Origin of the sequence: Ectobacillus ponti (genome assembly GCF_024294785.1) — a bacterium.
In the GTDB taxonomy this organism is placed as follows: Bacteria; Bacillota; Bacilli; order Bacillales; family Bacillaceae_G; genus Ectobacillus; species Ectobacillus ponti.
The window spans coordinates 358,464-416,134 of record NZ_JANCLT010000001.1 but is presented as its reverse complement, the minus strand read 5'-3'; the positions used below and the strand labels follow the sequence as shown (position 1 = coordinate 416,134).

Here is a 57,671-nt window from a genome sequence, read left to right as displayed (position 1 = left end):
TCATCCTCGGCTGCACACACTATCCGATCCTCGGGCCGGTCATTCAGGACGTTATGGGCAATGCGGTACGCTTGATCAGCTCAGGTGATGAAACGGCCCGGGAAGTGAGTACGATTCTGTACCACAGCGGGCTGCTGAACAAGGGAAAGCGCCGGGAAGAGCACTTGTTTTTGACGACAGGTGCTGCCGACAAATTCAAGGAAATTGCCTCCAAGTGGTTTGGACAGCCCATCCAAAATGTCCAGCATATTGAATTGTAGCTCCCTCTTGGCAGGGAGCTTTTTTTTGTGTGAATGGAGCTTTGGCGGCCGGGGAACCTTCCCTTCGGATGGCTAAGCGGGCTGCTTTCGCTTTTCTTCATGTCCAGCTGCGGGGGCTGGCTCACTGCCAGGGAAGAACCCCCGGCACAAAAAGGCAAAAAGCGCCTTTTCGGCCGGGGAACCTTTCCTTCGGTGAGCCGGGCGAGCCCCCTCCGCTTTTCTTTAAACAAGCTGGTCTAAATGGGAGGGAGGCTCGTATACATAGTAGTACAAACCGCCTGAGGAGGGGAAAGTATGCGTAAAACCGCATTGAAGTGGGCTGCTGTGGTGGCCACAGGCTCGGTGCTGCTGACGGGCTGTGGCATGTTTGGACAAGAAAAGGCGAGTGAGACGATTGATCCGCCGGTCAAGGTATCGGAGGGCAGTAAGGATGCCGCCCAGACAAAGACGAAAGAAAACGCGCAGGCTGATAAGAAAACAGAGATGGTGAAGCGCGAGCTGTATCTCATGGATAAAAACGGATATGTTGTGCCGCAAACGGTGGAGCTGCCGGCGGCGCAGGGCAATGCCTATATGAAGCAGGCGCTGGAGTACTTAGTGAAGGATGGCCCGGTGTCCAATCTGCTGCCGAATGGCTTCCAGGCTGTGCTGCCGGCCAATACGGTGGTAAAAGGTGTGGACATTAAGGATGGCACAGCCGTGGCGGACTTCTCTGATGATTTCAAGAAGTACAAGAAGGAAGAAGAGCGCAAAATTGTGGAGTCCATTACTTGGACACTGACGCAATTTAAAGGAGTCAAGCAGGTGAAGCTGCGCATCAACGGCCAGGATGTGGCAAAGATGCCTGTCAACAACACGCCAGTAAATGGCCTGAGCCGCGCGGATGGCATCAACTTTGATGATGAGCAAGTGGCGGATGTCATGAATACAAAGCCGGTCACGCTCTACTTTGTGGCACAGAATAACAAGCAGGTCTACTATGTGCCGGTTACACGGCGCATTGCAGCTGACACGGATGATAAAGTGAAAGCGGTGATTCAGGAGCTGGTGAAGGGGCCTTCCCACCGTTCCACACTGGTGAGCGAATTCAACTCGGATGCCCGCCTGATCAGCGATCCGAAGTTTGAAAACGGCAAGGTTACGCTCAACTTCAACGAAAATATTTACGGCAGCGTCGGCAAGAATATCATTTCCGATCACGTGCTGAATTCGCTTGTTCTTTCCTTGACAGAACAGCGCGGCATTGAAGGTGTGGCCATTCAAGTAAATGGCAAATCGGATCTGCTGACAGAGAAGGGCGAGAAGCTGACCAAGCCTGTATCCCGTCCGCAAAATGTGAACACGGGAAGCTTCTGAGTGCATGAAAGCTATCATTTGCCAGCCAGACTTGCTATACTAGTGCAGAAGGGGACAGGGTTCCCCTTCTTTCTTTTCTATACATAAGAGCATTTCAGACTTGGCTATACTAGCTGTAGATTCGCAAGGAGGTTTTTCATATGAGAGCAGACGGACGACAGCCGGATGAGCTGCGCCGCATCCACATAACCCCGCATTATTTGAAGCACGCGGAAGGGTCTGTGCTGATTGAGGTGGGAGATACAAAGGTAATTTGTACAGCGAGCATTGAAGACCGGGTTCCGCCATTCATGCGCGGAGAGGGCAAGGGCTGGATTACAGCTGAATACTCCATGCTGCCGCGGGCAACGGAACAGCGCAATATCAGAGAATCCAGTAAAGGCAAGGTAACAGGGCGGACCATGGAAATTCAGCGGCTTATCGGCCGGGCATTGCGGGCTGTGGTGGACCTGAAGGCGCTTGGCGAAAAAACAGTGTGGATTGACTGTGATGTCATTCAAGCGGACGGCGGTACAAGAACGGCATCTATTACCGGTGCCTATGTGGCCATGGTGCTGGCCTTCCAAAAGCTTATGGACATTGGCAAGCTGAATACAATGCCTGTGCATGACTACTTGGCAGCCACCTCTGTTGGTGTGGTGGAACATACAGGTGTCGTGTTGGACTTGAACTACATAGAAGACTCACAGGCACAGGTGGACATGAATGTCGTAATGACAGGAAAAGGCCAATTTGTCGAGGTGCAGGGCACAGGGGAAGAAGCGACCTTCACAAGAGAGCAGATGAACAGCCTGCTTGAGATGGCTGAGCATGGAATTGGACAGCTTGTGGCTTATCAAAAGGACGTACTCGGCGACGTGGCGGCAAAAATTCAGGGATAAGGGCTGTGGGACTATGAAGCAGGTAGTAATCGCAACGAAAAACATGGGCAAAGCCCGGGAGTTTGAGCAGCTGTTTTCACGCTACGGCTTAGAGGTGAAGACGCTCCACGATTATCCGCACATCGAGGAGGCGGAGGAAACGGGAGATACATTCGAGGAGAATGCCATTTTAAAGGCGGAGCATTTATGCGGGCATCTTGGCGAGATTGTCATTGCTGATGACTCCGGCCTCATTGTCGATGCCCTGAGCGGCCAGCCCGGCGTTTGGTCAGCCCGCTATGCCGGAAAAGAAAAAAACGACGAGGCGAATTTGCAGAAGGTGCTGAAGGAAATGGAGATTGTCCCCGAGGATAAGCGGAAAGCCCGCTTTTACTGCGCATTGGCAGTCGCTTTTCCCAATGCGGATCAAAAGACATTCATCGTCAATGGCACGTGTGAGGGGGAGATTGTAAGAGAGCCGCGCGGCACCGGCGGCTTCGGCTACGATTCGATTTTTTATGTGACAGAGAAGAAGAAAACGATGGCGGAGCTCACACCGGCTGAAAAAAATGAAATCAGCCACCGTGCAAGGGCGCTGCACAAGCTGGAGCAGAAAATTGCGGAGTGGTTCCCGGTTCAGGCTGAGAAGGCCGGCCGCGAAAAGCTGGAATGGTAGTGGGGGATTGAAATGAAGGTGCTCATTGTAAGTGACAGCCATGGCTCAACTGCTGAACTGGAGCAGCTGAAGGCTTTGCATCAGCAGGAGGCGGAGCTCATGATTCATTGCGGTGATTCAGAGCTCGGCGAAGCTGACGAAGCATTGGCGGGATATACGGTAGTGCGGGGCAATTGCGACTGGCGCGGCAGCTTTCCGAACGAGATTATAACAGAAGCGGGCGGGCTGCGTTTTTTCGTAACACACGGCCATTTGTATAACATTAAAATGACGCTGCAGACGCTTCTGTATAAGGCGATGGAGCAAGGTGCGCGGGTGGCCTGCTTCGGCCACTCGCATGTATTGGGGGCGGAAGTGATCAATGGCGTGCTTCTGTTGAACCCGGGCAGCATTCTTCTGCCGCGCGGGCGCAAGGAGAAGACATACGCTCTGTTGGAGTGCAAGAACGGCGTAATTCAGGTCCAGTTCCGGGAGCTCAATGGGAACGTTGTCGCACAGCAGGAATTTTCGCTGGGTTAGAGATTTTTTCTCTGACCCTGTGAAATTCCGTTGACATTACGGACAGCACCGCATATAATGATAATTGTCGATATGATGCTACATCGCAATACTATTGTGCGGGTGTAGTTTAGTGGTAAAACAAGAGCCTTCCAAGCTCTGGTCGTGGGTTCGATTCCCATCACCCGCTCCACTATTCATTTTTAATATGTCCCAGTAGCTCAGCAGGATAGAGCAACGGCCTTCTAAGCCGTCGGTCGGGAGTTCGAATCTCTCCTGGGACGTCCTAAGAATGGGCAATGAAGCCCAATGAAACAGCCTCTTGGTTTGTTTAAGTCCATCGGTTAAAACCGAAGCTTAGACATGCTGAGAGGTTGTTTTTTGTTTTTGCTGGAAAGAAAAGAGTGTAAGATGTTTGAATTGGGGAGGCGGAGCCTTGGTGTTGGAGAAGGATTGCTGTACAGACCAAAATCAAGTAGCGGCTGATTCATAAAGCATCCGGACGGCTGCTATCACGATCCGGCCTGAGTGATTGACAGGGGTGGCCTTGCACACGAACCATGCTGCTGGCTCCTCGTTCCCTTATGTGTAGTTTTATCTTCCAACATGCGAAAAAAGAGCCCCGAAGGACTCTTTCAGCCGTCTTATACCTTTCCTACTGTAACCTCGCCAAATGAAAGCTCTGTTCTGCTTAACAGCACACAAGCTCCGAGGCTCAGCAGCGAGCATGCAACGAACGATACAAACAGCTGGATGAACACATGCGCAGAATGGAGGTAAAACGAGACAAAATTATTCGTGTAGTGCAGTACAAAAGCATGAGTGAGATAAGCGCCAAATGAGTACTTCCCAAATGTATGCAGCATATCGGTTGCTGCCGATTTGAATGCTGTGAGCTTTTCCGCCAGCGCAAAAATCACTATGAGCTGCAGCAAAATGGTAAGCATCATGAAGGGCTGTAGCGGTCCGGTTATGCCGGCGCTCCGAATATAGTGATCTTCCATTACAGACCCCATCACCGCCACAATATCCGAGCAGATTATATACACACAAACCCCAAGGAGCACCAGGCTCGGAAGAAAGGCTTTGCGCACAAACAGCTTCCACTTCTCGTAATACAGTCCTGCAAAGCCTCCAAGCAGGAAGTAGAACACCCAAAAGATGAAATTGCGGTCCAGATATTTTACAAAAAACGCAAAGTGCGGATTAGGTGTGTTCAGCATGCCCTTCGACAGCGCGTAGACAAGCCCGAAGTTCAACACAAACGCCACCGCCAAAATGATAGCGTTTCCACGAAAGCCTCTTTGCGATGACAGCAGGCGCTGAAACAGCGGGAAGAGGAAGTAAAACGGAATCAGCATGACAATGAACCACAGATGATAAGAGGCTGTGCCGGTAAAGGAAAACGCAGCCATTTTCTTGATTTCCTGCAGCAGGGTGGAGGCAGCGAAGCCGCTCAGGAAGCTGACCCACGCATAATAGAACACTGTCCAGAAGAAATATGGAACAAAAATTTGGACAAAGCGCTTTTGCAGAAAGGCTTTGTAGTTGACCTTGTGTTGGTAGTTATAAAATAAAACAACACCGGAAATAAACACAAACAATGGCACGGCAAAGCGCGTCAGGCCCAGGAAGGTCGTTCCGGCCACAATAGAGAAGGGGCCTACCTCAGGCTTGTAGAACAGGCCGGCCATGACATGCTGAAATACAACAGCTAAAAATGCCAGTCCGCGCAATATCTCAATTTCTATTAATCTTTCTTTTTTCAAGGTAACGGTCCTCCGGCAAGTAAGATGTACACTTCAATAGATTAAAGGGGAAATTACTCATAAGTCACGTGGTAAATAATGGTTTACTTGAGACGGGGAGATTACGAACCGGGTTCGCGCAAAGCTGGAACTCCTGGATCGTGTTAAAATGGCGGTGAAGGCGCGTCAAAACAACCATCTGCCTGATCTTGGCGAGGCAGATGGTTGTTTTGACGCAGCCGGAAATCAGTTGCCGGTATGCAAAGCATTTACTTGTTTTGCTGCTCCCTAAGCTCCCTTAAGGAATACAGTGTCCCTCTCCAAACAATCCCGCCCCGTTTGAAAACCAAAATCATTGTTCGAACGATTGAGCAAATCAACAAGGCAGCTGCAAAGGGGAAAAGCGGGACATGGAATAAGGAATAGGCTGTTGTTTTCTTCAGTGTAATTCCATAGAGCAAGGAGATGGCCAGTACTGACCCAAGGCTGAACAGCTGCTGCAGCCCTGAGGAAAACAGCAAAGCGAGATAAGGCAGCACGTGAAACAAGAAGAGAGCGGTGATGGAAAATGCAACCAGCCACAATCTGTAGTTGTAGGCGGCAAAGGTATTCTTCTCCAAACCGATGAATGCTTCGCGCAATGTGCTGTACCAATGGACACGCAGCATGGCAGAACCGGAGACCACCCTCTGCCTCAGACCAGCTTCTTTCACCTTCATCCCCAACTGCAGGTCGTCGTCAGGCCGCATCCGGATGGCTTTGTGGGTTCCCATTTTCTCATAGGCTGTTTTCGCGATGAGATTGAAGGCGCCGATTCCGAGACCGACCTTTGAATGGTCATCATTTGCTTTCCAGGGGCGTATAAGATAAGTGAAGCTAAAGAGGAAGTGTCCGATGAAAGAAGTGAGCCATATGCCACTTGCGGTGAGGTTTGGCAGCACGGTGATGTGGTCAGCCTGCTCGGAAGACAGGTAGCTGACAGCCTTCTGCAAACAATCCGGCTCCATAAGGACATCCGCATCCATGAACAACAGCAAATCCCCTTTGGCATGCTGGTATCCTGTATACAGGGCATGGTTTTTGCCAAGCCAGCCGTTTGGCAGCTGCTTCACGTGAATCGGCTGGATTCTCGGGTTGCTGGCTGAAAAACGCTCCAGCAAGTCCCCTGTCCGGTCCGTGGACCGGTCGTTGACAACAATCCACTCTACATGCTGATAGCGTTGGGCGACCTGGCTGCGAAGAGCACTCTCAATGGCAGCCTCCTCATTTCGGGCCGCAATGATGACGGATACAAAAGGTTCTGCTGAAGTGGTTTGGACATGCTCCAAATTCTCCAGCCTATACAATCCCGGCACTAATTGTGCGCCCACGAGAAGCCAAAACAGCAAAATGACGACTAGTAAGACTGCAAGCATGGAAGTCCTCCTTTCCTTGTCCCTTTTTCACCAATATACAGCTATGATTCTAATTATGGGGACGTTGTTCTGCCGTGTCTACTTTAACAGCTTTTATGGGGTCAGGTAATGCCATTTTAAGGCAGGTTTTCTATAGGGGAAATATCAACGGATGATTTAGACCCAAAGATACATAACAAATCATTGACCCTTCGCATAGAACCCCCGGCAAATCAACAACAAAGTCATGTTAAGTTTGCTTCCAACTTCCGGGACATTTCCTAATCTTCCGCTTGAGCCTATAGGATATCTCTTTTTAACATTATACAGATTTTTGAAGGAGGAACTGCATAGAACACAGTCTGTCTGCCTACATTATAAAGGTGAATCTTGGAAAAGCAGACAGAGGGATTGGAACGAAATCAGCAAAGCAAGGGTGAACAGTGTGCATCTACTCTTAGGAATCATCACCATTATATACGTCTGGATACGCAAGGATTATGTGCGGTGGCGGCAGTTTCTGCCGACCATGCAGTATATTGCCATTGGCAACCTCACCTATAATTTTTTGTGCACCCGTTATTTGCTTTGGCAGCTCCGCCCTGATTTTCTAACCAATCATTCCACGACTGAACTCATCTACACATTTATTACGTTTCCCGGCACTGCGCTTATGTTTCTGGTGCGTTATCCATTTCAGGGGAGCCTGAGGCGGCGGGGGCTGTATATCGGCTTTTGGATTGCTGTATATGCTGTGATTGAGCTGATTCTTGTTATGCGCGGGAATATTATTTACAGCTACGGCTGGAACCTTGGCTGGTCCGTTGCCTTTGACGCTGTCATGTTTATGATGCTCGCGCTGCATCATAAACGGCCATTATTGGCATATGTCCTCAGCATCCCAATTACGGTGGGGCTTCTTTGGCTGTTTGATGTACCGGTTGGAGTGCCGATTGAATACCGTTGACGCAAGGCGGCTGTTTGTGTGCCGCCTTTTTGCCCTGTATATGCACCTTGCAGGATGTAAAATGTGCCAGAAGTTGTGTTTTCATGACTGGTTTGTTATATTTACAAATAAGTGTATAAACCTGTGAAGAGAGGAAACGGCATGGAACAAAAAGAAAAAACAGTCGTATTGTTTCCAAACCTCTCGGATCTCTTGCGGGATAAGGGCTTTGAAGCGCTGCACAATCAGGATTTCACCGAGGCGCTGGAATGCTTTGAGCAGCTGCGCTGCCACGGTATGGAGGACGAGCGCTCCGCGTTTGCCGAGGTTGTTTGTTTGATGGAGCTGCATCAGCTGCGCGAGGCGCGGGAGCGTTGCGAACAGCTGATGGAAACGGCTTCTGAAACCTTTGCGGATACGGCGGAAATGTACATAACACTGCTCGTGCAGCTGCATGAGTATGGAGAAATTGCGAAGGTCATCCCGGTGCTGCTCGAGGGCGGTTTATCTCTGGAGCAGGCGGAGCGGCTGCAGTCGCTGCAGTCATTTGCCCGAAAGCTGCAGCAGGAAGCGCCGGAAGCTTCCATGGATGAGGATGAGGCACTGCATGCGGTGTTTCAGGGATATGATGCAATGAAGCAGCTGCAGGCCCTGCAGGAGCTGAGACAGTGCGGGAAGGTACATGCTTTTTCATTTTTGCGCACCTTCCTCGAGGATGACACGAAGCATCCGTATGTGAAATCCGTAATTCTGCATGCGCTCATGGATGGCGGGATTCAAGAGGAAATTGTGGTTGCGAAGTTTGGGGAAGTCATGGCGGTTGTGCCGCGTGAGCTGCAGCCGGCAGCAGAGGGCGAGTTTGCCAAAGAGGTGCTGAATCTGCTTGAGCGAAGGCTTGGCATGAAGAACCCTTCTATGTATGAAGCGCTGTCTTCCTACTGGTATGAGATGCTGTATGTGTTCTTTCCGTTCCAGCCGGAGCCTGCCCAGCCATCGGTATGGGCTGCCGTTCTGGAAATGGTGGGAGGAGAACGCTTTGAAGGATTTGCGGACGCAGCCCGGATTGCGGGCAGCTACGGCGCAGAGGTGTCTGAGGTGCTGAAGGCCCACGAGGTGTTTCTATGTGTGGAACGCAGCGGGACACTGCCTGTCTAGCAAAAAGAATGAGCCCTCATGTTGAAACAGCAATATTCTATGTTATAATGTAAGGGTTGTAAAAGGTGTATTGTGCCTTTTTTGGAGTGAACAGGCAAAGCAGCGCGCTGTTTGCTTATTATTGTATTAAGATGATTCTCGGACAACCATCCGATTCATTTTTATCGTTGGAGGGAAAGAATAAATGGCTGCAAAATGGGAAAAATTAGAAGGTAGCGTTGGCGTTCTGACTGTAGAGGTAGAAGCTGCGCAAGTAACAAAAGCAATTGATGCTGCATTCAAAAAGGTTGTTCAGCAAGTGAACGTACCAGGCTTCCGTAAAGGTAAAATGCCTCGTCCATTGTTCGAACAGCGCTTTGGTGTAGAATCTCTGTACCAAGATGCACTGGATATCATTCTGCCTGAGGCATACTCTCAAGCAGTTGAAGAAACTGGCATCTTCCCGGTTGCTCACCCTGAGATCGACATTGAGCAAATGGAAAAAGGCAAGGCGCTTGTATTCAAGGCGAAGGTAACAGTAAAGCCGGAAGTAACGCTTGGCGAGTACAAAGGCCTTGAACTGGAAAAGCTTGATGAGACTGTGACTGATGAGGATGTAAATGCTGAACTGACACGTCTGCAAGAGCGCCAAGCTGAGCTTGTTGTAAAAGAAGAAGGCGCGGCAGAAGAAGGCGACACAGCTGTTATCGACTTCGAAGGCTTCGTTGACGGCGTGGCATTCGAGGGCGGCAAAGGCGAGAACTACTCTTTGGAAATCGGCTCCGGCACATTTATCCCGGGCTTTGAAGCACAGTTGGTAGGGTTGAAGACTGGCGAATCCAAGGACGTGGAAGTAACATTCCCAGAGGAGTACCATGCTGCTGATCTGGCTGGCAAGCCGGCAGTATTCAAGGTAACTGTCCACGAAATCAAGGCAAAGGAACTGCCTGCACTTGATGATGAGTTCGCTAAAGACGTGAATGAAGAAGTTTCCACTTTGGACGAGCTGAAGGCGAAGCTGCGCGCTGATCTGGAAGCGGCAAAGAAAGCTGACGCTGAAAACAAGCTGCAAAACGATGCGGTGGAAAAGGCAGTTGCCAATGCGACTGTTGACATTCCGGAAGCAATGGTTGAGACAGAGCTTGGCCGCATGCTGCGTGAGTTCGAACAGCGCCTGCAGGCACAAGGCATGAACCTGGAGCTGTACTACCAGTTCACAGGCACTGATGAAGCTGCTCTGAAAGGCCAAATGCAAGAGGATGCGGCAGGCCGCGTGAAGACAAACCTTGTTCTTGAAGCAATCATCGAAGCTGAGAATATCACAGTGACAGAAGAAGAAGTGAACGAAGAAGTACAAAAGATGGCAGACATGTACAACATGCCTGTTGATGCTGTGAAGCAAGCGCTTGGCAATCTGGAAGGTGTAACAGAAGACCTGAAGATCCGCAATGCCGTAAACTTCCTAGTAGAAAACAGCAAAACTGCATAACATAACATATGAACAGGGCGCGACTCTTTGATCGTGCCTTGTTTTATAATCATTTCACCGAGGCGGCAGGAAAACCGCTTCTGTGTATAGAATATACATATTTTAAGTCGGCGCCGGGCTTCCAAAATATACCCGGTCATATCATTTGTATTTCCGGGTGTATGGTGACATAATATGTAGTTACATAAGGTAGTAAATTTTACTCTACATATGGCGAGTACTGTTTCTAGCTCTCTCTAAGGGGTGTGAAGGTATGTTTAAATTTAATGATGAAAAAGGGCAACTGAAGTGTTCCTTTTGCGGCAAGACACAGACGCAGGTGCGTAAGCTTGTAGCAGGACCGGGCGTTTATATTTGCGATGAATGCATTGAATTGTGCACAGAGATTGTGCAGGAGGAATTGGCAAAAGACGAAGAAGTGGAATTCAAGGATGTGCCGAAGCCGACAGAAATCCGTGAAATTCTCGATGAGTATGTCATCGGGCAGGACCAGGCGAAGAAGGCTTTGGCGGTGGCGGTATATAACCACTACAAGCGCATCAACTCCAACAGCAAGATTGACGATGTGGAGCTCTCCAAGAGCAACATCGTGCTGATTGGGCCGACAGGAAGCGGAAAAACGCTTCTTGCGCAGACATTGGCGCGTATTCTGAATGTACCGTTTGCAATCGCAGATGCCACTTCTCTTACGGAAGCCGGTTATGTGGGGGAAGACGTGGAGAACATTCTGCTGAAGCTCATCCAGGCAGCCGACTATGATGTGGAGAAGGCTGAAAAAGGCATTATCTACATCGACGAAATTGATAAGGTGGCGCGCAAGTCTGAGAACCCATCCATTACCCGTGATGTGTCCGGTGAAGGCGTACAGCAGGCGCTGCTGAAGATTTTGGAAGGAACAGTGGCAAGCGTGCCTCCTCAGGGCGGCCGCAAGCATCCGCATCAGGAGTTCATCCAAATCGACACAACAAATATTCTGTTCATTTGCGGCGGTGCGTTTGACGGCATCGAGCAAATCATCAAGCGCCGTCTCGGCCGCAAGGTGATCGGCTTCGGTTCCGACAAAAAGAATCAGTTCGACGATGAAAAGGTATTGTCCCATGTTCTGCCGGAGGACCTGCTGAAGTTCGGCCTAATTCCAGAATTTATCGGCCGTTTGCCGGTTATTGCAAACCTGGAGCAGCTGGATGAAGCAGCGCTGGTGGAGATTCTGACAAAGCCGAAAAACGCATTGGTGAAGCAATACCAGAAGCTTCTTGAGCTGGATGATGTCGAGCTTGAGTTTGAAGAAGGCGCTTTGCTGGAGATTGCGAAAAAGGCAATTGAGCGTAAGACGGGTGCGCGCGGTCTCCGCTCCATCATCGAGGGCATGATGCTCGACGTGATGTTCGAGCTGCCATCCCGCGATGATATTGAAAAGTGCATCATTTCGAAGGAGACGGTAGTCGACAACGCGCCAGCCAAGCTGGTGCTTCACGACGGCACGATTCTGGAGCAAGGCACGAAAACATCCGCATAACACCAACAGGAGGCTATTTGAACAGGCCTCCTGTTTTTATTTGGCGGGCCCCATCCAGCCTGTCTGCTGCATCTGCCTGACTGGAAAATGTTTAGCACCCTTCCAACCCGGAGATACTAATAAATAAAACTATGAAGGGTTTGGGAGGGATCAAGCATGAGCTGGACGAACGTAATCCTACTCATCCAATTGGCCTTCGGCGTTATCGTCGGCCTTTACTTTTGGCATTTGCTGCGCAGCCAACGGACACAAAAAATATCCATTGATAAAGAATCGCGCAAAGAAATGGAGCAGCTCCGCAAGATGCGGACCATTTCTCTGACAGAACCATTGGCGGAGCGGGTACGTCCGGCTTCATTTGCTGATATCGTCGGACAAGAGGACGGAATCCGCTCGCTGAAGGCGGCATTGTGTGGCCCGAACCCGCAGCACGTCATCATCTATGGGCCGCCGGGAGTCGGGAAAACGGCCGCAGCGCGTCTCGTGCTGGAGGAGGCAAAGAAGAATCCGAAGTCTCCATTCCGGGCTTCCTCCGTGTTTGTGGAGCTGGATGCCACCACAGCCCGGTTTGATGAGCGCGGCATCGCCGACCCGTTGATTGGCTCCGTGCACGATCCGATTTACCAGGGAGCCGGGGCAATGGGGCAAGCCGGCATTCCGCAGCCGAAAAAAGGAGCTGTCACGGATGCGCACGGCGGAATCCTGTTCATTGATGAGATAGGGGAACTGCATCCGATTCAGATGAATAAGATGCTGAAGGTGCTGGAGGATCGAAAGGTATTTTTGGAAAGTGCCTATTATAGTGAAGAGAATACGATGATTCCTACATACATTCATGACATTTTTCAAAATGGCCTGCCGGCGGACTTCCGGCTGGTTGGCGCCACAACGCGTTCGCCTGATGAAATTCCGCCAGCCATCCGTTCCCGCTGTCTGGAGGTTTTTTTCCGCGAACTGGATACAGCCGAAATTGAAGCAGTGGCCCAAAATGCAGCAAACCGGGTTAATCTGGAAATCAGCAGGAATGCCTTGTCCATGGTTGGCAAGTATGCCCGCAACGGGCGGGAAGCCATCAATCTGGTGCAAATCGCGGCGGGCATGGCCATTAATGATGAACGTGCCTTTATTAAGGATGAAGACATTGAATGGGTCATCCATTCGAGCCAACTGACGCCAAAGTATGAAAAGCGTGTATACCCAATTCCGCGCATCGGGCTGGTCAACGGCTTGGCTGTCTTTGGGCCGAACATGGGGGCCTTGCTGGACATCGAAGTAACAGCCATTCCGGCGGAGGGGAAAGGCTCTGTTATTGTAACGGGGATTGTCGAGGAAGAAAGCATCGGCACGCAGACGAAGTCCATCCGCCGCAAGAGTATGGCCAAGGGCTCTGTTGAGAATGTGGCAACGGTGCTCCGTTCGCTTGGGTTGTATCCAGCTGGATATGACTTGCATATCAACTTCCCGGGCGGCGCACCAGTGGATGGTCCTTCAGCCGGCATTGCCATCGCAACCGGCGTATATTCTGCCGTGCAGGGCTTGTATGTACGCAATGATGTTGCGATGACCGGGGAAATCAGTATTCATGGAGAAGTAAGGCCGGTTGGCGGTGTGTACGCCAAGGTGAAGGCAGCCCAGAAGGCAGGCGCAAAAAAGGTTCTTATTCCTGCCGAAAACATGCAGCCGATTTTATTTTCCATTGAGGGCATCGAAATTGTGCCGGTCCGCCATGTGCAGGAAGTGTTTGCTCATGCATTTGTTCCGCAGGACACCTCTCTATATCAGGATGCTGCACCTCTGCATCTTGACGATGAGGCGCGTTCTGTATAGAAAGTTTGACTCCGCTCAAGCGGCTCCCGCTTGAGCGGAGTCGCTTTTTGCTTTTTTGTCTTTTTTATGGTAAGAAAAGGCCTTTCTTTTTCACGCATGAAGCCAACGGAATTGCGTAAAGCTTCTAGTGTAATATACAATAGTTGAACAGACAAAGAATTGGAGGTGCTATACACATATGAAGCAGAACGAAAAGATCGTTCCCCTCCTGCCGCTGCGCGGCATACTCGTATATCCGACCATGGTGCTTCATCTGGATGTAGGACGCGAAAAATCTATTCGGGCAGTGGAGCAGGCTGCTCTGGAGGATAATCTTATTTTTCTTGTTACCCAGAGGGACGTGAACTTGGATCAGCCGGCACAGGAAGATTTGTATACAGTGGGTACACTTGCTAAGGTCAAGCAAATGCTGAAGCTGCCCAATGGCACAATCCGTGTGCTGGTGGAAGGGCTCAACCGTGCAGAGCTGCTTGAACTGATTGATGAAGAAAGCATCGCCAACGCGAGAATCTCCGTGTACGAGGAAACTGCGGAAGGCGATATGGAGGAGAAGGCGCTCATGCGCTCTCTCATTGAGCATTTTGAGCAGTACATCAAGCTGTCAAAGAAGGTCTCCAATGAAACCTTTGCTACGGTTGTGGATGTGGAGGAGCCGGGCCGTCTTGCGGATTTAGTTGCTTCCCATCTGCCCTTGAAGATGAAGGAGAAGCAGGACATTCTGGAGGTCTTTGACGTCAAGGAGCGTCTGCAGCTGTTGATTTCCCTCATCCAAAATGAGCAGGAGCTGCTGAACCTGGAGAAGAAGATTGGCCAGCGGGTGAAGAAGTCCATGGAACGGACGCAAAAGGAATACTTCCTGCGTGAGCAAATGAAGGCCATCCAGAAGGAGCTGGGCGAGAAGGAAGGAAAGGGCGGCGAAGTAGAGGAACTGCGCGGGCGCATTGAAGAATCCGGCATGCCGCAAAGCATGAAGGAGACAGCCCTGCGCGAGCTGGACCGCTATGAGAAGCTGCCGGCAAGCTCGGCTGAGAGCAGTGTCATCCGGAATTATATGGATTGGCTGCTGGCCCTTCCTTATACAGAGGCGACGGAGGATATTTTGGATATTCGCCGTGCTGAGCGCATTTTAAATGAAGACCATTTCGGTCTGGAAAAGGTAAAAGAGCGTGTGCTGGAGTATTTGGCGGTACAGAAGCTGACACGTTCGCTGAAAGGGCCGATCCTTTGCCTGGTGGGGCCTCCCGGAGTAGGGAAAACCTCGTTGGCCCGTTCCATTGCAAAATCGCTGAACCGCAATTTTGTCCGGGTTTCCCTTGGCGGCGTGCGGGATGAATCCGAAGTGCGCGGCCACCGCCGTACATACGTCGGCGCCATGCCGGGCCGCATTATTCAGGGAATGAAAAAGGCAAAATCCATCAACCCGGTGTTCCTGCTGGATGAAATTGATAAAATGTCGAATGACTTCCGGGGCGATCCGTCAGCGGCGCTGCTTGAGGTGCTGGATCCGGAGCAAAATCATAACTTCAGCGACCACTACATTGAAGAGCCGTATGACCTGTCCAAGGTAATGTTCGTGGCGACAGCCAATTCCTTGGCGACCATCCCAGGGCCGCTTTTAGACCGGATGGAGCTCATTTCTCTGGCCGGCTATACGGAGCTTGAGAAAGTACATATCGCCAGTGATCACCTGCTGCCAAAGCAGATTCAGGAGCATGGGCTGGCAAAAGGGAAGCTGCAGGTGCGCGAAGATGCGCTCTTGGAGATTATCCGATACTATACAAGAGAAGCAGGCGTACGGACGCTTGAGCGCCAACTGGCTGCGGTCTGCCGCAAAGCGGCGCGCATTCTTGTGACGGAAGAGCGGAAACGCATTGTCGTGACGGAAAAGAACCTGCAGGAATTCCTTGGCCGGCGCAAATTCCGCTACGGCGAAGCGGAAGCAGAGGACCAGGTTGGTGTGGCGACGGGGCTGGCATATACAACAGCCGGCGGTGATACCTTGGCCATTGAGGTATCCGTATATCCGGGCAAAGGACGCCTGACATTGACTGGGAAGCTGGGAGATGTTATGAAGGAATCTGCGCAGGCAGCCTTCAGCTATATCCGCTCCCGTGCGGCGGAGCTGGACATTGACCCGGATTTTCACGAGAAAAATGATATCCATATACATGTGCCGGAAGGAGCTGTGCCGAAGGATGGACCTTCAGCGGGCATTACAATGGCAACAGCCCTGATTTCGGCACTTACAGGGCGCCCGGTCAGCAGAGAGGTCGGCATGACCGGAGAGATTACACTGCGCGGACGGGTCCTGCCAATCGGCGGTTTAAAGGAAAAGACACTGAGTGCGCACCGGGCCGGTTTGAAGAAGATAATTGCGCCGGCTGACAATGAGAAGGATTTGGATGATATTCCGGATTCCGTCAAAGAGAATCTGCAGTTTGTCTTTGTTTCTCATTTGGATGAGGTGCTGCAGCATGCATTAGTAGGAGTGAAACAATGAAGGTAACAAAAGCAGACATCGTCATAAGCGCGGTCAAACCGGCGCAGTATCCGGAGGGAAATCTTCCGGAGATTGCGCTGGCAGGCCGCTCAAATGTCGGAAAGTCCTCATTTATCAACAAGATTTTAAACAGAAAGAGCCTGGCCCGGATTTCCTCCAAGCCGGGGAAAACGCAAACGCTCAACTTCTTCCTGATCAATGATATCATCCACTTTGTGGATGTGCCTGGCTATGGATATGCGAAGGTATCCAAGACAGAGCGCGAGGCCTGGGGGAAGATGATTGAGACATATTTCACAACCCGTGAGCAGCTGAAAGCGACTGTGCTGGTTGTGGATTTGCGCCATGAGCCGACCAATGACGATGTCATGATGTACAACTTTTTAAAGCATTATGAAATTCCTGTCATTGTTGTGGCAACAAAGGCAGATAAAATCCCGAAGGGCAAATGGCAGAAGCATCTCAAGGTTGTGAAGGAAGCCCTTGATATTGCCGAGGGAGATGAGATTGTATTATTCTCCTCTGAAACGGGCCTTGGCAAAGACGAGGCCTGGAAAGCCATTTATCGTTTTGCGGGATTGGGCAACAACACGACAAGCTGATACTGTTGAGGATCTTGCCATAGGCAGGGTCCTTTTTTGTTATGTGCCGAAGCTCTTGCAGGAATAAGGAGAGGACTTTAGGCAAACACTTCTCTTGCGGGAAATACTGACAGATTCTGCATATGCAGGCAGCGAATTCTGTCGCTTTTGCGCTGTGGAATAGTTTCCATTGCTTGATTCTCCCCACCTTTTTTGATAACGTACAAGATAGAGTATCTTGCACTTGTGATAGGCTATATTTTGAAAGGGTGAATCTGACAAGGCAGCATGTTCACAGTTTTGTCAGATTTATGCGGGGGAAATTGTATTATTATAGAGGATAGGTGAACAAATCGGGAAAAGGGGGTTTTATTACATGCATGTTCTTGTTGTTGGCGTTAACTATCGAACAGCCCCTGTAGAGATTCGCGAGAAGCTGTCATTTCAGGAGACGGATTTAGAACAGGCAATGCTGCAGCTGCAGCTGCAAAAAAGCGTGCTGGAAAATGTAATTGTATCGACATGCAACCGAACGGAGATTTATGCTGTTGTGGATCAATTGCATACGGGCCGTTATTATATTAAGAAATTTTTAGCTGATTGGTTTCAGCTTCCAATAGAAGAGGTTTCTCCGTATCTGTTCATGCGTGAAGATGACCATGCCACGGAGCATCTGTTCCGGGTTGCATGCGGTCTGGACTCCATGGTGGTCGGGGAAACGCAGATTTTGGGCCAAGTGCGCTCCAGCTTCCTGACAGCGCAGCAGGCGCATACAACAGGCACGGTGTTCAATGAACTGTTCAAGCAGGCGGTTACACTGGCGAAGCGCGCCCATTCCGAGACAGCCATTGGCGGCAATGCGATGTCGGTAAGCTACGCTGCGGTTGAACTGGCCAAAAAGATTTTCGGAGATTTGCGTGAGTGCCATGTGCTGGTGCTTGGCGCCGGGAAGATGGGAGACCTCGCCCTGCAGAACTTGCATGGAAGTGGTGTGGGTCAAGTGACAGTCATGAACCGCACCTTTGCCAAAGCAGAAGCGGTAGCTGATAAATACAACGGACAAGCGAAGCAAATGTCCGAGTTGCAGTGTGCGCTCATTGAGGCGGACATTCTAATCAGCTCAACCGGCGCAACGCAGTATATTATCACTAAAGATATGATGGCAAAGGTAGAAAGAGTGCGCCGGGGCCGTCCGATCTTTATGGTGGACATTGCGGTGCCGCGTGATTTGGATCCAGCCATCGGAGAACTCGACAGCGTATTCCTGTATGACATTGATGATCTGCAGGGTGTGGTGGAAGCGAATAAGGAAGAGCGCTTGAAGGAAGCCGAGAAAATCGGAGTCATGATTGAAGAAGAGATCGTGGTGTTCAAGGCCTGGATGAATACACTTGGTGTGGTACCGCTGATTTCCGCGCTGCGCGACAAGGCATTATCCATCCAAAGCGAAACCATGCAAAGCATCGAACGCAAAATCCCGAACTTGACAGAGCGGGAGCGGAAGGTCATCAGCAAGCATACAAAAAGCATCATCAATCAGCTGTTGAAGGATCCGATCTTGGTTGCGAAGGAGCTGGCTGCAGAAGAAAATGCGCCGGAAAAGCTGGACCTGTTTGCAAAAATCTTCGGCTTGTCTGCTGATGAAGAAGTGGAAGGGTATGAAGCAAAGCGGGAGCAACTGCAATATATCACCGCTGCTGGAAAGCTTTCTGTATAGGTTGGGCCGCAGATGGAACTGCTGAATAACAGCCTTGTTTATCACGTTGCCATCATCTTGTATGCGTGCAGCGTCAGTCTGTATTTCATAGATTATTTTCAAAGTAACCAAAGGGTGAATCGGATTGCCTTTTGGTTACTTTCCATTGTTTGGATTCTGCATACGGTGTTTATCGTCATGCGTGCGGTGGAGACGGAGACCAGCCCTGTGCTGACGCTTGTCTCGGGCGTGTATTTCTATGTGTGGGTGCTGATTGGCTTGTCTCTGGTCATTAATCGGCTGCTGCGGGTGGATTTTCTTGTGTTTTTTACAAATGTGCTCGCTTTTATTGTCAGCGCCTTCTCTATTTTCACGCCGCTTGGCAAGGCGCCGCCCGTGCTGGCCAACCGCCTTTTGTCCGAACTTGTGTATGTGCACGTCGGCATGGCGATTGCCTGTTATGCAGCCTTTACCGTTTCCTTTATTTTTTCTGTCATGTACCTGCTGCAGTATCGGCTGCTGAAGCAGAAGAAGTGGAATGCGCGTTTGCGCCGTCTGGGCAATCTGTCCAGGCTGGACCAGATGTCACACATGCTGAACCTCTTCTCTGTTCCTTTTTTCCTGTTGGCCATTTCGCTTGGCTGCTTGTGGGGGTATTTGAAGCTCGAGAATTTTCATCTGTATGACCCGAAGGTAGTAGGGTCCTTTATTGTATTGGTCATTTACACTGCCGGCATTTATTTGCGGGCTTCCGATAGACTGCAGGGGAAGAACATTGCCAGCTGGAATGTAGGGGCGTTTCTTGTGATGCTCATTAATATCTTCTTGTTCACAAGCCTGTCTTCATTCCATTTCTGGCATTCATAGGAGAGAAAACATATGCGCAAAATTGTAGTAGGTTCCAGAAAAAGCAAGCTTGCTTTAACGCAGACGAACTGGGTCATTCAGCAGCTGAAGAATCTCGGTCTGCCATACGAGTTTGAAGTGAAAGAAATTGTGACAAAGGGAGATGTGATCCTGGACGTTACGCTTTCGAAGGTGGGCGGCAAGGGTCTGTTTGTAAAGGAAATTGAACAGGCCATGTTGGATAAAGAAATCGATATGGCGGTTCACAGCATGAAGGATATGCCGGCCGTATTGCCGGAGGGCTTGACAATCGGCTGTGTGCCAAAGCGGGAGGATCCGCGGGATGTTGTAATTTCCGAAAGCGGCAAAACCTTCTCTGAGCTGCCGGCCGGATCCGTTGTCGGCACGAGCAGTCTCCGCCGCAGCACGCAAATGCTGGCAGCGCGCCCGGATTTGGAGATTCAGTGGATCCGCGGCAATATTGACACGCGTCTGCGCAAGCTGAAGGAAGAGAACTATGATGCGATTGTGCTGGCGGCAGCCGGCCTGAAGCGCATGGGCTGGGCTGAGGATGTCATCACGAACTATATGGAAACAGACGTGTGCGTACCTGCAGTCGGCCAAGGGGCATTGGCGATTGAGTGCCGTGCAGATGATGCAGAGCTGTTGGCAGCGCTGCAGCAGTTTAACGATACGGCAACAGAGCGCACAGTGGCAGCGGAGCGGGTATTCCTGCATAAGCTGGAGGGCGGCTGCCAGGTGCCGATTGCAGGCTATGCGACATTGCAGGAGGATGGCGGACTGGAGCTGACGGCATTGGTAGGTTCCAAGGACGGCTCTATTCTGCTGAAGGAGGTTGTCCGCGGGACAGATCCACAGCAGATCGGTGAGCAGGCAGCACAGCTTTTGCTGGAGCGCGGCGCGAAGCAGCTGATTGACGAAGTGAAGGAGCAGCAGTAAGATGACTGCTCCTCTTTTGCACAAGCGGGTTGTGATTACGCGGCCGAAGGGGCAGACAAAAGCGATGGCGGCAGCCATTCAGAATTGGGGCGGCGTTCCGGTGGAGCTGCCTCTTTTGCATATTGTGCCGGCTCAACTCTCTCAGCTGTCCTTCGGGAAGTACAGCTGGCTTATTTTTACAAGCCAAAATGCGGTGCGGCACTTTTTTGCGGGTGCGCCGTTCCTGCCGGAGCATATGCGGATTGCCGCAGTAGGCAGCAAAACAAAGCTGGCTGTGGAAGCATACGGCCACTCTGTTGCCTTTGTGCCGCAGGAGTTTGTTGCAGAAGCCTTTTTACAGGAGTTTTCTCTTCTGATGAAGCCCGGGGAGGCCATCCTGTTTCCGCGCGGCGATTTGGCCCGTGATGTGATTGCGGCAGGCTTGCGCCGGCAGGGTGTGCCGGTGGACGAGCTGGTTGTATATGAGACAAAGCCGTATATGGCAATGAGAGAAGAACTGATTCATGTGCTGCAGGATGGAGGGGCAGATATGCTGACGTTTACCAGCCCTTCGGCGGTAGAGGCGTTTGTTTCCCTGCTTGAAGGCACAAACTGGAGACAGTGGACAAAAAAGTGTACAATTGGTTGTATCGGCCCGGTGACGGAGCGCGCGGCAGTTAAGTATTTTCCTTCTGTGGTTGTGCCATCCGAGTATACGGTGGAAGGCTTGCTGGCGGCCCTGGCCGAACGGGTATCTTAATCAGAATTGGAGATGGAAAGCATGAGCGGATTGCAGTTTCAGCGCCACCGCCGTTTGCGTCAAACGGCAAGCATGCGCGCATTGGTAAGAGAAACACATTTACATACAGAGGACTTCATCTATCCGATTTTTGTCGTAGAAGGCGAAAATAAACGCAATGCAGTCGCGTCCATGCCGGGCGTGGACCAAATTTCATTGGATCTGTTGAATGCGGATATGCAGGAGGTAGTGGGCCTTGGCATTCGTTCCGTCATCGTATTCGGTGTGCCGGCTGAGAAGGATGAGGTTGGCTCTTCCGCATACTGCGAGCACGGCATCGTACAGCGTGCGATCGGGCAAATTAAAGAAAACTTCCCTGAGCTCGTGGTCATTGCCGACACATGCCTGTGCCAGTACACCAGCCATGGCCATTGCGGTGTCATCCGTGATGGTGTCATTGAAAATGATGAGTCATTGGAGCTGCTGGCAAAGACAGCGGTAAGCCAGGCCAAGGCAGGCGCGGATATTATTGCTCCTTCCAACATGATGGACGGCTTCGTGGCGGCAATCCGCCATGCACTGGATGAGAATGGCTTCGCGCATGTGCCGGTCATGTCTTATGCGGTAAAATACTCTTCCGCACACTACGGGCCATTCCGTGATGCGGCGCACAGCTCTCCGAAGTTCGGCGACCGCAAAGCCTATCAAATGGATCCGGCCAACCGTCTGGAGGCGCTGCGTGAAGCGGAGTCCGATGTACGCGAAGGAGCAGATTTCCTTATGGTAAAACCAGCTCTGTCCTACCTGGATATCATTCGCGATGTGAAAAATAACTTCAATCTGCCTGTTGTTGCTTATAACGTCAGCGGCGAATATTCCATGGTCAAAGCAGCTGCGCAAAACGGCTGGATTAACGAGAAGGAAATCGTGCTGGAGCAGCTGACCAGCATGAAGCGCGCGGGCGCTGATCTCATTCTGACTTACTTTGCCAAGGATGCAGCAAGATGGCTGCGGGAAGGGAGCAATTGAGTATGCGAAGCTATGAAAAGTCCATCGCCGCCTTTGAGGAAGCAAAACAGCTGCTGCCGGGCGGCGTGAACAGCCCGGTCCGCGCTTTCCGCGCGGTCGGCATGAGCCCGATTTTCATGAGCCACGGCAAGGGCTCCAAGATTTATGATATCGACGGCAATGAGTACATCGACTATGTGCTTTCTTGGGGGCCGCTCATTCACGGCCATGCGGATGACCGTGTAATTGAGGCGCTGAAGCGTGTGGCGGAAAAAGGCACGAGCTTCGGGGCGCCGACAGAACTGGAAACTGAAATGGCGAAGCTTGTACTGGAGCGTGTGCCATCCATGGAAATGGTGCGGATGGTCAACTCCGGCACGGAGGCAACCATGAGCGCCCTGCGTTTGGCGCGCGGCTATACAGGACGGAATAAAATTTTGAAGTTTGAAGGCTGCTACCACGGCCACGGCGACTCTCTGCTCATCAAGGCTGGTTCAGGTGTTGCGACACTTGGCCTGCCGGACAGCCCGGGTGTGCCGGAAAGCATTGCCCGCAATACGATTACCGTTCCGTACAACGACATGGAAAGTGTACGGGCGGCGTTTGCACAATTTGGCGCCGATATCGCGGCTGTCATCATTGAGCCGGTGGCCGGCAATATGGGTGTGGTGCTGCCGCTGCCAGGCTTCCTGGAGGACCTGCGTGAGATTACCACACAGCATGGCACACTTCTCATTTTCGATGAAGTCATGACAGGCTTCCGTGTTCATTACAACTGCGGCCAGGGCTACTTTGGCATTACGCCGGATTTGACATGCCTTGGCAAAGTCATCGGCGGCGGCCTGCCGGTTGGCGCATATGGCGGCAAAGCGGAAATTATGTCCCAGGTGGCGCCGAGCGGCCCAATCTATCAGGCGGGCACGCTGTCCGGCAACCCGCTTGCAATGGCAGCGGGCTACGAGACGCTGGTGCAGCTGACACCGGAATCCTATGTGGAGTTTGAGCGCAAGGCGGAAATGCTGGCCAATGGCCTGCAGGCAGCGGCTGAAAGGTACGGTGTGCCGCACTCCATCAACCGTGCGGGCTCTATGGTCGGCTTCTTCTTTACAAATGAGAAGGTCGTGAACTACGAGACAGCGAAAACCTCCGACCTTGAGTATTTCGCGGCATTCTACCGCGAAATGGCTGACCAGGGCGTATTCCTGCCGCCATCCCAATTCGAAGGCTTGTTCCTGTCCACTGTGCACAGCGATGAGGACATCCAGCATACGATTGCGGCGGCAGAGGCAGCCTTTGCCAAGCTGCAGGCGCGATAACACACAGACACTCCCCATAGCGGGAGTGTTTTTTTGTTATCGTGCCTGCAGCGCTGCGGCAAGCCCCACTCTAAAAAGGGTTTTGGCTTTTGCTTTTTAACATAAAATCCTGATTTCCCACATAGTCTGTAATGTCATACATTTGAAAGGAGGAATGACGGATGACAGCATCACTGCGATTCTCGCTGAAAGAATCCGTATGGTTTCAAAAAGGACAGGAAGTCGCGCAGCTCCTTTCCATCTCGCTTGATCCGGACATTACAATACAGGAACGGGACTACGAGGTTGTAATTAAAGGCGAATTGCTCCTGACCGGGGAATATCTCGCCGATGAAACAGAAGAACCGGCCTTTTCTCTGCGTGAGCTTTCTCCTGTGCGGACAGTCGACCGAATTGAGCAACGGGATGACGGCATAAATGAACTGTACCATGCTTTCCCACTGGAAATCTCCATTCCGCGTTCACGTGTCAATATGGTTGAGGACTTGGTTGTCGACATTGAAAGCTTTGACTATGAGCTCCCGGAAAAGGGCTGCCTGCGTCTCTTGGCAGATTTGTATATCAGCGGCCTGTGCGAGGAGGACGAAAGGAAACCGGAGAACCATGAAGAGGAAAATGAAGTGCCGATTGCAACAGCAGATTTTGAAGAAGAGGATTTGTTTGAGCCGTTTCAGCTGGAAATGCGGCGGACACCAGCTGTAGAGGAGCCGCCGGCCGTGCCGCAGATCCCGCAACGGGAACCGGCCTCGCCGCAGGTGGAGCTGTTTGGCCGGCCTGACAAACCGCAGGAGCAGCCAAAGAAAGAGGAAGAACCGGTCTACTCCCAAAGAGACGAGAACGCGCTGTATCTGACGAAGCTGTTCGGCAAAAACGAGGAAGAGGCCTTTTCCAAAGTGCGCATGTACTTCGTACAGCAGGGAGACACGCTGGAGTCCATTGCCGATAAATATGGGGTGCAGGTGCAGCAGTTGTACCGCCTGAACCATACAGAAGACCTGTACGTATCACAAGGGCAAATTTTGTACGTCCCGGTCAAGCGGTCCAAAACCAGTTCGTAGCAGAAGGGGCGTGAGTGAAGAGTATTCTTCCTCACCTCTTTTCGTTTTAGATGCCAATTCGGCAAGAAGGGGTCGATTTCATGGAACCTGAACTGAGAGACCGATATTCGCCGCTTTTGCAAAGATATGAGCTCCGTCCCGAGCATCTGGAGGAGTACGGAAGCGTTATTAAAATTTATACGAGCCAAGGGCCATATGCGCTGAAGAGGCTGAAGCCGAAACGATTGGAACGCAGCAACCTGATGCAGCACCTGCAAATTTTGTCAGAGAAGGGCTTTACCAACTTTGCCCCCATCTACCATACAAGCGACGGCCAGCATATTCTGTCCGATGAAGAGAACCGTTATTACCTGATGCCGTGGCTGGACAGCTTGGATGCGAAGGGAGACGAAGGAGACCAGTATCATAAGATGTTTCAAACACTGGGACAGCTGCACCAAAAGACGCTGCGGGAGGAGGAGATTCATGAGGACCTCGTCCAGCACCACTACGATACATTGACGGCCCATTGGGAGCAGGAGCAGCATATGCTCGAGCAGTTTGTTGTAGAGTGCGAGAACCGCTGGTATATGTCTCCCTTTGAATTACAATATTGTACCTTCCATCATCACATCTCCAAAGCGCAAGAGTTTGCCAATAAGCGGCTGGAGGAGTGGCAGGAGATGATGAAGGAAAAGGAGAAAACGCGCATTTCTCTCATCCACGGCAATGTATCAGTCAATCATTTCTTGTTTGATCATCAGCGCAACGGCTATTTTATCAGTCTGGAAAACTCCCAATTCTCCACACCGGTGCAGGATATCGTCCAATTTTATAACCGTTCCTTCGATACGTATCCGATTGCCCGGAATGACCGGTATGAATGGTATCAAATCTATCAGCGCAGCTTCCCGTTTACCGCAGAGGAGAAGAAGCTGATGCTTGCCTACCTGGCGTACCCGCAGCGGTTTACGAATCAGGTGCTGCGCTACCGGCAGAAGCGGGAAGCACGCAGCGAACACGATGAGCTGCAGCTGGCCGCCAAGCTGCAGCAGGTCCACTGGCAGGTAAGCAACGTCGAGTATTTTCTGACGCAAATCCAGGCGGCTGAATATCAAGCGCAGCAACAGCAGCAAAGCTGAAGTCCCCTCCGCAAGAGGGGGCTTTCTTCTGCATGCGGGTAAAATTCTTCTGCCCTTTTGGAGCTGGAATGGTAAAATAAAGAAGTGGAATATGGCAGAAAGGCGGGAGCGGGATGGAGCAAAAGGGCTGTATCAAATGCGGCAGCAGGGATGCCGGACAAAAGGAGGTCGCAGTGACCGGAACAGGACTTTCCAAGCTGTTTGATGTGCAGCATAATCAGTTTCTTGTCGTGTACTGCAAGCAATGCGGCTATTCCGAGTTTTACAACCGGCAATCCTCGGGCATGTCCAACGTATTGGATCTGTTTTTCGGTGGATGAAATCCCCCGCGCGTGCGGGGGATTTTCTTACGGCTGATAGTATGTTTTCACGGCAAGACCAATCAGGACAGCCAGCAGGATAAAGTCAAAGAAGGTTGGGAAAATCAGGGTGCGCAACGCTTGAAACACAGCAATGGGGATAATGAAATCGCCAAGCATTGTCTGGATATCCCGCAGCCAGGACGGTGTGGAAAAGTTGTAGGTACGCCGAAAGCGACGCATAATCAGACCTCCGAATGTGTGATTACTCCTACCATATGCAGGCTGCCCATTTGATGTGCCCAGCACACACATTTTTTGTACGGACGCATAGGCTATAAAAAATTTGGAAAACCTTATTGACGATTACAGCTAAATTTTTTAGACTATACTGTATAGCAAAAGTCAATAGCGAAATGCAAAGACAGGGAAGAGTAGAGCATGCTGCATCATCAGAGAGGGAAACCCACGGCTGAAAGGTTGCCCGGATGACAGTGCTTGAAGGTCGCCCTTGAGCAGCTTCTTTGAACATGAGTAGAGGAAGCCGGGCTTGTAACCCGTTACAGATTTGAGTGTGCAGGACTTGTCCTGCGAAAAAAGGTGGTACCGCGATCTCCGTCGTCCTTTTCTGGATGAGGGAGTTTTTTTATTTTAAGGAGGGATTTTCCGTGGAACAGAACGAACAAAACCTGCCGACGAAGTATGACCATAAGTCGGTTGAGGCAGGCCGCTACGAATGGTGGCTGAAGGGACAATATTTTGAGGCAAAAGGCGAGCCGGAAAAGCAGCCGTACACAATTGTGATTCCGCCGCCGAACGTAACCGGCAAGCTGCACCTGGGCCATGCTTGGGATACAACGCTGCAGGATATCTTAACGCGCGCGAAGCGGATGCAGGGCTATGATGTATTATGGCTGCCGGGCATGGACCATGCCGGCATCGCAACGCAGGCAAAGGTGGAAGCGAAGCTGCGCGAGGAAGGCGTATCCCGCTATGACCTGGGCCGCGAGAAGTTTCTGGAGAAGGCATGGGAGTGGAAGGAAGAGTACGCGTCACACATCCGTTCCCAGTGGGCAAAGCTCGGTCTTGGCCTGGATTATACACGTGAGCGCTTCACGCTTGATGAAGGACTGTCTGATGCGGTTCGCCAGGTATTTGTAACGCTGTACAACAAGGGCCTGATTTACCGCGGCGAGCGCATCATCAACTGGGATCCGGCCACGCGCACGGCACTTTCTGATATTGAGGTGATTTATCAGGATGTACAGGGCGCCTTCTATCATATGCAATATCCGCTGTCCGATGGCTCCGGCTATATTCAAATTGCGACAACCCGTCCGGAGACCATGCTTGGCGATACAGCCATCGCGGTTCATCCGGAAGATGAGCGCTACAAGCATCTCATCGGCAAAACAGCCATTCTGCCAATCGTTGGCCGTGAAATCCCGATTGTCGGCGATGATTATGTTGACAAGGAGTTCGGCTCTGGTGCAGTAAAAATTACGCCGGCGCATGACCCGAATGACTTCGAGATCGGCAACCGCCATGACCTGCCGCGCATCCTCGTGATGAACGAAGACGGCACCATGAATGAAAACGCTGGCCAGTACGAGGGCATGGACCGCTTCACCTGCCGCAAGCAGCTTGTGAAGGATCTGCAGGAGCAGGGTGTCCTCGTTAAGATTGAAGAGCATATGCACTCTGTCGGCCACAGCGAGCGCAGCGGTGCTGTTGTTGAACCGTACTTGTCCACACAGTGGTTCGTCAAAATGCAGCCGCTGGCAGACGAAGCCATTGCGCTGCAAAGCAAGGAGGAAAAGGTACACTTTGTGCCGGACCGCTTTGAAAAGACGTACCTGCGCTGGATGGAGAACATCCGCGACTGGTGTATTTCCCGCCAGCTTTGGTGGGGCCACCGCATTCCGGCTTGGTACCATAAGGAGACAAAGGAAATCTACGTTGGTATGGAAGCGCCGGCTGATGCCGAAAACTGGGAGCAGGACAACGACGTACTGGATACATGGTTCAGCTCTGCGCTCTGGCCATTCTCCACACTTGGCTGGCCGAACGAAGAGGCGCCTGATTTCCAGCGCTACTATTCCACAGACGTACTTGTAACAGGCTATGATATCATCTTCTTCTGGGTATCCCGGATGATTTTCCAAGGTCTGGAGTTCACGGGGCAGCGCCCATTCAAGGATGTACTCATTCACGGTCTCGTCCGCGATGAGCAGGGCCGCAAGATGAGCAAGTCGCTTGGCAACGGTGTGGATCCGATGGATGTCATTGAGAATTATGGTGCTGATGCCCTGCGTTACTTCCTGTCCACAGGCAGCTCGCCTGGCCAGGACCTGCGCTACAGCACGGAAAAGGTGGAGGCAACGTGGAACTTCATCAATAAGATTTGGAACGCATCCCGTTTTGCCCTGATGAACATGGGAGACATGAAGCACGAAGACATCAATTTGACAGGCAAGATGTCTGTTGCAGATAAGTGGATTTTGACGCGTCTGAACGAGACTATCGACAGTGTGACAAAGAATGTCGACAAGTATGAGCTTGGCGAAGTAGGCCGTGCGCTGTACAACTTCATCTGGGATGACCTGTGTGACTGGTACATCGAAATGGCGAAGCTGCCATTGTACGGTGAGGATGAAGCGGCAAAGCAGACAACACGTTCTGTCCTCGCTTACGTGCTGGACAATACGATGCGCCTCCTGCATCCATTCATGCCGTTTGTAACGGAAACCATCTGGCAGCATCTGCCGCATGAGGGCGAGTCCATCACGGTTGCCGCCTGGCCGCAGGTTCGCGAAGAGCTGACTGACGCGAAGGCAGCAGACGACATGAAGCTGCTGGTGGAAATCATCCGCGCAGTACGCAACATCCGCGCGGAAGTGAACACACCGCTCAGCAAGAAGGTGCCGTTGTATTTGAAGGCAAAGGATGCCGGCACACTGGCAAGCCTGCAGACAAACAGCTCCTACATCGAGCGCTTCTGTAACCCGAGCGAGCTGTTGATCGGCACTGACCTGCAAGCGCCGGATAAGTCCATGTCCGCCGTGGTGACAGGCGCAGAGCTGTTCCTGCCGCTGGAAGGCCTGATTAATCTGGATGAGGAAATCACCCGTCTGGAAAAAGAACTGAAGCGTTTGGACGGCGAAGTGGAGCGTGTGGAGAAGAAGCTCGGCAACGAAGGCTTTGTCAAGAAAGCTCCGGCTGCGGTAATTGAAGAGGAACGCAAAAAGCAGCAAGATTATATGGAGAAGCGTGAAGCAGTCCGCCAACGCGTGGCAGAGCTGCGGAAATAAGGAAAAGCGAAACCGGCTGTTCAGCCCACAGAACCTCCCTGGCGGTGGGCTAGCCGGTGAAGCTGGACAAAATAAAAAAGCAGCCCGGCATCGCATGCCGGGCTGCTTTGTGACAAGGGGGAATCAGCATGACATACGAAGAAGCACTGCAGTGGATTCAGGAGAGGCTGAAATTTGGCATTAAGCCGGGGCTGGAGCGGATGGAATGGATGCTGGGGGAGCTTGGCAACCCGGAGCGCCGCCTGAAAAGTGTCCATCTCGCGGGAACAAACGGCAAAGGCTCCACACTCACGTATATGCGTGCCATTCTGCAGGAAGCCGAGTATAAGGTCGGCACTTTTACCTCACCGTACATTGAAGTCTTCAATGAACGGATCAGCATCAATGGCACACCAATTTCAAATGAGGACTTGGCAGAGCTGGTTGCCGCCGTGCGTCCGGTTGTAGAGGCGCTGGAGGAGACGGACCTGGGAGCGGCAACAGAGTTTGAAGTGATCACGGTCATGATGTTCTATTATTTCGGTATAGTGAATCCATGTGATATCGTACTGATTGAAACGGGACTTGGAGGCCGCTTCGATTCCACCAATGTCGTGTATCCGGTCGCAACCGTGATTACCACGATCGGTTACGACCATATGCACATTCTCGGTGAAACTTTGCCGGCAATTGCCGGGGAAAAGGCCGGCATTATCAAGCCGGGCATTCCGCTGATTACGGGGGTGGAGCAGCCGGATGCATATGAAGTGATCCAAGAGACAGCAGCCGCGAAGCAGGCCAAGGTGTACAAGCTTGGGGAACAGTTTGCTGTCGAGCATACGGAGAGCAGCGCATCAGGCGAGCAGTTCCACTTTCAATGCCCGTTTGCTTCATATGAGAATCTGTGCATCTCCATGAGGGGAGCCCATCAGGTGCAAAATGCCGCTCTGGCGTTGATGACGGTATTTTACCTGAAAACATACCAATCCTTCCTCATCGGGGAGGAGCACATCCGGGAGGGGCTGCGCGGGGCCTTTTGGCTCGGCCGCTTTGAGACGCTGTCCACAGAGCCGCTCGTCATTATTGATGGCGCCCACAATCCGGAGGGGGTGCACAGTCTGGTGGAGACGCTGCGGACCCACTACAGCGATAAACGAATCACGGTGCTGTTCAGCGCTTTGGGCGATAAGAAAGCGGACCGTATGATTGCGCAGTTGGAGACAGTTGCGGACCGCCTCATCTTCACCACCTTTGATTTTCCGCGGGCCGTATCACCTCGTCTGCTGGCAGCCCATTGCCGGAAGGAGCATGAAGTCTTTGATGATTGGCAGGAAGCGTTGGAGCAGGTGCTGCCGTCATTGACCGGGGGAGATGCGTTCATCATTACAGGATCGCTTTACTTTATCTCCGAGATCCGGGCCTACATGCTGCAAACATAAACAAAGGGAGCACAGATGATCATGAATCTGTGCTCCCTTTGTTTATTTAAGCCTTCTCATACCGTTCCAACCGTCTCAGCCGCCTGCGGTAGCCGACATCTGCCAGCAGCACGCCGCATTCATACAGCAAAATCAGGGGGATGGAAACGGAAATGTGGGATACAAAATCCGGCGGCGAAATGCAGCAGGCGACAACCACCAGAATGAAGTAAGCGTATCGCCGCACGCGCCGCAGAAGGGACGGCTCAATCAAGCCGATGGATGTTAAAAACATAATAATGACCGGCATATCAAAGCAGGCAGCGAATGGGACAACAAGGTCAAAGACGAAGGTGAAATATTTGTCGACCGTATACATTTCCGTGAACATGCCCTGCCCAAGCAGGTTCAGAAAATGGAAGATGTTCGGCAGCACAAAAAAATAGCCGATCAGCAGCCCGGCGGCAAATAACAAAAACAGAAACGGAATATACGATAATGCCGCCTTCTGCTCATTGGCATGCAGCCCCGGCTTTACAAACAGCCAGCATTGCAGCCCGGCCACAGGCAAAGTGAAAGCCAACGCGGCAGTGCCCGACAAGGCAAAGTACACCCACAAAACATCGCTTGGTCCCAGCACGGTCAGCCTGAAGGGCAGCCCTGCGGTCAGTAGGCTGTAAATGCGCCCTGCATACAGAAAGCCAGCCAGTAAAAAGACAAGAAACCAGCCGATTGTAATCAGGAGCCGTTTTCGCAGCTCCTCCAAATGTTCTACTACTCCCATGTTTTCCATTGTGTCAGCCCCTCTGTGGTTGCAGCTTTTCTCAATTGTTCCACTTACTCCGTTGTGCGTCAATTTCACAATCTGACATGGCGGGAGGAGATTTTTCCGCGGATGCTTCTATTCCCGGGCAGGCATGAATAAACATGAAACAAAGAGGAATTTGACGAAGGGATCCTGACAAATCTCCCGTTCTTTTTTATCAAGCATATGTTACGATGCGGACAAGGAAAGGAGAGAAACAGATGGACAAGCAATCTCCGAAAATCTTAGTGAGAGTGAACGGTGTGAAAACATCCTATACAGAAGCGGATGAGACACAAAAGGATGAATTTCAATGGATTCTGCCGGAGGAATCAGAACCTTCCTATAATAATGTGGTGCCTTTTCGTGCGGAAGCACAGACAAAGCCCGCAAAGCAGCAAAACAGGGCAGGCAAGCGCATTGCCATTACTGTCGGCGCCGCAGTTATGCTTGGCACCGGCTTTGGGTTTGGCATGCTGCAGCTGTTGAATGGAGGCAGCGCGGCGCAAACAGTGCCTGCATCTGTGCCGCCGGCGGCAGCCCCGGTAAAGCAGGAAGCGGCGGCTGCACCGGCAAAGCTGCAGGTGCTCCAGTTGCATATGGTGCAAAGCGGTGTTTTCAGTAAAAAGGAAAACGGCGAAGCCGCCTTGGCGGATGCAAAAAAGAAGGGGCTGCCGGCTTATTTGGCTTCCGAGGACGGCAAATACCGGCTGTTCACCGGATTGGCCAGCAATAAGGAGACGGCAGACAAGCTGTTGAACAAGCAGCAGGGAACCTACAAGGCATGGCAGGTGCCGGAGGGCAAGCTCCCGGCTGCCTATGAGCCGTACAGCGCATTGATTGTAAAAGGAGAAAGCCTCTTCTCCGCGCTTGTGGAGCAGTCCTCCGCGGTGTATACGTCCGGAAAACCGGATACAGCCAAACAGGGAGCGCTTGAGAAGGAAGTGCAGGCACTTGTGAAGGAAAGCGGCAAAGTGAAGCAGGAGGAGATTAAAAAGTTCGTAACGTATATATCTTTGTCGTATGACGCCCTTAAGGATTATGAGACAAAGCAGGGCGAAGCCTCCTTCACCAAGCTGCAGCAGCTGCTGTTTGAGGGGCTGGCTTCCTACCAGAATTTGCTGCCTAAGGCATAAAACAGGTATAATGGCAAAGGAAAGAAAGAGAAGCTGAGAGGCTTCTTTCTTTTTTCAGTAAAAGGAAGAAAGAATGCCTCCGTTTGAATTCGGGAAGAGGAGTTTGCTACGATGGAAGCAGTATCTTCCTTCCAAAACGGGAAAGGTGAGCAGAATGAAGCAAATTATTTTGGCCTCCGGGTCTCCCCGGAGAAAGGAACTGCTTGGTTATTTACAGATGCCCTTCACAGTCATAACCAGCAGTGTAGAAGAAATTGTAGAGCCGGGTATTACACCGGAGGAGGCTGTCATGTCCCTGGCACGGCAGAAGGCGGCAGCGGTTGCCCGGCTGCATGGTGACGCCATTGTAATTGGAGCGGACACCATTGTCGTACATGAAGGCAGAATGCTGGGCAAGCCCGGGAGCCGCGAGGAAGCGGCAGAGACACTCCGTGCGCTTTCGGGGCAGATTCATGATGTGTATACAGGAGTGGCCGTTCTGGCAGGCGGGCGGCAGACCGCATTCTATGAGAGAACAGAGGTCGCCTTCTGGGAGCTGACGGAAGCGGAAATTACTGCATACCTCGACACAGGAGAGCCGATGGATAAGGCCGGAAGCTACGGCATACAGGGAAAAGGCTCCGTGCTTGTAAAAGGAATACATGGGGATTATTACTCTGTTGTAGGCCTGCCGGTAGCCCGTTTGAAGCGTGAACTTCAGTATTTCTTAGAGTAGGGAGGCGGCGTATATGACCGGAATACGGGAGATGACAAAGGGGGACCAGCCAAGAGAACGTATGATAAGCGAGGGAGCCGGCAGCCTTTCCAATGCGGAGCTGCTGGCTGTTTTACTGCGCACCGGCTCGAAAGCAGAGAGTGTTATGACATTATCAAATCGAATTCTCAGCCATTTTGATGGATTGCGTCTGCTGAAGGATGCGACAATTGAAGAGATTACAAGTCTTCACGGAATCGGCACGGTGAAAGCGATCCAGCTGATTGCCGCATTTGAGCTGGGCCGGCGCATGGTACGCCTTGAATACAAGGAACGCTACAGCATCCGGAGCCCTGAGGACTGTGCCAAATACATGATGGAGGAAATGCGTTTTTTACAGCAGGAGCATTTCGTCTGTCTGTACTTAAACACAAAGAATCAAGTCATTCATCGCCAGACAGTCTTCATCGGGAGCCTGAATGCTTCCATCGTCCATCCGCGCGAAGTGTTCCGTGAGGCGTTTCGCCGCTCGGCAGCTTCGCTCATTTGCCTTCATAACCATCCCTCCGGAGACCCGGCGCCAAGCCGGGAAGATATTGAAGTCACCAAAAGATTGGCGGAATGTGGTAAGATAATGGGAGTGGAGCTTTTGGACCACCTCATTATCGGTGAGCACCGCTTTGTCAGCCTCAAAGAAAAAGGTTATATTTAAGGCTATTCATTTTTTTCGTTTTGTTTTATAATGTGATTTATGAGTTTTTTATAGGGTTTTGTGAACAATAAGACAAGTCATATATAGAGACGTAGAAGCTTTGAAATAGAAAATAATGTATTTTCGGTTTGGAAAGGAAGATACCCATGCTTGGATTTGGTGGTTTTACCCGTGACCTTGGAATAGATTTGGGAACTGCAAACACACTCGTGTATGTAAAAGGAAGAGGTGTAGTTGTGCGTGAGCCGTCCGTCGTGGCCTTACAGACGGATACAAAGCACATTGTGGCAGTTGGAAATGATGCAAAGAAAATGATCGGCCGTACACCAGGGAATGTTGTAGCGCTTCGTCCCATGAAGGACGGCGTTATTGCAGATTATGAAACAACAGCAATTATGATGAAATACTATATTAAACAAGCACAGAAATCGAACGGATTTTTCTCCCGCAAGCCATATGTAATGGTTTGCGTGCCATCAGGCATTACAGCTGTAGAAAAGCGTGCAGTAATTGATGCAACGCGCCAAGCGGGTGCCCGTGATGCATATCCGATTGAAGAGCCATTTGCAGCGGCAATCGGCGCCAATCTGCCGGTTTGGGAACCAACGGGCAGTATGGTCGTGGACATCGGCGGCGGTACAACAGAAGTGGCCATCATCTCTCTTGGCGGCATTGTAACGAGCCAGTCTATTCGCGTGGCCGGGGATGAAATGGACGAGTCCATCATCCAGTACATTAAGAAAAACTATAATTTGATGATTGGTGAGCGGACAGCGGAAATGCTGAAGCTGGAAGTCGGATCTGCCGGTACGGGTGAAGGCATTGAGCCGATGGAAATCCGCGGCCGTGACTTAATTACCGGTCTGCCAAAAACGGTGCTCATCCGTGCAGAGGAAATTGCCGAGGCACTGAAGGACACAGTGGATGCGATTGTGGAGTCTGTCAAGAACACATTGGAGAAGACGCCTCCTGAACTCGCGGCGGATATTATGGACCGCGGAATCGTACTGACGGGCGGTGGCGCTTTGCTGCGCAATTTGGACAAGGTGATCAGCGCGGAAACGAACATGCCTGTTATTGTAGCGGAGAATCCGCTGGATTGTGTGGCAATCGGAACTGGAAAAGCTCTGGATAACATCGATTTGTTTAAAACAAAATTAAGCTGATTTAAGAGGGTGTAAATGTGCCTCAGTTTTTCTTGAACAAGCGATTACTTCTTTTATTAATCAGCATTATTCTTCTCGTGGCATTGATCGGCGTTTCCCTGAAGGACCGCCAGCGCTTGACGTGGCCGGAGCAGTTTGTGAAAGACACCGTCGGGATTACGGAACGTATTTTGCAGAAGCCCGCAGCATACTTTGCGGGCTTCTTCCGAAATATTGAGGATATTAAGCGTACATACGAAGAGAATAAGCTGCTGAAAGCACAGTTGGATGACTACGCGGAGCTTGCAACGCAAGTGAAGTATCTGGAAAAGGTAAACAAGGAATTGCAAGAGCAAATCGGCAAAACAGCTTCGCTGCAGGATTATAAACCACTGGCTGCCACTGTCATTCAGCGCAACCCGGACAAATGGTACGACTTAATTGCGATTGATAAGGGTTCCCAGGATGGGATTAAAAAGGATATGGCAGTAATTACAGAAAAGGGCCTGATCGGTAAGGTGCGCAGTGTGGGGCAGTTCACTGCAACTGTGGAATTGCTCAGTTCGTTGAATCGGACAAACAGAATTTCTGCTGTAATCCAGGACGGCAGGATTTTTGGGCTGATTGAAGGCTATGACAAGGAAAAGCAAGCCTTAATCTTCTCCAAAATTCCGTCCGCGGCAAAGGTGAAAAAGGGCCAGATTGTGACAACCTCCGGGCTCGGTGGCGTTTTTCCGGACAATCTCGTCATCGGCACAGTTACGGATGTAACTCCGGATGACTACGGATTGACACAAACTGCTTACGTAAAGCCTGCAGCAGACTTGAACGACATTGATCATGTTATGGTGGCACAGCGGACCATGCCTGCGTCCGAGCAGCCGTTGAACTGAGCAGAGGGGGACTATAATGAAAAAAGCGGTTCTGCCTCTGCTGTTGTTATTTGTGTTTTTATTGGAAAGCATATTTTCTGCGATTGCCCCTACTAATCTATTCGGTGAGCATACGATTGTGGCCCCGCGCTTTTTACTCGTGGTTCTGTTGCTGATCACGATCTATTATAATGCTGCGCAGGGAATTTATTTAGCTTGTATATACGGCCTGCTGGTCGACATTGTGTACACAGAACTGATCGGAGTCTATGTGTTTGCGTATCCGCTGCTCGCTTATCTTGTATCCAACGCCATGCGCATTTTGCAGGTTAATTTTCTGATTGTGTCCGTGTTGGTTCTCTTTGGTGTGGCAGGCTTGGAGTATTATGTGTATGGGCTGCTGCGGCTGCTTGGGCGCACGGATATGGCGCATGCCGTCTTTTTTGCCGACCGTCTGCTTCCGACCTTGCTTTTGAACGGAATTTTCCTTGTTCTCTTTAGTTTTCCGCTGCGTAAGCTTCTTTTGCGTTTATTGGCAGCAGCAGAGGAAAAGTAAAAGAGGAATTTCTGATTTTATGTCGAAATGAATCGGTGGGGTGAGCATTGGTGAAGGACAAAAAACAGCCGCATATTGTAATAAAAGGAACGAAGGAAGGGTTAACGCTGCACCTTGATGACACCTGCTCATTTGAAGAGGTATTGCGGGAATTAGATGAGAAGCTCTCCACCCATTTGTACGATGGCGGAGACCGTCCGCTTCTTGAGGTGCAGGTAAAGGTCGGAAACCGCTACCTGACTGCAGAGCAGGAGGAGCAGCTGCGAACGCTAGTCCGTGCGAAAAAGAATCTTGTAGTGGATGTTATTGAAAGCAATGTCATTACGAGAGAACAAGCCTTGCATTGGAAACGGGAAACAGAGATTGTCCCCATTACAAAAATGGTCCGTTCCGGCCAAGTGCTGCAGGTGGACGGCGACTTGCTGCTGCTCGGGGATGTGAATCCCGGAGGCACCATTATGGCCGGCGGCAATATTTTTGTCATGGGAGCATTGCGGGGCGTTGCGCATGCGGGCTGCTATGGCGATCGGCAAGCAGTGATTGCAGCATCACTTATGAACCCCTTGCAGCTGCGTATCAGTGACGTGATGAATCGGACACCTGATTATAAAGGAGCGGGCCAGGCGATGGAGTGCGCCTACATTGATGAACAGGACCGGATTGTGGTGGACCGGATTCAGCACCTCACGCATCTTAGGCCTAATTTGATGAGGTTAGAAAGGGGAATCATATAGCTGTGGGAGAGGCAATTGTTATTACATCTGGAAAAGGCGGTGTCGGAAAAACAACGACATCCGCAAATCTTGGAACTGCCCTGGCTTATACGGCTGACAAAAAGGTATGCATGATTGATACAGATATCGGATTGCGTAATTTGGATGTCGTCATGGGAATTGAGAACCGCATTGTGTTTGACCTGGTGGATGTGGCGGAAGGACGCTGCAAGCTGCCGCAGGCCTTGGTCCATATTAAGAAGTTCAAGGAGCTGTATCTGCTTCCGGCAGCGCAGACACGTGATAAGTCAGCTGTCACTCCAGAGCAGATGAGGGAAATCATCAATGAATTGCGCCCTGATTTCGACTACATATTAATTGATTGCCCGGCCGGCATTGAACAAGGCTTTAAAAATGCGGTTGCTGGTGCTGACAAGGCAATTGTTGTTACAACCCCCGAGATTTCTTCCATGCGCGATGCCGACCGTATCATTGGCATGCTGGAGGACAGGGCTGAGCTGGTAAAGCTTGTTGAACCGCCGAAGCTCATTATTAACCGTGTGCGCGGCCACCTCGTAAAGGAAGATGAAATGCTGGATGTAGAGGATATCGTACGCATGCTGTCCATTGACCTGCTGGGAGTGGTTGAAGATGATGAAGCCGTTCTGCGCGCGACCAACACAGGCGAACCGGTGGTAAGCTCGCCGAATGGAAAGGCGTCTCTGGCTTACCGTAATATTGCCCGCCGTCTTCTTGGCGAGTCTGTACCGCTGCAGCCGCTTGACCAGGGAAAAACGGGCGTTCTGACAAAAGTGAAAAAGTTTTTGGGCATTCGCTGAGCACTTCGTTTTTGCACGAGGTGCTTTTTATTTCTTGATGAAAGCGCTTTCGATTTGAACGGGCTGGCTCCCTTCGGATGGCTAAACGGCTGCTTCCGCTTTTCTTGCATAACTCCATGGGACAACTCATAGATATGTACAAATGGGATGTGGGGGATGGGGCATCATGCGGAATAAGCGAGTGGATGAAGTGCGCAAGAGGATTGCCAAACGGAAGGCGGAGCAGCAGCGGCGCACGCTGCCGGCTGCGGAAGAATGGCTGCCGGCTTTGCCGGAGCAAACAGAGTTTTCTTATGAGGTGCAGGAGTTCGAATCAAATATGCCGGAGCTGGCTGAGCAGGCGAAGGGGCCGACCTTCCGCAAGGAGGTCTTCTTCTTTAAGGTGCTGTGTGCGGCGAGTCTGGTGCTGGGGGCGGGAATCGTATTCAAGAGCAATAATCCGGCACTGAGTCAGGCCCGTACAGCAATCAATCAGGTGATGACGGAAGAGTTCCAATTTGCCGCAGTTTCCACCTGGTACGAGAAGCAATTTGGAAAACCACTGACACTGCTCCCGGCAGGGGCAGATAAGAAAAGTACAACAGCGGATGCCGACTATGCAATCCCGGCCTCGGGGAAGGTACTGCAAGGCTTCTCGGCAAATGGAAAGGGCGTATTTGTACAGACGAATGTGAATGCGCCGGTGGGAGCGATTCGCGAGGGGGTGGCCATCTTTATTGGACAAAAGGAAGGATTGGGCAACACGCTCATCATTCAGCATGCGGACGGCTCTGAGTCTTGGTATGGCAACCTGTCTGATGTGTCGGTGAAGCTGTACGACTATGTAAAGCAGAAGCAAAAAATTGCTGTGGTCGCCAATAGTGAAGATGGGAAGACCGGGCGTTTTTATTTCGCTCTGAGGAAGGGTGAGAAATTTGTTGACCCGATTCCGGTGATTTCGTTTGAGTAGATACAGGGATGTGTTGGTGAAACTCAGCATACATCCATTGTTTTGGGTTGTGATTGCCATTGGCGTGTTTACGGCACATTTTCGGGAGTTGCTTGTTTTGTTTGCCATAGTTTTTGTTCATGAGCTGGGCCATGCTTTTGCCGCAGCCCACTATGGATGGCGGATCAAGCGAATTCAGCTGCTTCCCTTTGGCGGAGTGGCGGAAATGGAAGAGCACGGTAATAAGCCATTGCAGGAGGAATTGGTTGTTGTGCTGGCCGGCCCGGTCCAGCATATCTGGATGGCTGCGGCAGCGTATGTCTTGTACGAGCTGGGGTATTTGCCCGCAGATGCCTATACGTTTTTTATCTGGAACAATGCTGTCATCTTTTGCTTCAATATGCTGCCGATTTGGCCGCTGGACGGCGGCAAGCTTGTATTGAATCTGCTGTCCGGCCATTTTCCGTTCCTGCAGGCCCACCGCTATACGCTCGGCACCTCCGGCTTTTGCTTCTCCATCATGGCGCTTGGCGGCCTGATTTGGAACACCTCCAATGTCACGATGTGGACGACACTCTCGTTTCTGGCTGTATCGATGTATTTGGAATGGAAGCAAAGGCAGTATACCTTCATCCGCTTTCTGCTTGAGCGGTATTACGGCAAGCGAAAAAGCATTGAAAAGCTGACATCCATTATGGCGCAGCCCGATGATCCGGTCTATGCAGTATTTACACAATTCCGCAGGGGCTACAAGCATTCCATTATTGTGAAAAGTCCGCGCGAACAATATACCCTTGATGAGAATGAACTGCTGCACGCCTATTTTGCCGAGCGCAGGGTCAGCTCATCTCTCAGCGAACTCATTGGCTAGTGTTGACGGAGCACTGGCCTTTTTTGTATGGTAAGCATACAGAAAGCGAGGAAGATAGCGTGAGGACGTTGTATATGAATTTGCGCGGAACAGAGAAGCGCATTGTGGTGCAGGAAGAGGGGCGCGTTGCCGAAATCCTCTATGACCGTCCGGGGCAGGGCAGCCTGGTTGGCCATTTGTATGCCGGACGGGTGGCCAAGGTGCTTCCGGGCATGCAGGCGGCCTTTGTTGATATTGGAGCAGAGCAGCATGCCTATTTGCATAAGGATGACCTGCCGGCTGCAGGCGGCAGGCTGATTCAACAGCTTGTCCATGAGGGGCAGCGCCTGCTGGTGCAGGTCACGAAGGACGCTGTGGATACAAAAGGGCCAAAGCTGACAGGCAAGGTGGAACTCACCGGGCGGTATGCCGTCTACATGCCTTATGAAGGAACAACAGCGGTGTCCAAGAAGATTCGGGATGAGGCAAAGCGGGAGGAGCTGCTCTCTCTGGGCGGACAGGGGGTCATTTTCCGTTCTGCTTGTGCCGGTGTGCCGCTGTCTGTTGTCGAGGACGAGCTCATGCGTCTGCGGAGCCTGTTTGAGCAGCTGCAGCAGCGCCTGGAGCAGGAAAAGCCGCCTGTGCCGCTGCATGCGGCGCAGTCGCTGCTGGATCGGCTGTTTCAGGAAATTCCGGTTGAGACCGTTGCCGCTGTCATCACGGATGACCGGGCTAGTGTGCAGGATTTAAAAGCCTATGCAGAGGAGGTTACACTCTATAGCGGGAAAGAGGATATCCTGCTGCACCACGGTCTGGCTTCCGAGATCGAAAAAGCATTGAAGAAAGTGGTTTGGCTGGATAATGGGGCATATTTGCTGATTGAGCAGACTGAGACGCTGACAGTGATTGATGTCAATACGGGGAAATTTACAGGCAAGCAAACGCAGCAGGCTACGGTCCGCAAGACAAATGAGCTGGCGGCGGCGGAAATTGCCCGTCAGCTGCGCCTGCGGGATATTGGCGGCATGATCCTCATTGATTTTATTAATATGCGTGAGCGGGAGGACCAGCAAGCTGTGCGCCGTGCGCTCATTGAGGGGCTGCGCCGGGATGCGGCAACGGTGCGTGTGCTCGATTTTACCGGCCTTGGCATCCTGGAGATGACACGCCGCCGCAAGCGGAAGAGCTTGCGTGACCTGCTGCTGGCGCCGGCCGGTCCATATGGCGGCTACAAACCGTCGCCGGAAGCGGCTGCCTACGAGCTCGAGCGGGATTTGCTGCAATACCGCGGCTCCGATTATGAAGCTGTGTTGGTGGAAGCGCCTGCGGAGGTGCGGCAAGCCTTTGCCGTGCTTGGTTTGCAAACAGGAGTTCCGCTGCAGGTGCATTTTCAGGAGAGTCCTGTCTCCTCTTATACAATTCGCCACCTCGGAACGCATGCCGAAATGCTGGAGCGGAAAAAACAGTAATATGGAAACATGCGTTGACATATAGTTGTATTTCATGATAGTATTCTTTTGTTATAGTTTATAGCACCTTGGCGCTATATACTACAACCGCACGCGAAGGGTCACAAACGGCATTTGCCTACCTGAATGCGGCGAGTCTTAGTAAACATGAGGAGGTGCACATAATGTACGCAATCATCGAAACTGGTGGCAAACAAATCAAAGTTGAAGCAGGTCAAGCAATCTACGTTGAGAAGCTGAACGCAGCAGCTGGTGAAACAGTTACTTTCGACAAGGTTCTTTTCGTAGGCGGTGAGAACGTGAAGGTTGGCAGCCCGCTTGTAGCTGGCGCAACTGTAACTGCAAAGGTTGAGAAAGAAGGCCGCGGCAAGAAAATCATCGTTTTCAAATACAAAGCGAAGAAGAACATGCGCCGTAAGCAAGGTCATCGTCAGCCTTACACAAAGCTTGTAGTTGAAGCAATCAACGCATAAGCTTTATGATTCAGGTACACATACATCGTACAAAGCAAGGCATTCAGGCATTTCGGATGACTGGACATGCCGGCTACGCCGAGCATGGAAAGGACCTCGTTTGCGCGGGTGCTTCTGCTGTGGCTGTCGGAACGGTGAATGCATTGGAAGCAGTATGCGGCATCTCCGCTGAAGAGCATACAGAGATGGAGTCCGGGTTTCTCCGCTATTCCCTGCCGACTCTTTCAGGAGAAGCAGCAGTAAAGGCGCAAGCCCTGCTGGAGGGTATGCTTGTTTCCTTGCAGACAATTGAGACAGTATACGGCGATTTCATACAAATTCATCAAAAGATGCAGGAGGTGTAACTATGTTAAGATTAGATCTTCAGCTCTTCGCTTCCAAGAAGGGTGTAGGTAGCACAAAGAACGGTCGTGACTCCCAAGCGAAGCGCCTTGGCGCCAAGCGTGCGGACGGACAATTCGTATCTGGCGGTTCTATCCTGTACCGTCAACGCGGAACGAAAATCTATCCAGGTTTGAACGTTGGCCGCGGTGGAGACGACACTTTGTTTGCGAAGGTTGATGGCGTTGTACGCTTTGAGCGTCTGGGCCGTGACCGCAAGCAAGTGAGCGTATATCCTGTTGCTCAAGAAGCATAAGACACTAAGGAAAAAACTCTAGCCTGAAAGCAGGTTAGAGTTTTTCTGTATTAGAGGGGATTGCCATGGGGAATAAATGGACCGTTGTAGATGCATTGCGGCATTCCCGGCATGATTGGCTGAACCGGCTGCAGCTGGTGAAGGCAAACCTGTCGCTTGGCCGGCCGGAACGCGTGCATGAACTGATTGAGGAGTTTGTCAGGGAGGCACAGCATGAAGCAAAGCTGATCAGCCTGCAGATGCCGAGGTTTGCTGAGCTCTTGCTGACATACAGCTGGGAACACCCTCCATGTTCCTTGGAATATGAAGTGCTTGGAGACATACATACACGGAAGCATCTGGATGAACAGCTGTATGGCTGGGCAAAGCAGTTTCTGTTTCTTTTGCATGAGAGTGTGCATCCTGCGGCAGAGAATCATATCTCGGTTACAGTGGAATGCGGGGAACAAAACGTCCGTTTCTTTTTTGATTTTCGTGGAAGACTAAGCAATATGCAAATATTACAGGACTGGCTTGCTGCCGGGCATGGCGCTTTTGCGCTGCAATACTCCCTGCATGAGGAGGAGCTCAGCATCGAGCTGGCGGAACAATAGAAGTGTGGTGAAGGTATGTTCGTAGATCAGGTAAAAGTATATGTAAAAGGCGGCGACGGCGGCAATGGAGCAGTTTCGTTCCGCCGGGAGAAGTATGTGCCGAACGGCGGTCCTGCCGGCGGTGATGGCGGACGCGGCGCGAATGTCGTGTTTGTTGTGGAAGAGGGCTTGCGTACGCTGATGGATTTCCGTTATCAGCGCCATTTCAAGGCACCGCGCGGAGAGCACGGCACAAGCAAGGCGCAGCACGGAAAAGGTGCTGAAGATATGGTGGTCAAGGTTCCGCCGGGTACAGTGGTCACGGATGCGGATACCGGGCAGGTGATTGCTGACCTGGTGACGCATGGCCAGCAGGCCATTATTGCGAAGGGCGGGCGCGGCGGGCGCGGCAATATGCGGTTTGCGACGCCGGCGAACCCGGCTCCGGAAATTGCGGAAAACGGTGAGCCTGGACAAGAGCGCAATATCATTATGGAGCTGAAGCTGCTTGCGGATGTCGGTCTGGTTGGCTTCCCGAGTGTCGGCAAGTCTACGCTGTTGTCTGTCGTTTCAGCAGCGCGTCCAAAGATTGCAGAATATCATTTTACAACAATTGTGCCGAACCTGGGTGTAGTGGAAACGGAAGATGGCCGCAGCTTCGTCATGGCGGATCTGCCGGGCTTGATTGAAGGGGCTCATGAAGGTGTCGGCCTAGGACATCAATTCCTGCGCCATATCGAGCGCACGCGCGTAATTGTGCATGTTGTGGACATGTCTGGTTTGGAAGGCCGCGACCCGTATGAGGACTATGTGACCATCAACAAGGAGCTGCAGGAGTACAATTTGCGTCTGACAGAGCGTCCGCAAATCGTAGTGGCCAATAAAATGGATGTTCCTGAGGCTGAGGAGAATTTGCAGGCATTCCGCGAGAAGGTGGGCGAGGACGTCCGTATCTTCCCGATTTCGGCTGCTTCCCGCCAGGGTCTGCGCGACCTGCTGTTTACTATTGCCGATTTGGTGGATACAACGCCGGAATTCCCGCTCGAGCATGTGGAGCAGGAAGAAACGCGTGTGATGTACAAGTTCGAGAAGGAAGCGCCAAAGTTCCATATTACACGCGACAGCGATGGCACCTTCGTTCTGACCGGACACGACTTGGAAAAGCTGTTCAAGATGACCGACTTCTCGAGGGAAGAATCCATCCGCCGCTTTGCGCGCCAACTGCGCGGCATGGGTGTGGACGATGCGCTGCGTGAGCGCGGCGCCAAGGATGGCGACACCGTCCGCATTATGGAATATGAATTTGAGTTTGTTGACTGACAAGATCAAGGGGTGCCCAAACGCTTTCAGCAGGTGTTTGGGCATCCCTTTACTTATGTAATGGATTCTATGGACAGCATCATTATAACCGAAATATTCGCAAATATCTGGATAATCATACATCGCCATGGTATAACTAGAATCATAAAAACAAAGCAGGTGAAGAATACATGACGTATCGGATTGGTTATCTGGGACCGGCGGCAACATTTACAAATGCAGCAGTAAAACGCTTCTTTGGCGGAGAGGAAAGCATCCCGTACGCCACAATTCCGGATTGTATGGATGCAGTGGCTGCCCGGGAAATCGACTATGCTGTCGTACCGCTTGAAAACGCAATTGAAGGCTCGGTGAACATCACCATTGATTATTTGGTCCACGAACAGCCGCTTGCCATTGTCGGCGAGATTATTCTGCCGATTCAGCAGCACTTGCTTGTGCATCCGGAGCACGCGGAGGTCTGGAGGCAGGTGACAAGAGTCTGCTCCCATCCGCATGCCATCGCGCAATGCCATCGCTTTTTAAACCAGTACTTACGGGGGGTTCCTGTAGAAGATGCCACGTCGACAAGCGCGGCTGCCCGGCTGGTGAAGGAGCATCCGGAGGAACGGATTGCGGCCATCGCCAATGAAACAGCGGCTGAAGCGTACGGGCTCACCATTGTTCACCGGGATATTCATACGCATCAGAACAACCATACGCGTTTCATTATTCTACATAACGATGCAGGTGTATCACTGCCGTACGAAGAGCCGGAGCGGGGCATGAAAACCACGCTGATGGTGACGCTTCCGGCGGACCATCCAGGTGCTCTGTACCAGGTGCTGTCGGCCTTTGCATGGCGCAAGCTGAACCTCTCCAAGATTGAATCCCGCCCGATGAAAACAGGGCTTGGCAACTATTTCTTCCTGATTGATGTCGAAGGGGCATATGACGGTGTCATGCTGCCGGGAGCCAAACAGGAGCTGGAGGCGCTTGGCTGCTCCGTAACGCTGCTTGGAAGCTATCCTTGCTACTCCCTAAAGAGAGAATGAACACAGAGCAAAAAGCTGTCTCCGGAGCCGCTGCAGGCGGAAGGGGACAGCTTTTTGCCGTTCAAGATGAAAGAAGGAAACCGGCTTGCTCCAATGCACGGCAGGCAGCGGCGAGCTTGGCTGGAGAGTTCGCTGAAATAGTATGCAAATGGACACCGTCTGTCAGCTGTGACAAATAGGAGGCCTTCGTTTCCTGGATGCGCTGCAAATATTGGTCGACCTCATGCCGTGTGCTGACCATGATGGGCGCGGTCAAATCTCCGTACACAGGATGCTCCACCTTCACATCCTTGATGGTGACGCCATGGTCGACAAGCAGCGTGAGTTCATCACGCACTCTGTCGGGGGCATGCTGGCAGGCGATAATCTGTTCATATGTCTGCTCCGGTGTGTTTTGCCGCAGGTAGACATACCCTTGAGCTGTCGCCATAATCGGCTCATTCCGCGCCTTCAATAAGGAAATGTCCTGCACAATGACCTGGCGGCTCACATTCGTTTTTTTGGAAAGCTCACTGCCGGACAACGGTTTATCGGTCTGCATGAGCCAACTGAGAATGAGCTGGCGCCTCTCTTCCCCTAATATCTTCTTGTTCTCTTGGTCTTTCATGTTAGACTGCTCCTCCAAAAAAGTTGTGGATTATTGCCTGCAAGGAGGCTGCAACCTCCCGGATATGCTGCTCCGTTGTATGCCGCCCGAAGGACAAGCGAACGTACTGCTTTGCTTCAGCCGCTGTCCTTCCAAGCGCGAGAATGGCACGGGACGGCTCTTGTTTTCCAATTTGGCAGGCGCTGCCCACTGAGATGGCGATGCCCCGGCGATTGCATTCCAGCATGGTGTATTGTCCTTCCATTCCGTGAATCAGCAGTCCGGCAATATGAGGAAGCACCTGCTCCGGGTGCCCCAGGACGGAGACAGATGGCACCTCTGCCAATTCAGCAAGCAGCAGCTTGCGCAGATGCTGCATGCGTACAGCCTCCTGCGTCATACCCTGGCAGCTGTACTGAGCTGCGGTCAAAAACGCGGCAATACCGGGTACGTTCACGGTGCCGGGGCGGAAGCCGTTCTCGTGAGAGGTTCCGTCAAACAGTGGCTTCCAGCACACGCGGGGGCTGATGTAGCAGGCGCCGACCCCTTTTGGTCCGTAAAGCTTGTGGGCGGAGATGGACAAGCTGTCAATGCCCATTTCCTCTGCCTGTATCGGCAGCTTGCCGAAGGTCTGCACGCAATCTGTATGAAACAATATACCATACTCCTTCAGCAGCTTTCCAATCCTGGCAATAGGCTGGATGGTGCCTATTTCCGAATTCGCGTGCTGAATGCTGACAAGGACTGTATCCTCACGCAGAGACTGTTCCAATTGGGATAGATCGACACAGCCTGCGGCGTCTACTGGTAAATAGGTAATGTCATATCCTGTCTTCGCAAGCTCCTGAAAGTAATTCCGGATGGAGGCGTGCTCCAGCGGTGTCGTGACAATATGCCGGCCCTTTGCTTCATGTGCTGTCAGCAGGGAGTGGAGAGCCAAGTAGTTAGATTCAGAGCCGCCGCTGGTGAAGTAAATCCCTCTTGCTTCTCCGCCGATCAGCTTTGCCAATGTGCTCCGGCAGAGCTTCAATAGAGCAGCGGCATCGGAGCCTGTGTCATGCAGGCTTTGTTCGTTGCCGTAATAGGTTCGCGCTGCCTGCACGTATGTGTCCAGTGATTCCTCAAGCATGGGGGTAGTTGCTGCATAATCTAAATATATCATGACTGGAGCCTCTCCTATCTTTATATTCTTATATCACGGAATTAATTTCTGAAAAGGTGTCTTTTATTTTACACCTGATGAATCAAAATAAATGTCTTGTCATCAGTTTAAATATGTGTAAATATAGGTGTCAAGACAGTTATTGCAGGAATTTACAGGGGGCGGTAAGGATGCCGAATGCAGACGTACTGATTGTTGGCAGCGGGGCAGCCGCATTGCAGGCAGCTGAAAAGCTTTGTCATCAAAAGAATGTGATTATTTTCACAAAAAGAACGAGGTATGATGGCAATACCAATATGGCACAGGGCGGAATTGCAGCAGCCCTGGCTGCAGATGATCGCTGGGAATGGCACTATGAAGACACCATGCGTGCCGGCTGCTACCACAATGATGCGGAGGCTGTCGCTTATCTGGTGCGGTGCGGGCCCGAGGTGCTCCGGCAGCTGCTGGAGGAAGGAATGGCTTTTGATCAGGATGAAAGCGGTTTAAGCCTTGGGCAGGAAGGCGCACACAGCCAACGGCGCATTTTGCATGCGGGCGGCGATGCCACCGGGGCAAATCTGCTGCGCCATATGCAAAAGCGTGTGGAAGGGCGCGTCCGGCTGATTGAGCATGAAATGGTTCTGGAGATCATCGTTCAGGATGGTATTTGCCTTGGTGTGGCAACAAGGGGAGAGAACGGAGAAATTCGGCACTACTATGCGCCTCACACGATATTGGCAGCAGGCGGAGCCGGGGGCTTATATGAATTCCACTCCAACAACAGCACGATTACAGGAGATGCATTGGCGCTTGCCTACCGTGCGGGCTGCGAGCTTGTGGATTTGGAATTCATGCAATTTCATCCAACGATGCTCTATGTAGACGGACGATGTGCCGGCCTTGTTTCAGAAGCTGTGCGGGGGGAAGGCGCATTTTTGCAAAACAGCAGTGGAGAGCAGTTCATGAAGGGGCTGCATGAACAGCAGGATTTGGCGCCGCGGGATGTAGTCGCCCGTGCCATCCACGAGCAAATGCTGCAGGGAGAACGGGTGTTTTTGAATATTGCGCCGGTAGAGAAGTTTGCTGAGCGATTTCCGACGATTACAGCACTGTGCCGGCATCATGGGGTGGCCGTTGAAGAAGCCTTGCTTCCGGTCGTGCCGGGAGCCCATTTTTTGATGGGCGGTGTACGGGTTGATTTGGACGGCGAAACCGGAATTCAGGGGCTGTATGCAGTTGGCGAAGCAGCCTGCAATGGCGTTCACGGCGCGAACCGTCTGGCAAGCAACTCGCTGTTGGAGGGTCTTGTGTTTGGCGAGCGGGTCGGCCGGCATATTTTACAAAAGCCGGATGTACAGGCGGCTCCATGTGCTCCGGCGCCACAGAGGGGCTCCGGAAGACCTTTGCCCGCAAAGCGGGACATTCAGCAGCGGATGAGCCGCTATGCAGGAATTGTCCGGACGGAGGAGTCCCTTCTGCAAATGAAAACTTGGCTGGAGGAATGCTTGGAGGAAGAAGCCTATGGGACGCTTCCCTATGAGTCTATGACAAATGAGGAAGTGACTGTGCACAATATGCTGACAGCCGCATGGCTGATGACACGCGCGGCCTTGCAGCGGAAGGAAAGCATCGGCGGCCATTGCCGCCTTGACGGTATCACTGTCTCAGGACCGGTGGCACCGATTATTTTAACGAAGCAGAGCAGACAGCTTGCGGGAACAGGGGGAAAAGCATGAACACATTAAAGCTGAAGCAGGCATTGGAGCACTTTTTTCTGGAGGATATCGGGGAACGGGATGTGACCTCGGAGCTTGTATTTCCAAAAAATATGCGGGCGAAGGGGACCTTCCTGTTGAAGGATGAAGGCGTGCTGGCAGGATTGGACATCATCCAAGCCGGATTTCAATTGCTCGACCCTTCGGTAGAGATACAGTTGTATAAGCAGGACGGCGACCGTGCGGGGGAGGGCGAAATCATCGCTTCTGTGCATGGGCCAATTGTTCCGTTGCTGAGCGGCGAGCGTGTCATCCTGAATCTTTTGCAGCGTATGGGCGGGATTGCCACCAATACGGCAGAAGCAGTGCGCCTCTTGAACAGTGATCATACACGCATCTGCGATACGAGAAAAACCATGCCGGGCCTGCGCCTGTTTGATAAATACGCAGTAGCCTGCGGCGGCGGCTATAACCACCGGTTTGGCCTGTATGACGGTGTTATGATTAAAGATAACCATATTGCCTTCGCCGGCTCCATCACTGCCGCTGTCGGGCATGTGCGGAAGCAGCTCGGCCATATGATCAAGGTGGAAGTCGAGACAGAAACGCGTGAACAGGTGCTTGAGGCAGCAGCAGCCGGAGCGGATGTCATCATGTTTGATAACCGTACGCCGGACGAGGTGCGGGAGTTTGCGGCGCTTGTGCCGTCCTCCATCGTGACGGAAGCCTCGGGCGGTATTACCCTTGCCGATTTGGCTGCGTATGGGCAGACAGGTGTGGACTACATTTCACTGGGCATGCTGACACATTCCGTCAAGGCGCTCGACATCAGTTTTAACATTGAGGGATAATGAGGGGGAGCACATTCATGAATATTTTAGAAGCAGCACAAACAGCGGCCTTGCCTGCCCGCTATCAGGAAATGACAACAGCCGAAATGGAAGCGCGCGTCCGCGAGATTAAAGAAAGCTTCGGCAAAACATTGTTTATCCCGGGGCACCACTATCAGAAGGATGAAGTCATGCAGTTCTCTGATGCTGCAGGAGATTCCCTGCAGCTTGCACAGGTGGCGGCCGGCAATAAGGATGCAAAATACATTGTGTTTTGCGGGGTACACTTTATGGCGGAGACTGCCGACATTTTAACAAGCGATGAGCAGGTGGTGGTGCTGCCGGATATGCGTGCCGGCTGCTCCATGGCAGATATGGCGGATATCGCGCAGACAGAACGGGCTTGGACGAAGCTGCAGGAGCTGTTTGGCGACACCATTCTGCCGCTGACTTACGTGAACTCAACAGCTGCGATTAAGGCTTTCTGCGGCCGGAATGGCGGAGCGACTGTCACTTCCTCCAACGCAAAGCCGATGGTGGCCTGGGCCTTTACACAAAAGGAGCGGATTCTATTCTTGCCGGACCAGCATTTGGGCCGTAATACAGCGTATGACTTGGGTGTGCCGCTTGAGCAGATGGCCGTATGGGATCCGCATACAGATACGCTGCAGCATGAAGGGCCCCTGGAGGACATCCGTGTGATTCTGTGGAAAGGGCACTGCTCTGTTCATGAAAACTTTACGGTGAAGAATATTGAATATGTCCGCAAAACGCACCCGGAGATGAACATCCTTGTACACCCGGAATGCAGCCGGGAAGTAGTGGCCGCTTCGGACTATGCCGGTTCCACCAAATACATTATTGATAGGATTGAACAGGCTCCATCAGGCAGCCAATGGGCCATCGGCACAGAAATGAACCTGGTGAAGCGGATGATTGCCGGGCATCCGGATAAACATATCATTTCGCTCAATCCGTATATGTGCCCTTGTCTCACCATGAACCGCATCGACCTGCCGCACCTCTTGTGGGCGCTGGAGTCACTGGAGCAGGGACAGGAAGTGAATGTAATCCGTGTGCCGCAGGATGTGGCAGCAGAGGCAATGCTGGCGTTGGAACGGATGCTGGCGCGCGCGTAAAAGCAGGGGATTCCTCTGCTTTTTTTGCTTTTTGCGGCAAGCTTCCGTTACCATTGGGAGTATAACGAGAAAAGGAGAGAACGATATGAATGATGGAAAATACCGGCAGCATATTAAGGCGGGAATGGAGGTGGATATCATCCTGAAGCAAGACCAGCGCACAGGGAAGACAACGCGGGGGATTGTGAAGGATTTGCTCACGAACTCTGCTTTTCATCCGCATGGCATCAAGGTGCGGCTGAGCAACGGACAGGTAGGAAGAGTAGCGGCCATTGTAAGGGCGGAAGCCTGAGGAAGCCGAGGCGGCCAAGCTTGAATTTTTGTACATAAAACCCTTCCCGGACGCATAGATTGTGTTGAAGCCAACATGGTGCCCAACCTTTCGTTTCATGATAGAGGAGTGCTACAGGAGGGGGAAAAAGTGAAAATTCATATTGCCCAAAAGGGAGACAGTCTGCACAAGATTGCTTCCAAATATGGCGTCAGCACCGATCAATTGAAAACCGCCAACAGCCAGCTGAGCAACCCGGATTTAATTATGCCCGGCATGAAAATCAAGGTGCCGTCTGCCGGTTCAGCGATAAAGAAAAGCAGTGTCGCCGGAGCAGGCTCTCGGCCGCCAAAGGAATATGTTAAGGAAGTACAGGTGAAGGAGCCGGCATCGGAGCCGCAGAACCTTGGGGTGACCGAAGAAGAAGAGCCGGTGCCGCAGGCCGAGACGGTAACGGACCAGCCGGCTGGCCAACAGCCAACGATGCAGCAGCCGTCAAAGGAGTACCAAATGCCGGCAGCGCAGCAGCCGCAGAAGGAAATACAGATGACGGCCCCTGCGCAAAAAGAAGTGCCGATTATGCAGGCGCCGTCGAAGGAAATCCCTGTTGTCCCGGCCCCGGCTGCTCCGGAAGCGGCGAAGCCGCCGGCTCCAACGAAGGACACTTCCAAGTTTTCTGTGAATATTCTGCCGCAGCCGCCAAAGCCGCCTGCCAAGGGCTTTAATGTCGCGAATGAGTTTAAGGTGGGCGCAGCGGACAACAAACCGGAGAAGGCCGCCTTCACCTTGCCTGCTGCTTCCAAAGCAAACACTGAAAAACCTGCTGAGAAGCCGAATAACAACTTTAACTTTGTTGCACCTGCAGCCGAACAGAAGCCGGCAGCGGATCAAGGAATGCCATCCTTCACAGCTCCTATCGCGGCGAAGCCGGCGCCTGAGCTCGTGTCGCCGGCAGCTGAGAAGCCGAATATGGCAGCCCCGCTTGCCGCGCAGCCGAATGCGATGGTCGCACCTGCTGCAGGCAAGGAGGGGACAACAGCACCGGCTGTGAATGCACCGCTTCCGCCTGCAACGAACATGCCGAACCTGTTCCCGACAGCGGACCAGCCGATGAATATACCGCAGGTGCCGCCGGCCATGAATCCGCCGGTGAATATGCCAAATCTGTTCCCTGCGGCTGACCAATCCTTGCTGAACCCAATGGCAAACCAGATGCCGCAGGTGTCGCCGGCTATGGAACAACCGTCCTTTGCCAACAATGCACCTGTGCCGGGCTACGGCAGCCAGGAAGCTCCTATGATGATGCCAAGCTACGGAGGTCAGGAGGTGCCTGTGGTCATGCCGGCTTATGATAACAGCCTCATGTACGGGCAGCCTCCATACGCACCGCAGCCATATCCGGCCTACCAGCAGCCAATGCCGTATATGCCGCAGCCATACCCGGCCTATCAGCAGCCGATGCCGTATATGCCACAGCCATATCCGGCCTACCAGCAGCCAATGCCGTATATGCCGCAGCCATATCCGGCCTATCAGCAGCCGTACCAGCAAGAGACATATCCAGCAGCCGTGCAGGGAGCTTACATGCAGCCGGAGTCCTCTTCCTTCATGATGCCAAACCATCAAGGGCCTTACGAATCATCCTCCCTGCAAATGCCGGGCGCAGCCAACAACGCGCCGTTTGCGCCATATGCACAGGACGATTGCGGCTGTGATGAGCCGCCGGCTTATGTGCCGCAGCCAACCTTGTATGCCCCGCAGCCGGGCGGCATGTACGGGCAGCCGTATTATCCGACTTATCCGCAGGCCGCCTATTATCAGTCCATGCCATATGTTCCATATGCCCCGCAGCCGGGAGCTCCGTATTACCGGCCTGAGCAGGCTTCCATGTTTGGGGTGCCAAGCGTTGAAGAAGACGAGGATTGATGAATATGACAAAGGCGATGCTCTTGCAGATCGCCTTTTTTTCTTCTTGCGACAGCAGGGGCTGCCGATTGAGAAGGTAAGCCGGATCCGGCCGGCTGTATTTAAAGTGTACAGCCCGGATACAGCCTATATTATAAAAAGATATGATTACGCAAAAATGGAACAGCAACGCTCATTTTTGCAGGCTCTGCAGCGAACCGGCTTTCGGCAAACCGCCTATTTGCAGCTGTTTCCCGGGGGCGGGCATTCCCTGCCGTTTGCGCAGAGCCATTGGCTGTTGTATGAATACCTGGAGCATCAAGAAGCATTCAGCTTTGAGACGGCAGAAAACCGCCGGGAGGCACTGAACCTGCTGGACGGCTATCACCAGGCAGCCCGGCTGCTGCCTGCCTCGCTGCGCCCGTATGTGCCAATGCTGCCTTGGCTGGAAAAGTGGACGGCGCGCACAGAACGGTTTCGCCGCTGCGCCCCCCTCATTTCCAGCCACATAGGCCGGGAGAGGACAGAGGCCTTTCTAGATTGGGCTGACCATTCGCTTCGTCAGCTGCGCCTGCTGCCGCTTCACACAGAGCTGCACAGCTATTTGCACGGTGATCTCATAGAGCATAATTTTATTAAAGGGAGCAGTCTTTCCTTAATCGACTTTGACTGTGTCAGTGTGGGCCCGGTTGTGTATGACTACATCAAATATAGTGTATGCATTCTTCCTTCCCTTCATTGGTCGCATGAGGAGCTGCGCACGTACATGCAGCCGTACTGGGACAGCGAGGCTTTTTGGGCGGGCTTGCTGTTCCCAAGCGATATTCTGCGGGAGTGGGATTATTTTCTGTCCCTGCCGGTCCCGCAGCAACCGGTGTTCCGGGACCGGCTTGTTGCTTTTACCCTGCATCAATACGATGCTAGAGCCGCATTTGCAGCTGCTGTGCAAGAAGCGGCGAGTCAATAACTTACAGTTTAAAAAGCCCCCCGCTTAGTCAAGCTAAGATGGAGCATCCCTGATGAGGGTGCCATCCAAGAGGGGGGTCTTTGTATTGAATCATAAGCTTAAGGTGCTCGCAACGTCATGCTTGGTGTTTGGGGCTTTAACAGCTTGTAATACAAACAAAGATAGCGCTATGGAGATCCAACGCGACCGTCAAATTCATCAGCAGCAGTCTGAGAATATGACGAACCGCACAGATATGATGCGCAACACGTCCATGCAGCGCGCGCGTGATACAGTTCCCAATACAACGTACAATGGCAGCAGCTTTGCACGTAATACGGACCGCAACGGGCGCGATACTGTCCAGGTCCGCAACCGGGATTTAATGCGCGATGTGTCTACGAATAGAGGCGGCAGCTATACAGGCAAAAATGCCACAGAGCACGCAGCCGACAGCGACCGCACCTCCTATTGGGGCTATACGAATTTCCCGCGTTCCTACGGTTATGCGGGCCGTCCGGACGTGGCGGACATACCATATACAGATATGTCCAATGTTTCTGTCCGCGGAACAGACCGTACGGACCGCTCTGAGTATCGCCGCATTACCGGGCGCAATGGCACTTCGGGTGTCACGGGATTCTACCGCACTTCCGGGGCAAATCCGGAATATGTGAACTATGGCTATACAAACGGCCGTTACCACGGACAAGATGCCAACGACCGCACCCGCAGCATAAATATGCGCACGCGCGATGTAAATAACAATCGCGGCATGAATGATTTGACCGGCTACGGTACAGCCGGCACTTACGGCACGGTTCAGACTGGATATGGGGCAGGCGCAGGTGCAGGTGTCACAGGCATGGGCAGCTATTCTGCCGCAGACCGCTACAGCACACCTGATGTGCATAATATGAATCGTGTGTCCTACCAGAATGAACAGAAAACGGACCATTACGGAAACGTAAAATATTCCAAAATCAACCAGAAGATCAAACAGGCGCGCCGTAACAATGCTGATGCCGGCTACGGCTATTATGGCAGCCAAAACTACCATGGCCAAACAACGGATACCTCGTATCCGACACGCAATGTCACCATGAACGGATATAATGTGAATGGCGACGGCGCCGTGACGGAGAAAATTGAAAACCGTGTAGGCCGGATGAACAATGTTGACCGCGTGGCCGCGCTCACATACGGAAACGATGTTCTCGTTGCCGTGAAGCCGGCGCAGGATACTTCAGCGGCGACCGGTACGCTGGAGGATGATGTCCGCCGCACAGTCGCGCCGTATACAAATGGCCGCAACGTCCATGTAACCGTCACAAAAACAATGTTTGACCGTGTGAAGAGCATGAGTGACCGCATGCAGAACGGTTCCATGACAAACCGGATGAACAAAGATATGAATGATTTATTCCAAACGCTGCGTGCGGATTATAATAAGACCAATCGATAAATAGAGGCTGGCCCGCAGGAACCAGCCTCCGGAAGTCAGGGATGTCTGCCTTTCGGAGCGCTGCCCGGACTTGCGGGCGGCTTTTTTGTTTGGCATTTTTTCTGTGGGCTGGACGAGCCGGCTTTGCTTTTCAGTGGTGTCCAGCTGCAGCAGCCAGCCATCTGCCAGTGAGAACCTGCCCCCCATATAAAGGCAAAAAGCGCCTTTTAGGTGCCAGAACCTCCCTTCTGGGAGCCGGGCGAGGCCCCTCCGCTTTTCTTGGATAAAGTCCTTGTTTTTGGTAAAGCTAAGCTTGTCAAAATGCGATAGGCGAGGCATTTTTCCTAAATGAGGTGACTCCAATGCGACTAGTGAAGCAGGTTCTATGGGCGGTTTGTCTTCTGATCTTCTATTGGTTCTTCATACAGGCGCCGGCTGCGGCAGCTCCTGTTCAAATGTATGCTTCTCCATCGGACCCGCGTGTAACAGTGGTGATGCAGCGGATGTATTTGGATGGAGAAGTGAGTGAAGAGATTCTGATGAGGCCACCCGCAACCCTTGAAAAGTTTCTTTGGCAGCATCGGGATTGGCAGGTTGTGGACCGGGATGATATGCAAATCGTGCTGCAAAAGCGGGTGGATGACATCTCGCCGCTTTTAAAGTCAGGCGGGTATTTCGGAGTTTCCAAGAAGGGGATGCTGCAGCTGTTTCGCGGCAAACCGGGGGATCATGAGGCCATTCATTCCTTCTTTCAAATTGATATCAGGAAGCTCAAGAGTGACCGGCGCAGGGAACTGCGGCATGGCATTCGGGTGCAGACGAAGGAGAAATATGTGAAGGTGCTGCAGGAGCTGAAGCACTATTCTGTGGAGAAGGACTAGCGGGGATGCTGGTCTTTTTTCTATGGAGAAGGTATAGAACGTTTGTGCGGAATTTCTTGTTCTCTTTGTACTTTTTCCGGCAACTTATGCTAAAATGAAGGGTACGATTGCAAAAGGAGAGAGTGCGAGTTGCTTGAATATATTACAGGAACCGTTGATTATGTTGGGCCGGAATATGTAGTGCTGGACCATAACGGCATGGGATATCAAATCTTTACGCCAAATCCATATGTGTTCAAGCGAAGCGACCAGCAAATCCGCATTTATACGTATCAGTATGTAAGAGAGGACATTCTGGCGCTTTACGGCTTTGGGACCCGCCAGGAACGCGCTTTGTTCATGAAGCTACTGAGTGTGTCGGGCATCGGGCCGAAGGGGGCCTTGGCCATTTTGGCGGCAGGCCGGACAGATCAGCTTGTGCAGGCGATTGAAGAGGAAAATGAGAAATTTTTGGTAAAGTTCCCGGGAGTCGGCAAGAAAACAGCCCGGCAAATGATGCTGGATTTAAAAGGAAAGCTGGCCGATGTAGTGCCGGATGCCTTTCCGGATCTGTTCTCTGATGCCTCCCATTTTGAAGAGAAGCAGCCGAATGAACTGGACGATGCACTGGAGGCGTTGCAAGCATTAGGCTACGCTGAGCGGGAGATTGCCCGCATCGTGCCGGATTTGCAGCAGGAAGCATTATCAGCTGATCAATACATCCGGAAAGCGCTGCAGCTTTTGCTGCACGGAAAGAGGTGAGAGGATGGAGGAGCGTCTCGTTTCCGGCGCCTCCGCGCAGGAGGATGCGGAGTTTGAGTATTCGCTGCGGCCGCAAACACTGCGGCAATACATCGGGCAGGACAAGGTAAAGCACAATCTGGAGGTGTTCATCGAGGCAGCCAAGCTGCGGGAGGAAACGCTGGATCACGTGCTCCTGTATGGTCCGCCGGGATTAGGGAAAACGACTTTGGCCAATATTATAGCTAACGAAATGGGTGTGGAAATGCGGGCTACATCAGGGCCTGCCATCGAGCGCCCGGGTGATTTGGCCGCGGTGCTGACAGCCCTCCAGCCGGGGGATGTGCTGTTCATTGATGAAATTCACCGGCTGCCGCGGACAGTGGAAGAGGTGCTGTATCCGGCCATGGAGGATTTCTGCCTTGATATTGTCATCGGCAAGGGCCCGACAGCGCGTTCCGTCCGTTTGGATTTGCCGCCGTTTACCTTAGTCGGCGCGACGACGCGCGCAGGCTCTCTGTCGGCACCGCTGCGCGACCGCTTTGGCGTATTGTCGCGTCTGGAGTATTATACAATGGAGCAGCTGACGCAAATCGTCACACGCACAGCGGATGTGCTCGGGGTGGAAATCGCGCCGCAGGCGGCTGTGGAAACCGCCCGGCGCTCCCGGGGCACGCCGCGCATTGCCAACCGGCTGCTGCGGCGGGTACGTGATTTTGCCCAGGTGCGCGGAAATGGCCGGATTGACCTGGAGATTGCAAAAACGGCGCTGGAGCTGCTGCAGGTCGACCAGCTTGGCTTGGACCATATTGACCATAAG

Annotated in this window: 56 protein-coding genes, 2 tRNA genes and 2 other annotated features (2 of these 60 cut by a window edge); of the genes, 52 read left to right on the top strand and 6 right to left on the bottom strand. The window is 52.1% G+C overall.

Annotated features, from left to right (window positions below; translation table 11 throughout):
• The 7 genes from racE to NK662_RS02180 all read left to right on the top strand — a co-directional run.
• Positions 1-260: the 3' end of a glutamate racemase gene (racE, locus tag NK662_RS02210; RefSeq protein ID WP_279663238.1), read on the top strand. It extends 535 nt beyond the left edge of the window; 260 of the gene's 795 nt are visible here — the last part of the coding sequence; the start codon falls outside the window, past its left edge; the stop codon is at positions 258-260.
• 294 nt (positions 261-554) lie between these two features.
• Entirely contained in the window at positions 555-1,616 is a 1,062-nt protein-coding gene (locus tag NK662_RS02205; RefSeq protein ID WP_254756897.1) for a GerMN domain-containing protein, read from the top strand.
• Positions 1,617-1,756: 140 nt separating this feature from the next.
• Positions 1,757-2,497, top strand: a complete 741-nt coding sequence (gene rph / locus NK662_RS02200) for a ribonuclease PH (RefSeq protein WP_254756895.1) — start codon at positions 1,757-1,759, stop codon at positions 2,495-2,497.
• Between the two features lie 13 nt (positions 2,498-2,510).
• A complete protein-coding gene (locus tag NK662_RS02195) occupies positions 2,511-3,152 on the top strand; it encodes an XTP/dITP diphosphatase (RefSeq protein WP_254756893.1) in 642 nt (213 codons plus the stop codon).
• 12 nt (positions 3,153-3,164) lie between these two features.
• Positions 3,165-3,671: a metallophosphoesterase family protein gene (locus NK662_RS02190; protein ID WP_254756892.1), complete on the top strand. Its 507-nt coding sequence runs from the start codon at positions 3,165-3,167 to the stop codon at positions 3,669-3,671.
• A 98-nt stretch (positions 3,672-3,769) separates the two neighbouring features.
• Positions 3,770-3,843 (top strand) — tRNA-Gly (locus tag NK662_RS02185).
• Between the two features lie 17 nt (positions 3,844-3,860).
• Positions 3,861-3,934: transfer RNA gene (locus NK662_RS02180), tRNA-Arg, on the top strand.
• Between the two features lie 360 nt (positions 3,935-4,294).
• Here the strand turns inward: NK662_RS02180 and NK662_RS02175 are convergent.
• Both NK662_RS02175 and NK662_RS02170 read right to left on the bottom strand, forming a co-directional pair.
• Positions 4,295-5,419 carry an acyltransferase gene (locus NK662_RS02175; protein ID WP_254756891.1) on the bottom strand — a complete coding sequence of 375 codons (1,125 nt, stop codon included), beginning with the start codon at positions 5,417-5,419 and terminating at the stop codon, positions 4,295-4,297.
• Positions 5,420-5,667: 248 nt separating this feature from the next.
• On the bottom strand, positions 5,668-6,813 hold the full coding sequence (locus NK662_RS02170; protein WP_254756889.1) for a glycosyltransferase family 2 protein: 1,146 nt from the start codon (positions 6,811-6,813) through the stop codon (positions 5,668-5,670).
• 424 nt (positions 6,814-7,237) lie between these two features.
• Between NK662_RS02170 and NK662_RS02165 the strand changes: the two genes are divergently transcribed.
• From NK662_RS02165 to NK662_RS02090, 16 genes are all read left to right on the top strand, one after another.
• Complete coding sequence (locus tag NK662_RS02165; protein WP_254756887.1) at positions 7,238-7,759, top strand: CBO0543 family protein; 522 nt, start codon at positions 7,238-7,240, stop codon at positions 7,757-7,759.
• 141 nt (positions 7,760-7,900) lie between these two features.
• Positions 7,901-8,893 carry a hypothetical protein gene (locus NK662_RS02160; RefSeq protein ID WP_254756885.1) on the top strand — a complete coding sequence of 331 codons (993 nt, stop codon included), beginning with the start codon at positions 7,901-7,903 and terminating at the stop codon, positions 8,891-8,893.
• A 184-nt stretch (positions 8,894-9,077) separates the two neighbouring features.
• Entirely contained in the window at positions 9,078-10,361 is a 1,284-nt protein-coding gene (gene tig / locus NK662_RS02155) for a trigger factor (protein ID WP_254756883.1), read from the top strand.
• Between the two features lie 253 nt (positions 10,362-10,614).
• On the top strand, positions 10,615-11,877 hold the full coding sequence (gene clpX, locus NK662_RS02150; RefSeq protein ID WP_254756881.1) for an ATP-dependent protease ATP-binding subunit ClpX: 1,263 nt from the start codon (positions 10,615-10,617) through the stop codon (positions 11,875-11,877).
• Positions 11,878-12,033: 156 nt separating this feature from the next.
• A complete protein-coding gene (gene lonB, locus NK662_RS02145) occupies positions 12,034-13,704 on the top strand; it encodes an ATP-dependent protease LonB (RefSeq protein WP_254756879.1) in 1,671 nt (556 codons plus the stop codon).
• Positions 13,705-13,882: 178 nt separating this feature from the next.
• Positions 13,883-16,204 carry an endopeptidase La gene (gene lon, locus NK662_RS02140; protein WP_254756877.1) on the top strand — a complete coding sequence of 774 codons (2,322 nt, stop codon included), beginning with the start codon at positions 13,883-13,885 and terminating at the stop codon, positions 16,202-16,204.
• Complete coding sequence (gene yihA, locus NK662_RS02135) at positions 16,201-16,806, top strand: ribosome biogenesis GTP-binding protein YihA/YsxC (RefSeq protein WP_254756875.1); 606 nt, start codon at positions 16,201-16,203, stop codon at positions 16,804-16,806. The genes lon and yihA overlap by 4 nt, the downstream gene beginning before the upstream one ends.
• A gap of 355 nt (positions 16,807-17,161) precedes the next feature.
• Positions 17,162-18,502, top strand: a complete 1,341-nt coding sequence (gene hemA, locus NK662_RS02130; protein WP_254756873.1) for a glutamyl-tRNA reductase — start codon at positions 17,162-17,164, stop codon at positions 18,500-18,502.
• Between the two features lie 12 nt (positions 18,503-18,514).
• A complete protein-coding gene (locus tag NK662_RS02125) occupies positions 18,515-19,348 on the top strand; it encodes a cytochrome C assembly family protein (protein ID WP_254756871.1) in 834 nt (277 codons plus the stop codon).
• Between the two features lie 12 nt (positions 19,349-19,360).
• Complete coding sequence (gene hemC / locus NK662_RS02120; RefSeq protein ID WP_254756869.1) at positions 19,361-20,287, top strand: hydroxymethylbilane synthase; 927 nt, start codon at positions 19,361-19,363, stop codon at positions 20,285-20,287.
• A gap of 1 nt (position 20,288) precedes the next feature.
• Positions 20,289-21,026 carry a uroporphyrinogen-III synthase gene (locus NK662_RS02115; RefSeq protein WP_254756867.1) on the top strand — a complete coding sequence of 246 codons (738 nt, stop codon included), beginning with the start codon at positions 20,289-20,291 and terminating at the stop codon, positions 21,024-21,026.
• A 21-nt stretch (positions 21,027-21,047) separates the two neighbouring features.
• Positions 21,048-22,034 carry a porphobilinogen synthase gene (gene hemB / locus NK662_RS02110; RefSeq protein ID WP_254756865.1) on the top strand — a complete coding sequence of 329 codons (987 nt, stop codon included), beginning with the start codon at positions 21,048-21,050 and terminating at the stop codon, positions 22,032-22,034.
• A gap of 2 nt (positions 22,035-22,036) precedes the next feature.
• The gene (hemL, locus tag NK662_RS02105) at positions 22,037-23,329 is read left to right on the top strand and encodes a glutamate-1-semialdehyde 2,1-aminomutase (RefSeq protein WP_254756863.1); all 1,293 of its coding nucleotides are present in this window, start codon (positions 22,037-22,039) and stop codon (positions 23,327-23,329) included.
• Positions 23,330-23,490: 161 nt separating this feature from the next.
• Positions 23,491-24,387 carry a stage VI sporulation protein D gene (gene spoVID, locus NK662_RS02100; RefSeq protein ID WP_254756861.1) on the top strand — a complete coding sequence of 299 codons (897 nt, stop codon included), beginning with the start codon at positions 23,491-23,493 and terminating at the stop codon, positions 24,385-24,387.
• 80 nt (positions 24,388-24,467) lie between these two features.
• Positions 24,468-25,508, top strand: a complete 1,041-nt coding sequence (gene ysxE / locus NK662_RS02095; protein ID WP_254756859.1) for a spore coat protein YsxE — start codon at positions 24,468-24,470, stop codon at positions 25,506-25,508.
• A 113-nt stretch (positions 25,509-25,621) separates the two neighbouring features.
• Positions 25,622-25,828, top strand: coding sequence for a zinc ribbon domain-containing protein (locus tag NK662_RS02090; protein WP_254756857.1), 207 nt, complete (start codon positions 25,622-25,624; stop codon positions 25,826-25,828).
• 27 nt (positions 25,829-25,855) lie between these two features.
• Here the strand turns inward: NK662_RS02090 and NK662_RS02085 are convergent, their stop codons facing one another.
• Positions 25,856-26,050 carry a YszA family small membrane protein gene (locus tag NK662_RS02085; RefSeq protein WP_254756855.1) on the bottom strand — a complete coding sequence of 65 codons (195 nt, stop codon included), beginning with the start codon at positions 26,048-26,050 and terminating at the stop codon, positions 25,856-25,858.
• A gap of 169 nt (positions 26,051-26,219) precedes the next feature.
• Positions 26,220-26,436, top strand: a binding site (T-box leader).
• 3 nt (positions 26,437-26,439) lie between these two features.
• Between NK662_RS02085 and NK662_RS02080 the strand changes: the two genes are divergently transcribed.
• Positions 26,440-29,118 carry a valine--tRNA ligase gene (locus tag NK662_RS02080; RefSeq protein ID WP_438503580.1) on the top strand — a complete coding sequence of 893 codons (2,679 nt, stop codon included), beginning with the start codon at positions 26,440-26,442 and terminating at the stop codon, positions 29,116-29,118.
• Between the two features lie 122 nt (positions 29,119-29,240).
• The gene (locus tag NK662_RS02075; RefSeq protein WP_254757431.1) at positions 29,241-30,536 is read left to right on the top strand and encodes a bifunctional folylpolyglutamate synthase/dihydrofolate synthase; all 1,296 of its coding nucleotides are present in this window, start codon (positions 29,241-29,243) and stop codon (positions 30,534-30,536) included.
• A gap of 46 nt (positions 30,537-30,582) precedes the next feature.
• On the opposite strand, the gene tatC is transcribed toward NK662_RS02075, so the two are convergent.
• Complete coding sequence (gene tatC / locus NK662_RS02070) at positions 30,583-31,299, bottom strand: twin-arginine translocase subunit TatC (protein WP_254757429.1); 717 nt, start codon at positions 31,297-31,299, stop codon at positions 30,583-30,585.
• 242 nt (positions 31,300-31,541) lie between these two features.
• Between tatC and NK662_RS02065 the strand changes: the two genes are divergently transcribed.
• The 17 genes from NK662_RS02065 (at position 31,542) to pheA (ending at position 45,270) form a co-directional block, all read left to right on the top strand.
• Positions 31,542-32,456: an SPOR domain-containing protein gene (locus NK662_RS02065; RefSeq protein WP_254756851.1), complete on the top strand. Its 915-nt coding sequence runs from the start codon at positions 31,542-31,544 to the stop codon at positions 32,454-32,456.
• A gap of 154 nt (positions 32,457-32,610) precedes the next feature.
• Complete coding sequence (locus NK662_RS02060) at positions 32,611-33,171, top strand: Maf family protein (protein ID WP_254756849.1); 561 nt, start codon at positions 32,611-32,613, stop codon at positions 33,169-33,171.
• Positions 33,172-33,184: 13 nt separating this feature from the next.
• The gene (gene radC / locus NK662_RS02055; RefSeq protein WP_254756847.1) at positions 33,185-33,862 is read left to right on the top strand and encodes a RadC family protein; all 678 of its coding nucleotides are present in this window, start codon (positions 33,185-33,187) and stop codon (positions 33,860-33,862) included.
• A gap of 146 nt (positions 33,863-34,008) precedes the next feature.
• Positions 34,009-35,028 carry a rod shape-determining protein gene (locus NK662_RS02050; protein ID WP_254756845.1) on the top strand — a complete coding sequence of 340 codons (1,020 nt, stop codon included), beginning with the start codon at positions 34,009-34,011 and terminating at the stop codon, positions 35,026-35,028.
• Between the two features lie 17 nt (positions 35,029-35,045).
• Positions 35,046-35,900 (top strand): rod shape-determining protein MreC, encoded by an 855-nt coding sequence (gene mreC / locus NK662_RS02045; RefSeq protein ID WP_254756843.1) that lies wholly within the window; start codon positions 35,046-35,048, stop codon positions 35,898-35,900.
• Between the two features lie 16 nt (positions 35,901-35,916).
• Positions 35,917-36,435 (top strand): rod shape-determining protein MreD, encoded by a 519-nt coding sequence (gene mreD / locus NK662_RS02040; RefSeq protein ID WP_254756841.1) that lies wholly within the window; start codon positions 35,917-35,919, stop codon positions 36,433-36,435.
• A 50-nt stretch (positions 36,436-36,485) separates the two neighbouring features.
• A complete protein-coding gene (minC, locus tag NK662_RS02035; protein ID WP_254756839.1) occupies positions 36,486-37,169 on the top strand; it encodes a septum site-determining protein MinC in 684 nt (227 codons plus the stop codon).
• A gap of 2 nt (positions 37,170-37,171) precedes the next feature.
• Positions 37,172-37,987: a septum site-determining protein MinD gene (gene minD / locus NK662_RS02030; RefSeq protein ID WP_254756837.1), complete on the top strand. Its 816-nt coding sequence runs from the start codon at positions 37,172-37,174 to the stop codon at positions 37,985-37,987.
• A gap of 166 nt (positions 37,988-38,153) precedes the next feature.
• On the top strand, positions 38,154-38,936 hold the full coding sequence (locus NK662_RS02025; protein ID WP_254756835.1) for a M23 family metallopeptidase: 783 nt from the start codon (positions 38,154-38,156) through the stop codon (positions 38,934-38,936).
• On the top strand, positions 38,929-39,786 hold the full coding sequence (locus tag NK662_RS02020) for a M50 family metallopeptidase (RefSeq protein WP_254756833.1): 858 nt from the start codon (positions 38,929-38,931) through the stop codon (positions 39,784-39,786). The genes NK662_RS02025 and NK662_RS02020 overlap by 8 nt, the downstream gene beginning before the upstream one ends.
• Before the next feature lie 59 nt (positions 39,787-39,845).
• Complete coding sequence (locus NK662_RS02015) at positions 39,846-41,234, top strand: ribonuclease E/G (RefSeq protein ID WP_254756831.1); 1,389 nt, start codon at positions 39,846-39,848, stop codon at positions 41,232-41,234.
• A 75-nt stretch (positions 41,235-41,309) separates the two neighbouring features.
• Positions 41,310-41,383 (top strand) — a sequence feature (ribosomal protein L21 leader region).
• A 15-nt stretch (positions 41,384-41,398) separates the two neighbouring features.
• Positions 41,399-41,707: a 50S ribosomal protein L21 gene (rplU, locus tag NK662_RS02010; RefSeq protein WP_254756829.1), complete on the top strand. Its 309-nt coding sequence runs from the start codon at positions 41,399-41,401 to the stop codon at positions 41,705-41,707.
• Between the two features lie 5 nt (positions 41,708-41,712).
• Positions 41,713-42,051 (top strand): ribosomal-processing cysteine protease Prp, encoded by a 339-nt coding sequence (locus NK662_RS02005; RefSeq protein WP_254756827.1) that lies wholly within the window; start codon positions 41,713-41,715, stop codon positions 42,049-42,051.
• 2 nt (positions 42,052-42,053) lie between these two features.
• Positions 42,054-42,344 carry a 50S ribosomal protein L27 gene (gene rpmA / locus NK662_RS02000; RefSeq protein WP_209094877.1) on the top strand — a complete coding sequence of 97 codons (291 nt, stop codon included), beginning with the start codon at positions 42,054-42,056 and terminating at the stop codon, positions 42,342-42,344.
• A gap of 65 nt (positions 42,345-42,409) precedes the next feature.
• The gene (locus NK662_RS01995) at positions 42,410-42,937 is read left to right on the top strand and encodes a sporulation initiation phosphotransferase B (RefSeq protein WP_254756825.1); all 528 of its coding nucleotides are present in this window, start codon (positions 42,410-42,412) and stop codon (positions 42,935-42,937) included.
• Between the two features lie 15 nt (positions 42,938-42,952).
• Positions 42,953-44,236 carry a GTPase ObgE gene (gene obgE / locus NK662_RS01990; RefSeq protein WP_254756823.1) on the top strand — a complete coding sequence of 428 codons (1,284 nt, stop codon included), beginning with the start codon at positions 42,953-42,955 and terminating at the stop codon, positions 44,234-44,236.
• Between the two features lie 170 nt (positions 44,237-44,406).
• Positions 44,407-45,270 carry a prephenate dehydratase gene (pheA, locus tag NK662_RS01985; protein WP_254756820.1) on the top strand — a complete coding sequence of 288 codons (864 nt, stop codon included), beginning with the start codon at positions 44,407-44,409 and terminating at the stop codon, positions 45,268-45,270.
• 61 nt (positions 45,271-45,331) lie between these two features.
• Here pheA and NK662_RS01980 read toward each other — a convergent pair whose 3' ends face one another.
• Both NK662_RS01980 and NK662_RS01975 read right to left on the bottom strand, forming a co-directional pair.
• Positions 45,332-45,877, bottom strand: a complete 546-nt coding sequence (locus NK662_RS01980) for a transcription repressor NadR (protein WP_254756816.1) — start codon at positions 45,875-45,877, stop codon at positions 45,332-45,334.
• 1 nt (position 45,878) lies between these two features.
• Positions 45,879-47,018, bottom strand: a complete 1,140-nt coding sequence (locus NK662_RS01975; RefSeq protein ID WP_254756813.1) for an IscS subfamily cysteine desulfurase — start codon at positions 47,016-47,018, stop codon at positions 45,879-45,881.
• A 170-nt stretch (positions 47,019-47,188) separates the two neighbouring features.
• Between NK662_RS01975 and nadB the strand changes: the two genes are divergently transcribed.
• The 10 genes from nadB to ruvB form a co-directional block, all read left to right on the top strand.
• A complete protein-coding gene (nadB, locus tag NK662_RS01970) occupies positions 47,189-48,736 on the top strand; it encodes an L-aspartate oxidase (protein ID WP_254756811.1) in 1,548 nt (515 codons plus the stop codon).
• Positions 48,733-49,566 carry a carboxylating nicotinate-nucleotide diphosphorylase gene (gene nadC, locus NK662_RS01965; RefSeq protein WP_254756809.1) on the top strand — a complete coding sequence of 278 codons (834 nt, stop codon included), beginning with the start codon at positions 48,733-48,735 and terminating at the stop codon, positions 49,564-49,566. Before nadB ends, nadC begins: the two co-directional genes overlap by 4 nt.
• Positions 49,567-49,583: 17 nt before the next feature.
• Positions 49,584-50,684 (top strand): quinolinate synthase NadA, encoded by a 1,101-nt coding sequence (gene nadA / locus NK662_RS01960; RefSeq protein ID WP_254756807.1) that lies wholly within the window; start codon positions 49,584-49,586, stop codon positions 50,682-50,684.
• A gap of 85 nt (positions 50,685-50,769) precedes the next feature.
• Positions 50,770-50,976, top strand: coding sequence for a YwbE family protein (locus tag NK662_RS01955; RefSeq protein WP_254756805.1), 207 nt, complete (start codon positions 50,770-50,772; stop codon positions 50,974-50,976).
• Between the two features lie 129 nt (positions 50,977-51,105).
• Complete coding sequence (gene safA / locus NK662_RS01950; protein ID WP_254756803.1) at positions 51,106-52,881, top strand: SafA/ExsA family spore coat assembly protein; 1,776 nt, start codon at positions 51,106-51,108, stop codon at positions 52,879-52,881.
• Positions 52,862-53,827, top strand: coding sequence for an aminoglycoside phosphotransferase family protein (locus NK662_RS01945; protein WP_254756801.1), 966 nt, complete (start codon positions 52,862-52,864; stop codon positions 53,825-53,827). The genes safA and NK662_RS01945 overlap by 20 nt, the downstream gene beginning before the upstream one ends.
• An 85-nt stretch (positions 53,828-53,912) precedes the next feature.
• Complete coding sequence (locus NK662_RS01940) at positions 53,913-55,271, top strand: YhcN/YlaJ family sporulation lipoprotein (protein WP_254756799.1); 1,359 nt, start codon at positions 53,913-53,915, stop codon at positions 55,269-55,271.
• A gap of 350 nt (positions 55,272-55,621) precedes the next feature.
• The gene (locus tag NK662_RS01935) at positions 55,622-56,131 is read left to right on the top strand and encodes a BofC C-terminal domain-containing protein (RefSeq protein WP_368736048.1); all 510 of its coding nucleotides are present in this window, start codon (positions 55,622-55,624) and stop codon (positions 56,129-56,131) included.
• 129 nt (positions 56,132-56,260) lie between these two features.
• Positions 56,261-56,872, top strand: coding sequence for a Holliday junction branch migration protein RuvA (ruvA, locus tag NK662_RS01930; RefSeq protein ID WP_254756797.1), 612 nt, complete (start codon positions 56,261-56,263; stop codon positions 56,870-56,872).
• Between the two features lie 4 nt (positions 56,873-56,876).
• Positions 56,877-57,671, top strand: the 5' portion of a protein-coding gene (gene ruvB / locus NK662_RS01925) for a Holliday junction branch migration DNA helicase RuvB (protein ID WP_254756795.1). Its footprint extends 207 nt past the window's final position; only the first 795 of its 1,002 coding nucleotides appear in the window; it begins with the start codon at positions 56,877-56,879; the stop codon falls past the right edge of the window.

Excerpts from the sequence above, each read along its gene's own strand:
- NK662_RS02205 (WP_254756897.1), top strand. The coding sequence starts at position 555 with ATGCGTAAAACCGCATTGAAGTGGGCTGCTGTGGTGGCCACAGGCTCG.
- rph (WP_254756895.1), top strand. The coding sequence starts at position 1,757 with ATGAGAGCAGACGGACGACAGCCGGATGAGCTGCGCCGCATCCACATA.
- NK662_RS02195 (WP_254756893.1), top strand. The coding sequence starts at position 2,511 with ATGAAGCAGGTAGTAATCGCAACGAAAAACATGGGCAAAGCCCGGGAG.
- NK662_RS02190 (WP_254756892.1), top strand. The coding sequence starts at position 3,165 with ATGAAGGTGCTCATTGTAAGTGACAGCCATGGCTCAACTGCTGAACTG.
- NK662_RS02170 (WP_254756889.1), bottom strand. The coding sequence starts at position 6,813 with ATGCTTGCAGTCTTACTAGTCGTCATTTTGCTGTTTTGGCTTCTCGTG.
- NK662_RS02160 (WP_254756885.1), top strand. The coding sequence starts at position 7,901 with ATGGAACAAAAAGAAAAAACAGTCGTATTGTTTCCAAACCTCTCGGAT.
- tig (WP_254756883.1), top strand. The coding sequence starts at position 9,078 with ATGGCTGCAAAATGGGAAAAATTAGAAGGTAGCGTTGGCGTTCTGACT.
- clpX (WP_254756881.1), top strand. The coding sequence starts at position 10,615 with ATGTTTAAATTTAATGATGAAAAAGGGCAACTGAAGTGTTCCTTTTGC.
- lonB (WP_254756879.1), top strand. The coding sequence starts at position 12,034 with ATGAGCTGGACGAACGTAATCCTACTCATCCAATTGGCCTTCGGCGTT.
- lon (WP_254756877.1), top strand. The coding sequence starts at position 13,883 with ATGAAGCAGAACGAAAAGATCGTTCCCCTCCTGCCGCTGCGCGGCATA.
- yihA (WP_254756875.1), top strand. The coding sequence starts at position 16,201 with ATGAAGGTAACAAAAGCAGACATCGTCATAAGCGCGGTCAAACCGGCG.
- hemA (WP_254756873.1), top strand. The coding sequence starts at position 17,162 with ATGCATGTTCTTGTTGTTGGCGTTAACTATCGAACAGCCCCTGTAGAG.
- NK662_RS02125 (WP_254756871.1), top strand. The coding sequence starts at position 18,515 with ATGGAACTGCTGAATAACAGCCTTGTTTATCACGTTGCCATCATCTTG.
- hemC (WP_254756869.1), top strand. The coding sequence starts at position 19,361 with ATGCGCAAAATTGTAGTAGGTTCCAGAAAAAGCAAGCTTGCTTTAACG.
- NK662_RS02115 (WP_254756867.1), top strand. The coding sequence starts at position 20,289 with ATGACTGCTCCTCTTTTGCACAAGCGGGTTGTGATTACGCGGCCGAAG.
- hemB (WP_254756865.1), top strand. The coding sequence starts at position 21,048 with ATGAGCGGATTGCAGTTTCAGCGCCACCGCCGTTTGCGTCAAACGGCA.
- hemL (WP_254756863.1), top strand. The coding sequence starts at position 22,037 with ATGCGAAGCTATGAAAAGTCCATCGCCGCCTTTGAGGAAGCAAAACAG.
- spoVID (WP_254756861.1), top strand. The coding sequence starts at position 23,491 with ATGACAGCATCACTGCGATTCTCGCTGAAAGAATCCGTATGGTTTCAA.
- ysxE (WP_254756859.1), top strand. The coding sequence starts at position 24,468 with ATGGAACCTGAACTGAGAGACCGATATTCGCCGCTTTTGCAAAGATAT.
- NK662_RS02090 (WP_254756857.1), top strand. The coding sequence starts at position 25,622 with ATGGAGCAAAAGGGCTGTATCAAATGCGGCAGCAGGGATGCCGGACAA.
- NK662_RS02085 (WP_254756855.1), bottom strand. The coding sequence starts at position 26,050 with ATGCGTCGCTTTCGGCGTACCTACAACTTTTCCACACCGTCCTGGCTG.
- NK662_RS02080 (WP_438503580.1), top strand. The coding sequence starts at position 26,440 with ATGAGGGAGTTTTTTTATTTTAAGGAGGGATTTTCCGTGGAACAGAAC.
- tatC (WP_254757429.1), bottom strand. The coding sequence starts at position 31,299 with ATGGGAGTAGTAGAACATTTGGAGGAGCTGCGAAAACGGCTCCTGATT.
- NK662_RS02065 (WP_254756851.1), top strand. The coding sequence starts at position 31,542 with ATGGACAAGCAATCTCCGAAAATCTTAGTGAGAGTGAACGGTGTGAAA.
- NK662_RS02060 (WP_254756849.1), top strand. The coding sequence starts at position 32,611 with ATGAAGCAAATTATTTTGGCCTCCGGGTCTCCCCGGAGAAAGGAACTG.
- radC (WP_254756847.1), top strand. The coding sequence starts at position 33,185 with ATGACCGGAATACGGGAGATGACAAAGGGGGACCAGCCAAGAGAACGT.
- NK662_RS02050 (WP_254756845.1), top strand. The coding sequence starts at position 34,009 with ATGCTTGGATTTGGTGGTTTTACCCGTGACCTTGGAATAGATTTGGGA.
- mreD (WP_254756841.1), top strand. The coding sequence starts at position 35,917 with ATGAAAAAAGCGGTTCTGCCTCTGCTGTTGTTATTTGTGTTTTTATTG.
- NK662_RS02025 (WP_254756835.1), top strand. The coding sequence starts at position 38,154 with ATGCGGAATAAGCGAGTGGATGAAGTGCGCAAGAGGATTGCCAAACGG.
- rplU (WP_254756829.1), top strand. The coding sequence starts at position 41,399 with ATGTACGCAATCATCGAAACTGGTGGCAAACAAATCAAAGTTGAAGCA.
- NK662_RS02005 (WP_254756827.1), top strand. The coding sequence starts at position 41,713 with ATGATTCAGGTACACATACATCGTACAAAGCAAGGCATTCAGGCATTT.
- rpmA (WP_209094877.1), top strand. The coding sequence starts at position 42,054 with ATGTTAAGATTAGATCTTCAGCTCTTCGCTTCCAAGAAGGGTGTAGGT.
- NK662_RS01995 (WP_254756825.1), top strand. The coding sequence starts at position 42,410 with ATGGGGAATAAATGGACCGTTGTAGATGCATTGCGGCATTCCCGGCAT.
- obgE (WP_254756823.1), top strand. The coding sequence starts at position 42,953 with ATGTTCGTAGATCAGGTAAAAGTATATGTAAAAGGCGGCGACGGCGGC.
- pheA (WP_254756820.1), top strand. The coding sequence starts at position 44,407 with ATGACGTATCGGATTGGTTATCTGGGACCGGCGGCAACATTTACAAAT.
- NK662_RS01980 (WP_254756816.1), bottom strand. The coding sequence starts at position 45,877 with ATGAAAGACCAAGAGAACAAGAAGATATTAGGGGAAGAGAGGCGCCAG.
- NK662_RS01975 (WP_254756813.1), bottom strand. The coding sequence starts at position 47,018 with ATGATATATTTAGATTATGCAGCAACTACCCCCATGCTTGAGGAATCA.
- nadB (WP_254756811.1), top strand. The coding sequence starts at position 47,189 with ATGCCGAATGCAGACGTACTGATTGTTGGCAGCGGGGCAGCCGCATTG.
- nadC (WP_254756809.1), top strand. The coding sequence starts at position 48,733 with ATGAACACATTAAAGCTGAAGCAGGCATTGGAGCACTTTTTTCTGGAG.
- nadA (WP_254756807.1), top strand. The coding sequence starts at position 49,584 with ATGAATATTTTAGAAGCAGCACAAACAGCGGCCTTGCCTGCCCGCTAT.
- NK662_RS01955 (WP_254756805.1), top strand. The coding sequence starts at position 50,770 with ATGAATGATGGAAAATACCGGCAGCATATTAAGGCGGGAATGGAGGTG.